This window comes from Nocardiopsis flavescens (assembly GCF_900141985.1).
Lineage (GTDB): Bacteria > Actinomycetota > Actinomycetes > Streptosporangiales > Streptosporangiaceae > Nocardiopsis > Nocardiopsis flavescens.
The window spans coordinates 115343-172421 of the sequence record NZ_FQZK01000004.1 but is presented as its reverse complement, the minus strand read 5'-3'; the positions used below and the strand labels follow the sequence as shown (position 1 = coordinate 172421).

Annotated in this window: 47 protein-coding genes (2 of these 47 cut by a window edge); 29 read left to right on the top strand and 18 right to left on the bottom strand. The window is 75.1% G+C overall.

Going from position 1 to position 57079, the window contains the following annotated elements; translation table 11 throughout:
• Window positions 1–1132: the 3' portion of a YeiH family protein gene (locus tag BUE45_RS09630; protein ID WP_245832948.1), read on the top strand. It extends 209 nt beyond the left edge of the window; 1132 of the gene's 1341 nt are visible here — the last part of the coding sequence; its start codon lies beyond the left edge, outside the window; it ends in the stop codon at window positions 1130–1132.
• Between the two features lie 146 nt (window positions 1133–1278).
• Here BUE45_RS09630 and BUE45_RS09625 read toward each other — a convergent pair whose 3' ends face one another.
• Window positions 1279–1836 (bottom strand): winged helix-turn-helix domain-containing protein, encoded by a 558-nt coding sequence (locus BUE45_RS09625; protein WP_073377852.1) that lies wholly within the window; start codon window positions 1834–1836, stop codon window positions 1279–1281.
• A gap of 246 nt (window positions 1837–2082) precedes the next feature.
• Between BUE45_RS09625 and BUE45_RS09620 the strand changes: the two genes are divergently transcribed.
• From BUE45_RS09620 to BUE45_RS09600, 5 genes are all read left to right on the top strand, one after another.
• Window positions 2083–2961: a MetQ/NlpA family ABC transporter substrate-binding protein gene (locus BUE45_RS09620; RefSeq protein WP_073377849.1), complete on the top strand. Its 879-nt coding sequence runs from the start codon at window positions 2083–2085 to the stop codon at window positions 2959–2961.
• A 349-nt stretch (window positions 2962–3310) separates the two neighbouring features.
• Window positions 3311–4366, top strand: coding sequence for an ABC transporter substrate-binding protein (locus BUE45_RS09615; protein WP_073377847.1), 1056 nt, complete (start codon window positions 3311–3313; stop codon window positions 4364–4366).
• 297 nt (window positions 4367–4663) lie between these two features.
• Window positions 4664–5002 (top strand): hypothetical protein, encoded by a 339-nt coding sequence (locus BUE45_RS09610; RefSeq protein WP_073377846.1) that lies wholly within the window; start codon window positions 4664–4666, stop codon window positions 5000–5002.
• Entirely contained in the window at window positions 5002–5772 is a 771-nt protein-coding gene (locus BUE45_RS09605) for an ABC transporter ATP-binding protein (protein WP_073377845.1), read from the top strand. The genes BUE45_RS09610 and BUE45_RS09605 overlap by 1 nt, the downstream gene beginning before the upstream one ends.
• Complete coding sequence (locus BUE45_RS09600) at window positions 5765–6643, top strand: ABC transporter permease (protein WP_073377844.1); 879 nt, start codon at window positions 5765–5767, stop codon at window positions 6641–6643. The genes BUE45_RS09605 and BUE45_RS09600 overlap by 8 nt, the downstream gene beginning before the upstream one ends.
• A gap of 63 nt (window positions 6644–6706) precedes the next feature.
• On the opposite strand, the gene BUE45_RS09595 is transcribed toward BUE45_RS09600, so the two are convergent.
• Window positions 6707–7495, bottom strand: a complete 789-nt coding sequence (locus BUE45_RS09595; protein WP_073377843.1) for a sulfite exporter TauE/SafE family protein — start codon at window positions 7493–7495, stop codon at window positions 6707–6709.
• A gap of 122 nt (window positions 7496–7617) precedes the next feature.
• Here BUE45_RS09595 and BUE45_RS09590 point away from each other — a divergent pair, with 122 nt between their 5' ends.
• The 10 genes from BUE45_RS09590 to BUE45_RS09550 all read left to right on the top strand — a co-directional run bounded on the left by BUE45_RS09590 (window position 7618) and on the right by BUE45_RS09550 (window position 16547).
• Window positions 7618–8370 carry an IclR family transcriptional regulator gene (locus BUE45_RS09590; protein WP_073377842.1) on the top strand — a complete coding sequence of 251 codons (753 nt, stop codon included), beginning with the start codon at window positions 7618–7620 and terminating at the stop codon, window positions 8368–8370.
• Between the two features lie 148 nt (window positions 8371–8518).
• The gene (locus tag BUE45_RS09585; protein WP_073377841.1) at window positions 8519–9526 is read left to right on the top strand and encodes an NrtA/SsuA/CpmA family ABC transporter substrate-binding protein; all 1008 of its coding nucleotides are present in this window, start codon (window positions 8519–8521) and stop codon (window positions 9524–9526) included.
• Between the two features lie 23 nt (window positions 9527–9549).
• Window positions 9550–10404: an ABC transporter permease gene (locus tag BUE45_RS09580; protein ID WP_073377838.1), complete on the top strand. Its 855-nt coding sequence runs from the start codon at window positions 9550–9552 to the stop codon at window positions 10402–10404.
• 19 nt (window positions 10405–10423) lie between these two features.
• Complete coding sequence (locus tag BUE45_RS09575; protein WP_084737088.1) at window positions 10424–11128, top strand: ABC transporter ATP-binding protein; 705 nt, start codon at window positions 10424–10426, stop codon at window positions 11126–11128.
• A gap of 451 nt (window positions 11129–11579) precedes the next feature.
• Window positions 11580–12668 (top strand): ABC transporter substrate-binding protein, encoded by a 1089-nt coding sequence (locus BUE45_RS09570; protein ID WP_073377836.1) that lies wholly within the window; start codon window positions 11580–11582, stop codon window positions 12666–12668.
• 33 nt (window positions 12669–12701) lie between these two features.
• Window positions 12702–13640: an ABC transporter substrate-binding protein gene (locus tag BUE45_RS09565; RefSeq protein ID WP_073377834.1), complete on the top strand. Its 939-nt coding sequence runs from the start codon at window positions 12702–12704 to the stop codon at window positions 13638–13640.
• Window positions 13641–13674: 34 nt separating this feature from the next.
• Window positions 13675–14634, top strand: a complete 960-nt coding sequence (locus BUE45_RS09560) for an LLM class flavin-dependent oxidoreductase (RefSeq protein ID WP_073377832.1) — start codon at window positions 13675–13677, stop codon at window positions 14632–14634.
• On the top strand, window positions 14624–14791 hold the full coding sequence (locus BUE45_RS32475; RefSeq protein ID WP_178378496.1) for a hypothetical protein: 168 nt from the start codon (window positions 14624–14626) through the stop codon (window positions 14789–14791). The genes BUE45_RS09560 and BUE45_RS32475 overlap by 11 nt, the downstream gene beginning before the upstream one ends.
• The gene (locus BUE45_RS09555; protein ID WP_073377830.1) at window positions 14781–15920 is read left to right on the top strand and encodes an LLM class flavin-dependent oxidoreductase; all 1140 of its coding nucleotides are present in this window, start codon (window positions 14781–14783) and stop codon (window positions 15918–15920) included. Before BUE45_RS32475 ends, BUE45_RS09555 begins: the two co-directional genes overlap by 11 nt.
• Window positions 15921–16097: 177 nt before the next feature.
• A complete protein-coding gene (locus BUE45_RS09550) occupies window positions 16098–16547 on the top strand; it encodes a winged helix-turn-helix transcriptional regulator (protein ID WP_073377828.1) in 450 nt (149 codons plus the stop codon).
• 2122 nt (window positions 16548–18669) lie between these two features.
• Here the strand turns inward: BUE45_RS09550 and BUE45_RS09545 are convergent.
• The 3 genes from BUE45_RS09545 to BUE45_RS09535 all read right to left on the bottom strand — a co-directional run bounded on the left by BUE45_RS09545 (window position 18670) and on the right by BUE45_RS09535 (window position 21304).
• Window positions 18670–19155: a hypothetical protein gene (locus BUE45_RS09545; RefSeq protein WP_073377826.1), complete on the bottom strand. Its 486-nt coding sequence runs from the start codon at window positions 19153–19155 to the stop codon at window positions 18670–18672.
• A gap of 143 nt (window positions 19156–19298) precedes the next feature.
• On the bottom strand, window positions 19299–19895 hold the full coding sequence (locus tag BUE45_RS09540; RefSeq protein WP_073377824.1) for a Dps family protein: 597 nt from the start codon (window positions 19893–19895) through the stop codon (window positions 19299–19301).
• 194 nt (window positions 19896–20089) lie between these two features.
• Complete coding sequence (locus BUE45_RS09535) at window positions 20090–21304, bottom strand: cytochrome P450 family protein (protein WP_073377822.1); 1215 nt, start codon at window positions 21302–21304, stop codon at window positions 20090–20092.
• Window positions 21305–21437: 133 nt separating this feature from the next.
• Between BUE45_RS09535 and BUE45_RS09530 the strand changes: the two genes are divergently transcribed.
• Together BUE45_RS09530 and BUE45_RS09525 are read left to right on the top strand one after the other, a co-directional pair.
• On the top strand, window positions 21438–21815 hold the full coding sequence (locus BUE45_RS09530; protein ID WP_073377820.1) for a hypothetical protein: 378 nt from the start codon (window positions 21438–21440) through the stop codon (window positions 21813–21815).
• A 76-nt stretch (window positions 21816–21891) separates the two neighbouring features.
• Window positions 21892–22302, top strand: coding sequence for a hypothetical protein (locus BUE45_RS09525; RefSeq protein WP_073377818.1), 411 nt, complete (start codon window positions 21892–21894; stop codon window positions 22300–22302).
• Here the strand turns inward: BUE45_RS09525 and BUE45_RS09520 are convergent, their stop codons facing one another.
• Window positions 22303–23469: a PucR family transcriptional regulator gene (locus BUE45_RS09520; protein WP_073378272.1), complete on the bottom strand. Its 1167-nt coding sequence runs from the start codon at window positions 23467–23469 to the stop codon at window positions 22303–22305. It abuts the gene before it with no gap.
• 278 nt (window positions 23470–23747) lie between these two features.
• Here BUE45_RS09520 and BUE45_RS09515 point away from each other — a divergent pair, with 278 nt between their 5' ends.
• Window positions 23748–24575 (top strand): aldo/keto reductase, encoded by an 828-nt coding sequence (locus BUE45_RS09515; RefSeq protein WP_073377815.1) that lies wholly within the window; start codon window positions 23748–23750, stop codon window positions 24573–24575.
• 107 nt (window positions 24576–24682) lie between these two features.
• Here BUE45_RS09515 and BUE45_RS32470 read toward each other — a convergent pair whose 3' ends face one another.
• Window positions 24683–24847 carry a hypothetical protein gene (locus BUE45_RS32470; protein ID WP_178378495.1) on the bottom strand — a complete coding sequence of 55 codons (165 nt, stop codon included), beginning with the start codon at window positions 24845–24847 and terminating at the stop codon, window positions 24683–24685.
• Between the two features lie 90 nt (window positions 24848–24937).
• Here BUE45_RS32470 and BUE45_RS09510 point away from each other — a divergent pair, with 90 nt between their 5' ends.
• Window positions 24938–25486 carry a RidA family protein gene (locus BUE45_RS09510; protein WP_073377813.1) on the top strand — a complete coding sequence of 183 codons (549 nt, stop codon included), beginning with the start codon at window positions 24938–24940 and terminating at the stop codon, window positions 25484–25486.
• Here the strand turns inward: BUE45_RS09510 and BUE45_RS09505 are convergent.
• On the bottom strand, window positions 25428–26444 hold the full coding sequence (locus BUE45_RS09505; protein ID WP_073377811.1) for a DMT family transporter: 1017 nt from the start codon (window positions 26442–26444) through the stop codon (window positions 25428–25430). The two genes, BUE45_RS09510 and BUE45_RS09505, sit on opposite strands and share 59 nt — an antisense overlap.
• Window positions 26445–26543: 99 nt before the next feature.
• On the opposite strand from BUE45_RS09505, the gene BUE45_RS09500 reads away from it, so the two are divergent.
• Window positions 26544–27146: a TetR/AcrR family transcriptional regulator gene (locus tag BUE45_RS09500; RefSeq protein ID WP_073377809.1), complete on the top strand. Its 603-nt coding sequence runs from the start codon at window positions 26544–26546 to the stop codon at window positions 27144–27146.
• 58 nt (window positions 27147–27204) lie between these two features.
• On the opposite strand, the gene BUE45_RS09495 is transcribed toward BUE45_RS09500, so the two are convergent.
• A complete protein-coding gene (locus BUE45_RS09495; protein ID WP_073377807.1) occupies window positions 27205–28089 on the bottom strand; it encodes a sulfotransferase family protein in 885 nt (294 codons plus the stop codon).
• Between the two features lie 174 nt (window positions 28090–28263).
• On the opposite strand from BUE45_RS09495, the gene BUE45_RS09490 reads away from it, so the two are divergent.
• Window positions 28264–29070, top strand: a complete 807-nt coding sequence (locus BUE45_RS09490; protein WP_073377805.1) for an SIR2 family NAD-dependent protein deacylase — start codon at window positions 28264–28266, stop codon at window positions 29068–29070.
• Between the two features lie 278 nt (window positions 29071–29348).
• Here BUE45_RS09490 and BUE45_RS09485 read toward each other — a convergent pair whose 3' ends face one another.
• The 4 genes from BUE45_RS09485 to BUE45_RS33795 all read right to left on the bottom strand — a co-directional run bounded on the left by BUE45_RS09485 (window position 29349) and on the right by BUE45_RS33795 (window position 38629).
• Entirely contained in the window at window positions 29349–32618 is a 3270-nt protein-coding gene (locus tag BUE45_RS09485; protein ID WP_073377803.1) for an NACHT domain-containing protein, read from the bottom strand.
• Window positions 32619–32724: 106 nt separating this feature from the next.
• Complete coding sequence (locus BUE45_RS09480) at window positions 32725–35988, bottom strand: NACHT domain-containing protein (RefSeq protein ID WP_143173312.1); 3264 nt, start codon at window positions 35986–35988, stop codon at window positions 32725–32727.
• A 134-nt stretch (window positions 35989–36122) separates the two neighbouring features.
• Complete coding sequence (locus BUE45_RS09465; protein ID WP_073377795.1) at window positions 36123–36797, bottom strand: uracil-DNA glycosylase; 675 nt, start codon at window positions 36795–36797, stop codon at window positions 36123–36125.
• Between the two features lie 146 nt (window positions 36798–36943).
• Window positions 36944–38629 carry a serine/threonine-protein kinase gene (locus BUE45_RS33795; RefSeq protein WP_073377793.1) on the bottom strand — a complete coding sequence of 562 codons (1686 nt, stop codon included), beginning with the start codon at window positions 38627–38629 and terminating at the stop codon, window positions 36944–36946.
• Window positions 38630–38806: 177 nt separating this feature from the next.
• Between BUE45_RS33795 and BUE45_RS33280 the strand changes: the two genes are divergently transcribed.
• Window positions 38807–41710, top strand: coding sequence for a protein kinase domain-containing protein (locus BUE45_RS33280; protein WP_073377791.1), 2904 nt, complete (start codon window positions 38807–38809; stop codon window positions 41708–41710).
• Window positions 41711–41774: 64 nt separating this feature from the next.
• On the opposite strand, the gene BUE45_RS09450 is transcribed toward BUE45_RS33280, so the two are convergent.
• Together BUE45_RS09450 and yczE are read right to left on the bottom strand one after the other, a co-directional pair.
• Window positions 41775–43580, bottom strand: coding sequence for a glycoside hydrolase family 15 protein (locus BUE45_RS09450; protein WP_245832945.1), 1806 nt, complete (start codon window positions 43578–43580; stop codon window positions 41775–41777).
• A gap of 437 nt (window positions 43581–44017) precedes the next feature.
• Window positions 44018–44653 carry a membrane protein YczE gene (gene yczE, locus BUE45_RS09445; protein ID WP_073378270.1) on the bottom strand — a complete coding sequence of 212 codons (636 nt, stop codon included), beginning with the start codon at window positions 44651–44653 and terminating at the stop codon, window positions 44018–44020.
• A gap of 391 nt (window positions 44654–45044) precedes the next feature.
• Between yczE and yczR the strand changes: the two genes are divergently transcribed.
• Complete coding sequence (gene yczR / locus BUE45_RS09440; protein WP_073377787.1) at window positions 45045–46532, top strand: MocR-like transcription factor YczR; 1488 nt, start codon at window positions 45045–45047, stop codon at window positions 46530–46532.
• A gap of 114 nt (window positions 46533–46646) precedes the next feature.
• On the opposite strand, the gene BUE45_RS09435 is transcribed toward yczR, so the two are convergent.
• A complete protein-coding gene (locus tag BUE45_RS09435) occupies window positions 46647–47468 on the bottom strand; it encodes an alpha/beta hydrolase (protein WP_073377785.1) in 822 nt (273 codons plus the stop codon).
• Window positions 47469–48009: 541 nt separating this feature from the next.
• On the opposite strand from BUE45_RS09435, the gene moaA reads away from it, so the two are divergent.
• The 3 genes from moaA to mobA all read left to right on the top strand — a co-directional run bounded on the left by moaA (window position 48010) and on the right by mobA (window position 51119).
• Window positions 48010–49017 carry a GTP 3',8-cyclase MoaA gene (moaA, locus tag BUE45_RS09430; RefSeq protein ID WP_073378268.1) on the top strand — a complete coding sequence of 336 codons (1008 nt, stop codon included), beginning with the start codon at window positions 48010–48012 and terminating at the stop codon, window positions 49015–49017.
• A 133-nt stretch (window positions 49018–49150) separates the two neighbouring features.
• Window positions 49151–50338, top strand: coding sequence for an RtcB family protein (locus BUE45_RS09425; RefSeq protein WP_073377783.1), 1188 nt, complete (start codon window positions 49151–49153; stop codon window positions 50336–50338).
• A 232-nt stretch (window positions 50339–50570) separates the two neighbouring features.
• The gene (gene mobA / locus BUE45_RS09420; RefSeq protein WP_073377781.1) at window positions 50571–51119 is read left to right on the top strand and encodes a molybdenum cofactor guanylyltransferase; all 549 of its coding nucleotides are present in this window, start codon (window positions 50571–50573) and stop codon (window positions 51117–51119) included.
• 165 nt (window positions 51120–51284) lie between these two features.
• Here the strand turns inward: mobA and BUE45_RS09415 are convergent, their stop codons facing one another.
• Window positions 51285–51704 (bottom strand): MarR family winged helix-turn-helix transcriptional regulator, encoded by a 420-nt coding sequence (locus BUE45_RS09415; protein WP_073377779.1) that lies wholly within the window; start codon window positions 51702–51704, stop codon window positions 51285–51287.
• An 81-nt stretch (window positions 51705–51785) separates the two neighbouring features.
• Here BUE45_RS09415 and BUE45_RS09410 point away from each other — a divergent pair, with 81 nt between their 5' ends.
• Complete coding sequence (locus BUE45_RS09410; protein WP_245832942.1) at window positions 51786–52601, top strand: SDR family NAD(P)-dependent oxidoreductase; 816 nt, start codon at window positions 51786–51788, stop codon at window positions 52599–52601.
• Between the two features lie 249 nt (window positions 52602–52850).
• Here the strand turns inward: BUE45_RS09410 and BUE45_RS09405 are convergent, their stop codons facing one another.
• Window positions 52851–53750, bottom strand: a complete 900-nt coding sequence (locus tag BUE45_RS09405; protein WP_143173311.1) for a CPBP family intramembrane glutamic endopeptidase — start codon at window positions 53748–53750, stop codon at window positions 52851–52853.
• Between the two features lie 341 nt (window positions 53751–54091).
• On the opposite strand from BUE45_RS09405, the gene BUE45_RS33790 reads away from it, so the two are divergent.
• On the top strand, window positions 54092–57079 hold the 5' portion of the coding sequence (locus BUE45_RS33790; RefSeq protein WP_073377773.1) for a HEAT repeat domain-containing protein. Its footprint extends 399 nt past the window's final position; 2988 of the gene's 3387 nt are visible here — the first part of the coding sequence; it begins with the start codon at window positions 54092–54094; its stop codon lies off the right edge, out of view.

Here is a 57079-nt window from a genome sequence, read left to right as displayed (position 1 = left end):
GCCCGCCGCCGAGAGCGGGGACGGCGGGGAGGGCGCCCCGGCCGCCCGCGACAGCGCCTATTGGGCCTTCGCCGCCGCGGGCCTGCTGGTCGTCCTGGCGCTGGCCTCCACCACGCGCTTCCTGGAGGGATGGGTCCCCGAGATCGCCGCGGGCACGCCCCTCGCCGGGTTCGCCGAGGCCGTCGAGTACCCCGTCTACGCGATCCTGCTGGGCCTGCTCGGCAACCTCCTGCTGAGCCTGACCGGGCTGCGCGACCGCCTGGCCGCGGCGTTCCGGACCGAGTTCTTCATCAAGACCGGGCTGGTCCTGCTCGGCTCCACCGTGCTGTTCGACGTCATCATCCGGGCCGCGGGCCCCGCGATCCTCCAGGCGCTGTTCCTGGTCACCGCGGTGTTCCTGTTCACCTGGTGGCTCGGCGGCCGGTTCGGCCTCGACGACCGGCTGCGCGCGCTGCTGGCCTCCTCGGTGTCCATCTGCGGCGTCAGCGCCGCGATCGCCGCCGCCGGGGCCGTGCAGGCCCGCCGCGAGCAGCTCGCCTACACCGCGAGCCTGGTCATCCTGTTCGCCGTCCCGTCGATCTTCCTGCTCCCCTGGCTGGTCGGCGTGCTCGGCCTCAACGACGCGCAGGCGGGCGCCTGGATCGGCGGCAACATCGACACCACGGCGGCGGTCGCCGCGGCCGGTGCGATCGTCGGCGAGGACGCGCTCCAGATCGCCTCGATCGTCAAGTCCACCCAGAACGTCCTCATGGGCGTGGTGGCGGTGCTGCTGACCGCCTACTTCGCCTTCAAGGCGGCCCCCGCCGGGGAGGGCGCCGCCGCCCGCCCGGGCCTGGCCACGCTGTGGGAGCGGTTCCCCAAGTTCGTGCTGGGCTTCCTGGCCGCCTCGGTGATCGCCACGGTCTGGGCCAACACCGCGGGCGAGGGCGCCCAGGACGGACTGGACACCGCCAAGGCGCTGCGCGACTGGTTCCTCATCGCGGCGTTCACCAGCATCGGCCTGGAGTTCAAGCTCAGCTCGCTGCGCGAGGCGGGCTGGCGGCCGATCGGCGTCTTCGCCCTGGCCACCGCGTTCAACCTGCTGGTCGGCCTGCTGCTGGCGTTCTTCCTGTTCCGCGGCTTCACCTTCTAGCCGGGGCGCACGCGCGAGGGGGCGGGCCGGCGCCCGCCCCCTCGCCGCGCGCCCGGCGCCCCCGCCCGGAGGGGCGGGTGCCCGGCACGCACGAAGGCCCCCGGCCCCCGGGGTGGGGCCGGGGCGGCCGGGGGCGCGTACCCGGATCAGGACTCGGGGGAGAGCGCGCGGGGCCCCTGGTAGATGTACCCGACCTTGCGCACGGTGGCGATGAGGTCCCCGGCCGGTCCGAGCTTGCGGCGCAGCCGGTGGATGTGCACGTCGATGGTGCGCGAGTGCATCCCCTCGACGGCGCCCCACACCCGCTGCATCAGCTCGGCGCGGGTGATCGCGCGTCCGGGGGAGTCGGTCAGGCACTCCAGCAGCTCGTACTCCTGGTAGGTCAGCTCCACCTCGTGCCCGTCCGACCACACCCGGCGGGCGGCGCGGTCCAGGAGCAGGCCGCCGGCGGGCGGCAGGGGGCGGCCCCGGGGGTGGGGCTCGTCCACGACGACCCCGTACACCAGCATGTACTTGCCGCTCTCGGGCAGGGGCAGCACGCCCAGGAGCGAGTGCTCGCCGGCGCCGGCCTCCGGGGCGGGAGCGGTCGGGGGGACGGCGTTTCCGGCGGCGCCGGGGGTCGCCCGGGGGTCGGGGACGGCGGTCAGGGCCGGCCGGGCGGCCCGGGTGTCGGTCGCGGCTGCGGCGGTGTGTGCGGTGAGCATGACTCCATGATGCGCCCTATTGTCGATATTAGCTACCGTATTAGTCGGTAATATGGGTCCCGTGTGGCCGACGCCACGTGTCGCGGAGGTTAAAAAGGGAGATTTCCTACCAGGAAGGTTGGATAGTCTTCAATCGGGTCATCGGACGTCCCACCGGACACTCCGGTGCCCGCCGAGCGCCGACCCCGCACGGGTGCGCCGGAACCCCCCGCGATCCTCCACCCTCACGATCACGAAGGAGCGCACATGCGCACGACCTCAGCCGTCATCGGTGCCGCCGCCGCCGTCACCCTGGCGCTCACCGCCTGCGGCGCCCCCAGTGAGCAGGCCGCCGAGAGTAGCGGGGAAGAGGGCGCGGCGGAGGTCCTCCGCGTGGGCGTCAGCCCGGTGCCGCACGGCGACATCCTCTCCTTCATCGACGAGAACCTCGCCGAGGAGGCCGGCCTGGACCTGGAGATCGTCGAGATCTCCGACTACAACACCCCCAACACCCTGCTGGTCGAGGGCGAGCTGGACGCGAACTACTTCCAGCACCGCACCTACCTGAACGAGTGGGCGGCCAACGGCCCCGACGCCGACTTCACGTACATCACCGACGTGCACATCGAGCGCCTGGGCCTGTACTCCGAGGGCGTCGAGACCATCGACGACCTGCCCGAGGGCGCCGAGATCGCCGTGCCCAACGACCCGGCCAACCTCAACCGCGCCCTGGGCATCCTCCAGGCCGAGGGCCTCATCGAGGTGGACCCGGAGGCCGGCGAGCTGGCCACCGAGAAGGACATCACCGACAACCCGCAGGACATCACCGTCACGCCGCTGGAGGCCGCGCAGCTGCCGCGCGCCATCGCCGACGTCGACGCCGCGGTCGTCAACGGCAACTACGCCATCGAGGCGAACCTGCCCGAGGAGAGCAACGTCCTGGCCTGGGAGCCCGAGGGCGACGACTACGTCGAGGCCTACGCCAACGGCCTGGTGGCCCTGGAGGAGAACGCCGAGGACGAGCGCGTGCGGCTGCTCGCCGAGCTGCTGCACGACGAGCGCGTGCTGGAGTTCGTGAAGGAGTCCTGGCAGGGCGTCGTCCTGGCCGTGGACGCGGACGGCACCGTCATCGAGACCTCCGAGTAGGACCCGGCGGCACCGGCCGGGGCCCACGGGCGCCGGCCGGTCCGGCCGACACCCCGCGCCGCCTCCCGGCTCCTCTCCGGGAGGCGGCGCGCTGCTTCCGCGACGGGCGGTGGGGCTGCGCGCCCCACCGCCCGTCGTCCTTTCCGGGCCCGGGGGCGGATTCGCCGCTCCGGGCCGGGTTTTCGGGGGCGACGCGCCCTTTTCGTGTGCGAATCAGGTGAATCCCGTGCTCACCGCGGGCTCATGTGACTTGGATCACGTCGTGCCGAGTTCCCACAAATCCTACTAATTAAGTATGGTTTCTCCTGGTCGTACCGACCTCCCCCTCCGCTGTGAAAAGGAACCGATGATGAGCAAGCGCACCTCCGTGCTTTCCGCCGCCGCGGCGGTCCTGGCGCTGAGCCTGGCCGCGACCGCGTGCGGCGGCTCGGGCGGCGACGGCGGCGGGTCCGGGGACGCCGACACCCTGACCCTGGGCTACTTCCCCAACCTCACCCACGCCCCCGCGCTGGTCGGGGTGGAGAACGGGACCTTCGCCGAGGCGCTGGGCGACGTCGAGCTGCAGACCCAGACCTTCAACGCCGGACCGGACGCCATCAACGCCCTGTTCGCCGGCGAGGTCGACGCGACCTTCATCGGCCCCAACCCGGCCATCAACGGCTGGTCCCAGTCGGACGGCACGGCCCTGCGCATCGTCGCCGGGTCGACCTCGCGCGGCGCGGGCCTGGTCGTGCGCGAGGACATCGAGAGCGTCGAAGACCTGCCCGGCACCACGATCTCCACGCCGCAGCTGGGCAACACCCAGGACGTGGCACTGCGCTGGTTCGCCCAGGAGCAGGGCTGGGAGGTCGACACCGAGGGCGGCGGCGAGCTGTCGATCCTGCCCCAGGACAACGCCGAGATCATCGACACCTTCCTGCTGGGCGAGATCGACGGCGCGTGGGTCCCCGAGCCCCACCTGAGCCGCCTCGTCAAGGAGGGCGAGGGCCACCTGCTGGTGGACGAGGCCGACCTGTGGCCCGAGACCGGCGGCGAGTTCGTCACCACGCACCTCATCGTCAACGCCGACTTCCTGGAGGCCGAGCCCGAGGTCGTCGAGAACCTGCTGCGCGGGCACGTCGAGACGGTCGACTGGATCAACGACAACTCCGAGGACGCCCAGGGCGCGGCCATCGCCCACCTGGAGGCGCTGACCGGGGGCGAGCTCGACGCCGAGGTCGTCGCCTCGGCCTTCGAGAACGTGACGTTCACCGTCGACCCGATCGCGGAGTCCCTGCGCGGCGGCGCCGAGCACGCCGAGGGGGTCGGCCTGCTGGACCCGGTCGACCTGGAGGGCATCTACGCCCTCGACCTGCTCAACGGGGTGCTGACCGAGCTGGACCGCGAAGAGGTCGCCGGCTTCTGACCCCGGGACGGGGGCGGCGGGGTCCGGGAGGGCTCCGCCGCCCCCGCGCCGCCTGATGTGATCTGGATCACTTTCGGTGCGGGCCCGGGCGTGCGGACGGGCCGCCCGCCGGCCCCGGCGGCTCTGAGCTGCGCTTTCGGTCCGCTTTTGTGCGCTTCGCGGGGCGGTGGCGGTGTGCGCCGGGGCGCCCTCGCGGGAAACGTCGCGGACCTGGGGCGACGCGCCGGGTTTCACAAATCCTACTTATTAAGTAGAGTTTGGGGCGTCCCGAAGACCGCGCCCGAAAAGGACCCCTCCATGCGTGTGCCCCCGCCGCGGACCGCCACCGCGGCCCCGCCGCCCCCGGCACCGGCCGGGGGAGCCCGCCGCGGGCCGGTTCGACTCCTCGCCCGCGCACCGGGCGGGGCCCCGCCGCGGACCGCCGGGAGCGCGTCCGGCCCCGACCGCACCGCCGCGGCGCCCGGCGACACCGGCGTCGCCGCGCCCGCACTGCTCACCGGAGCCGACCCGGCCGGGACCCCCGGCCCGCTCGGCCCCGTCCACCTGACCGGAAGCTACGTCCCGGGCCCGTCCGGCGCCCTCCCCGCGGGGGAGCGCCGGGCGCCGGCCACCGGGCTGGAAGGGGAGGGGCCCTGATGACCGCCATCACCGACACGCCCCCGCGGACCGCCGCCGTCGACATCAACGACATCTCCAAGGTGTTCGGCCACGGCGGGGGAGCCGTCACCGCCATCGACGGGATGTCGATCACCGTCGGGACCGGGGAGTTCCTGTCCATCGTCGGCGCCTCCGGCTGCGGCAAGAGCACCCTGCTCTCCCTCGTCGCCGGACTCGACCGGCCCACCACCGGCACCGTGGACGTCTGGGGCCACCGGGTCTCCATGATGTTCCAGGAGGCCGCGCTGTTCCCGTGGCTGAGCGTGGGCGCCAACATCGAGGTGCCCATGAAGGTCAACAAGGTGCCCAGGGCCGAGCGCAGGGCCCGCGTCGGCGAACTCCTGGACCTGGTGCGCCTGACCGGGTTCGAGCGCAAGCAGCCCCACGAGCTGTCCGGCGGCATGCGCCAGCGCGTCGCCCTGGCCCGGGCCCTGGCCCAGGACGCCGACGTGCTGCTGATGGACGAGCCCTTCGGCGCCCTGGACGCCATGACCCGCGACATCCTCCACGACGAGCTGGAGCGGATCTGGCAGGAGAAGGGGCTGACGGTCCTCTTCGTCACCCACAACGTGCGCGAGGCGGTGCGCCTGGGCGACCGGGTCGTGCTGCTGTCCAGCCGCCCCGGCCGGGTCATCTCCGAGTTCCCGGTGGAGGGCGAGCGGCCCCGCCGCATCGACTCCGCCCCCATCGCGGCCCAGGCCGCGGCCATCACCGACCGGCTCCGCGAAGAGGTCTCCCGCCATGCCTGACACCGACGTGAGGGACCGCGACCGCCAGGTCCACGGGCTCGACGCCCTGGAACTCCAGCCCCAGCGGGGCGCCAACGAGGTCGGGCCGGGGGACCGGGCCCGCGCGCTGTGGTCGGCGACCTGGCCCAAGCTGGTCGCGGTCGTGCTGGTGCTGGCCGCCTGGCAGGCCGTGGTGTGGTCGGGGTGGCGCACCGAGTTCGTCTTCCCCGGCCCGGACAAGGTGCTGCCCACCCTGTTCGCCGAGGTCACCACCCCGGAGTTCTGGGTGGCGGTGCAGGTCACCATGCGCCGCGCCCTGACGGGGTTCGCGCTGGCGCTCGCCGTGGGCGTGGTCATCGGGCTGGCGGTGTCGCAGTTCAAGCCGCTGCGGGCGGCCATCGGGTCGCTCATCACCGGCCTCCAGACGATGCCGTCGATCGTGTGGTTCCCGTTCGCGATGCTGCTGTACGGCATCAGCGAGTCGGCGATCATGTTCGTCATCGTGCTGGGCGCCGCCCCGTCCATCGCGGGCGGCCTGGTGTCGGGCATCGACTACGTGCCGCCGACGCTGCTGCGGGCCGGACAGGTGATGGGCCTGCGCGGCGCGCAGCGGTACACGCTGCTGGTCATCCCGGCGGCGCTGCCGATGTTCGTCACCGGGCTCAAGCAGGGCTGGGCGTTCGCCTGGCGCTCGCTGATGGCGGGCGAGCTGCTGGTGATCATCAACCAGCAGAACTCGATCGGCTGGGCGCTCAGCCAGGCCCGCCAGCTCAACGACGCCGACCGGCTGCTGAGCTACATCATCATCGTGCTGGTGGTCGGCATCGTCATCGACGTGTTCTTCAACTGGGCCGACCGCGCCCTGCGCCGGCGCTGGGGGATCACCGCCTGACCCCGCCCGCGGGGGCCGCCCGGACCGGGGGTCCGCGGCGGCCCTTGCGCGTCCGCGGCCCGCTCAGCGGAGCAGGCCCACGAGGTACACCGCCCCGGTGAGGCAGACGAGGGCGCCCAGCAGGAAGCGCAGCGGCTGCTCGCCGACCCTGCGGGACAGGACGATGCCCGCCAGCGAGCCCAGGGCGCCGCCCGCCCCCAGGGCCAGCCCGGTGTCCCAGTCGGGGGCGGCCGGGGCCGCGCCGAAGCCGACGCCGTCGAACACCGCGTAGGCCGTCAGACCCACGACCGACGTGGTGAAAGTGGTGGTCAGCGCCACCACCGCGGCCCGCGCGGTCAGCCAGCCCGCCACCCCGATGAGCAGCGGCGCCAGCAGGGACCCGCCGCCGATGCCCACCGCCGCGCCCAGCAGCGCGGCGCCGCCCGCCGCGCCCGCGAGCAGGCCGCGCCCGCCGCGGGCGACCCCGGGGCGCCCGGCGTCGGGCGCGGTGCGGGAGGGGAACAGCAGGCGCAGGCCCGTCCCGAGCAGGATCACACCCAGCAGGGCGCGAAAGAGCAGCGGGTCCGCCAGCCAGGTGACGCGCACCGCAGCCCCGGCTACCGCACAGGGCACCGCGGCGGCCGTCACGGTGAGCATCTCGGCGCCGTTGCCGCGCGCGGAGCGGGCGAGCCGGGCGATGCCCAGCGGGGTGGCCACCACGTTGTAGAGCAGGTTGGTGGCGCTCACCTGGGGCCCGTGCATGCCCAGGGCGCCGAGCTGCACGGGCAGGAGCAGCACGGCCCCCGAGACGCCGACGGGGGCGGTCAGCGCGGCGACGGCGAATCCGGCCAGGGCGGCCGCGAGGAGTTCCACCCGATGAACCCTATCGGTTCAGTGGGAAATAGGGGAGTCCGGACCGGCCCCGCGCTGTGGTTCAGTGAACCCTGAGAGCTCCGCCGCCGCGGCGGACCCGACAGGGCGAGGGGAAGCGCACGATGGAGGAGGAGTCCCGGCCCGCCGGGTCGCAGGCCGTGGTCCGGGCGCTGCGGGTACTGCACTGCTTCCGCGACCACGGCCCCGAGCTGGGCGCCACCGACATCGCCCGGCTGCTGGACCTGCGCACCAGCACGGCCCACCGGCTGGCGCGCACCCTGGTGTCGGAGGGCTTTTTGGAGCAGGACGCCGCCACCTCCCGCTACCGCCTGGGCGCCGCCGTCGCCGAGCTGGGCCGCGCCCTGTACCGGCACCGCGGCCTGTACCGGATCGAGCCCCTCATGGAGAGCCTGGCCGAGGCCACCGGCACCCGGCCCGGGCTGGCGATCCGCAGCGGCTCGCGCGCGGTGGTCATCGCGGGGGAGGCGGTGGACCCCGAGGCCGGGCTGAGCCTGTACATCCCGCTGCACGCCTCCGCGATGGGCAAGGTCCTGCTGGCCTGGGACCCCGCGGCCGACCCCTCCCGGCTGGAGCTGGAGCCGCTGACCGCCGGCACCATCACCGACCCGGACCGCCTCAGGGCGGAGCTGGAGCGGGTGCGCGCCCGCGGCTACGCCGTCAACGACGGCGAGTTCGCCGAGCACAAGCGCACCGTCGCGGTACCCCTGGTGGACGCGGTCGGCCAGGTGCGCATGGCGCTGGCCCTGCGCGCGGACGCCGCGGAGCTGCCCGTGGAGCGGTTCCCCGAGCTGGCCCGCACCGCCCAGGACTTCGCCCCCGCCTTCCAGAGGCTCCTCCTCCACCCCGCCGAGTAGGCGTCCGCGCAGGTCGGGGTATCTGTGCGGGTCACGCGGCGCCCTATTATCCATAAAACCTACTGGAAAGATTGACTTTGCCACGATGTGGCAAATACGGTGTGGTCATCCACCGGCCCGCCCCGGGCCCCTCTCGAAAGCGACCACCATGCCCCTACGCCGCACCCTGGTGCTCCCCCTGGCCGCCGCGCTCCTGGCAACGACCGCCGCCTGCACCGCCGACGGCGGGGCGGCCGAGGCCGGCGGCGGGGGCGCGGTCCTGCGCCTCATCGACCCCGGCAACGCCGGGCCGCTCGCCTACGCCAAGCGCGAGGGCGTCTTCGAGGAACGCCTCGCCGAGGTCGGCGCCACCATCGAGTGGGGCGGCTCCTACGCCTCCTTCACCGCCGCGAGCGAGGCCCTGCGCACCGGCGACATCAACATCCAGCAGGGCGCCCTCTCGCCCGCCGTCGGCGCCCTGGCCACCAGCGACGACCTGCGCGTGTTCATGGTCAGCGACCCCGCCGACCCGGCCGCGCCCCTGGCCGACGGCCTGGTCGTGCCCGCCGACAGCGACGCCGACTCCCTCGACGACCTCGTCGGCGCGCGCGTCGCCGTCAACCGGGCGGGCAAGGGCGAGTACCTGCTCCTGCGCGCCCTGGAGGCCGAGGGGCTGGGCCCCGACGACGTCGAACGCGTCCACCTCAACCCGCAGGAGGGCGCCGCCGCGTTCGCCTCCGGCGACATCGACGCCTGGTGGGCCATCGTCGACGCCTACCCCGAGGCCGTGGCCAACGGCGCGCGAACCCTCCTGACCAGCCAGGACGTGGACCAGGACGACCTGGGCATGTTCGCCGCCCGGATCGAGCTGCTCCAGGAGCACCCCGAGGCCGTCGAGGTGTTCTTCGAGGTCTACAACGAGCTGGTCCGCCAGGGCAACGAGGACCCCGAGGCCTTCCAGAACGTGTTCCTCGACGAGGGCCCCACCGCCCGCTCCGGCGACCGCCTGGAGGACGCGGTCGAGACGACCCGCCTGGCCCACGAGTTCCGGTACCCCGCCGAGGAGGACCTTGCCGCCATCGAGACCGTCGGCGGGGTCTTCCACGAGCACGGAATCCTCGCCGAGGCCGTCACCGCCTCCGAGGTCGTCTTCGACCCCTCCGCCGCAGCCGGCTGAACCCGCACCCACCGGAGCCCACCATGAGCGTGCTGTCCAACGCCCCCGCCGTCCCGGACACCGGCCCCGGGGACGACCTGGAGCGCCCCGCCTTCCTGGGGGCGCGCCGCCGCCCGCCCGCGCTGTCCCTGGCACTGCGGCTGAGCGTCCCCCTGGCCGCCCTGGCGCTGTGGTGGTGGGGGGCGGGGACCGGGTTCGTGGACCCGGCGGTCCTGTCCACCCCGCCGGACGTCCTCCAGGCCCTGCGCGAACTGGTCGCCACCGGACAGCTCTCCGAGTTCCTCGCAGCCTCCTTCACCCGCGCCGCCCTGGGCGTCGCGGCGGGGGTGACGGCGGGGCTGGTCCTGGGCGTGGCCGCCGGGCTGTCCGCCCTGGGCGAGGAACTCGTGGACCCGTCCATGCAGATCCTGCGCGCGGTGCCGTTCCTGGCGCTGGTGCCGCTGTTCATCTCGTGGTTCGGTGTGGACGAGACCTTCAAGGTCGTCCTCATCGCGGTGTCCGCCGTCGCCCCCATGTACGCGTACACCTACCTGGGCGTGCGCGGGGTCGACCGCAAACTGGTGGAGGCCGCCCGCGGGCTGGGCCTGGGCCGGGCGCGGCTGGTGGCCGAGGTGATCGTGCCGACCGCGCTGCCCAGCATCCTCATGGCGCTGCGCATCTGCCTGAGCGTGAGCCTCACCGGCCTCATCGCCGCCGAGCAGATCGGCACCACCGCGGGCATCGGCTACCTGGTCACCCTCGCCCAGCAGTACTACCGCACCGACTACATGGTGCTGTGCATCCTGATCTACGCCGTCATCGGCATCGTCATCGACCTCGCCATCCGCCTGGCCGAACGGCGGCTGATGCCCTGGCGCGCCCACGCGGCCGCCCGCTGACACCCCTGGAGGGACCGCCATGACCACGGCCGTCCGCCTGCGCGGACTGCGCAAGGCCTTCGGAGCCAAGACCGTCCTGGACGGCGTCGACCTGGACGTCCCGCGCGGCGCGTTCACGGCGCTGCTGGGGCCCAGCGGCACCGGCAAGACCACCCTGCTGCGCATCCTCGCCGGGCTGGAGGAGCCCGACGCGGGCGAGGTGGCCGTGCCCCGCCGCCGCACCACCGTCTACCAGGAGCCGCGCCTCATCCCGGCCCGCCGGGTGCTGGCCAACGTCACCCTGGGGCAGCGGCGCGGCCCCCGCACCCGGGCCGCGGCGGAGCGGGCGCTGGCCGAGGTCGGCCTCGCCGACAAGGCGCGGTCCTGGCCCGCCACCCTGTCGGGCGGGGAGGCCCAGCGGGCCGCGCTGGCGCGGGCGCTGGTCCGCGAGCCGCAGCTGCTGCTGCTCGACGAGCCCTTCGCCGCCCTGGACGCGCTGACCCGGCTCCAGACCCAGGACCTGGTGGCCGAGCTGTGCGCCCGCCACCGCCCGGCGGTGCTGCTGGTCACCCACGACGTGGACGAGGCGGTCCGCCTGGCCGACCGGGTGCTGATCCTGCGGGAGGGCCGCATCGCCCTGGACCGCGACATCGGCGCGGACCACCCCCGCCACCGCGACGACCCCGAGGTCCTGGCCCTGCGCCGCGACCTCCTGTCCGAACTCGGCGTCGCCACCGCCCACTGACCGCCCGCCCGCGGCCTTCGCCGTCCACATCCGCCGACAGGCCCCCCGACAGGCCCCGGGACCCGCCCGCCGAGGAGGGCACCGGCCCGGTCCCCGCCGGAGCGGACACCCGCCACCCGTCCCGACCGGGGTCTGTGCCGTACCGGCCCCGGTCCGTCCTTCCGTCGTCCGCCCGTCATCCATCGCTACCCGCGCCGTCCCGGTTCCGGCTCGCGCCCTGCCGCCGTACGACTCGTCCCGCTCCCGGGCCCGACCGGCCCGGATCGGCCCGCCCTCGGGTTCCACCCGCGGTCCTCGCCGGAGCGGACGCCCGCCACCCGTCCCGCCCCACCCTGCCCTTCCGTCCCTCCCGCTCCGCCCCCGCCTCCCCACCGGTCCTGCTCCAGCCGCTCTCCCCTTCCGTCCCTCCCACACCCGCTTCCCCATCCGTCCCTTCCACCCAGGAGCCTCCATGACCACGCACGTCACCGAAGCCTCCGAGGCCGCCGGCGTCACACCGCCGCCCGGTGTGGACCGCATCTGGTACACCCGCTGCCCCGTCCCCACCGCCAGCGGCCTCGCCCTCAAACTCGGCTGGCTCACCTCCGCCTTCAACGACCACGGCCTGACCGTCGGCGTCCTCCAGGACGCCCCGCCCGAGATCGCCGCCCACCACTTCGACCACCGCCTGCGCGGCCTCTTCCGCGAGGGCGGCAGCGTCCCCGCCCTGGCCGCCAGGTCCGAGGGCGCCCCCACCCGCCTCATCGGCCTCACCTGGATCGACGAGGGCCAGGCCGTCCTCACCCGACCCGACACCGGCATCACCGGCCCCGCCGACCTGGCCGGGCGGCGCGTCGCCGTCCCCGGACACGCCGCCACCCCCGGGCGGAGCTTCCCCCGCGCGATGGCCCTGCACGGCCTCACCGGCGCGCTCGCCCTCGCCGGGCTCACCCTCGACGACGTCCAGCGGGTCGAGGTCTCCGCCGCGTTCGAGCCCTCCGTCGGAGCGGACGCCCGCGGCGGCGACTGGCCCGGCCTGTCCGCACTGGCCGCGGGCGAGGTCGACGCCGTCTACGTCAAGGGCGCCCGCGCCGCCGAGGAGGGCGCCGCGATCGGCGCCGTCGTCGCCGTCGACCTGGACGCCGCCCCCGACCCGCGCTCGCGCGTCAACAACGGCACCCCGCGCCCCATCACCGTGCACGAGCGCACCCTGGAGGAGAACCCCGAGCTCGTCACCGCGTTCCTCGTCCAGACCCTGCGCGCCGCCGACTGGGCCGCCACCCGCCCCGAGGAGGTGCGCGCCGTCCTGGCCGCCGAGACCCGCTCGGGGGCCGCCGGCGTCGACCGCGCCTACGCCGACGGGTTCCACACCGGCCTGGCCCCCGACCTGTCCGAGGGCCGGCTGGACCTGCTCGACCGCCAGCAGCGCTTCCTCCACGACCACGGCTTCCTGGCCGCGCCGGTGGACGTCCGCGCCTGGGCCGCCCACGGACCGCTGGCCGAGGCGCACCGCGTCCTGGCCCGCGAGCACCCCTCCCTCCCGGAGAACCCCACCGGCTGAACCGCCCCCCGCCCCACCACCAAGGAGCACCACATGACCAAGGTCGGGTACTTCCCGCACAACAACTCGCTGTTCGTCCTGCGCCACCGCGGCATCCTGGAGAAGGCCCTGCCCGACGTGGAGTGGGTGGACCTGCGCGACCTGCCCCAGGGGGCACGGCCCGAACCCACCGAGGGGCTGCCCACCGTCCACGCCGACCACCTCTTCGACGGCGGCTACGACTTCATCGGCACCGGCTTCACCCCGCCCATCACCGCCCAGGGGCACGGCCTCGACGTCGTCTACGCGGCCGTCTCCGGGCCCCGGGTGGAGAACGGGCGGCTGCTCGTCAAGGCCGACTCCGACATCCGCACCCTCGACGACCTCCGGGGGCGCAGGGTCGGCATCGCCCACGGCTCCTGGCAGACCACCCTGCTGCTGTTCGCCCTCGAACACGCCGGCCTCACCTGGAAGGACGTCGTCCCGGTCGACACCGGCGTCAACGCCGGGCACCTGTTCCTCGACGGCGGGATCGACGCCTGGGTCGGCGCCTACCCGGGGCTGAAGGCGGTGGAGGAGCAGGTGGAGACCCGCGACCTCGTCGCCACCGACGGGCTGTTCAGCCACCGGTCGCTGTGGTTCACCCGCCGCGACTTCGCCGAGGAGCGCACCGGCGAGCTGGCGGCGATCGTGAACGCGCTCCAGGAGTCCGACGCCTGGATCGGTGCGAACCCGCGCGAGGCCGCGGAGATCTTCGTCGCCGACGCCCGCGAGCGCGGCAACCCCGACACCGACCCCGACGCCTGGGAGCACGCGCTGCGCACCCGGCCGTTCGGCCTGCACCCGGTGACGGAGGAGTTCGTCGCCGAGCAGCAGCACGCGGCGGACCTGCTGCACGGCGCGGGCCTGCTGCCCGCCCGGCCCACCGTGGCCGACGCGGTGTCGGAGAAGGTCAACGCCCTGGTCCCGCCGGTCCCGGGAGGCGCCGCATGACCGGCCCCGCGGACGAGCGCACCGGGGGAGCCCGATGACCGAGGTGATCCTGCGCCTGCCCTCCGGCCCGGCCCCCGAACGCGGTCTGGGACCGGCGGCCACGGACATGCGCGGCGGCCTGTACGGGCCGCTGGAGGAGGCGTTCCAGACCTGGCGGGCCGCCGAGATCGCGGGGCTGGCCGGGGTGCTCGCCCCCGACGACCCGGACGGAGAGGAGCCCTGGACTGTCGCCGCGGGGGCGCTGCGCTCCGGCCGCCACCTGCGGGCGGTCGCGGAGTTCGCGCCCTCGTTCGCCACCCCGGTGTACGCGGCCAAGATGTCGGCCACGCTCCAGCGGTTCACCGGGGGGCGCCTGGGGTGGAAGGTGACGGTGGGGGGAGACCCGGCCGAGCGCGCCGCCCAGGGGGACACCGTCACCGGCGCGGACGCGCTGCGCCGGGCCGACGAGTTCCTGACCGCTGCCAGGGGGGTGTGGCAGGAGAGGCCGTTCACCTTCGAGGGGGACTTCTACCGGGTGCTCGAAGGCGGCTTCGGGCACCCGCTCTCGGGCGGCCCCTTCCCGACCGTGTACCTGTCGGGCCGCACACCGGGGGAACTGGACCTTTCGGCGGCGCACGCCGACGTCCACCTGCTGCGGCTCGGGGACGACCCGGAGGCCGTGCGCGCCGAGCTGGACCGCCGGGCCCCGGGGCGCGCGGTGCGGCTGGGCGTGGAGCTGTCGGTGTCGGTGCGCCACGTCGGACAGGACGACGGGCCGCCGGAGGAGGTGTCCGGACGCTGGGGCGGGTTCGCCTCCCTGGGGCACACGGTCCCGGAGGGGTTCGTGGGAACCCCGGCGGAGCTGGCGGCCGAGTTCGACGCCCTGCGCCGCCGCGGCGTGACCGTGTTCGTGGTCGAGGCCCGGCCCGCGCTGGCCGAGGCGTACCGCCTGGGCGAACACCTGCTGCCCGCCCTGGCCGACCTGGAGCGCGAGGAGACGGCCGATGCCCGCTGACGCCCCGGCCGCGCGCCCCGGCCGGGGACGGCGGCCCGCCGGCCCCCGGCTGCGGGTGGTGCGCGTGCGCCGCCCGGCCGCGGGGGCGCCCGACGCCGTGCGGGTCCTGCCGCACGTCCTGCACACCACCGGAGAGGAGGCCGACCGTGTCCGTTGACTTCTACTGGCGCATCGGCATGCACGGGGACCAGCGGTCCCTCACCGAGCGGGCCGCCACCCGCGGCGACTGGGAGCCCGGCGGTCCCGGCCGCATCGCGCCCGCCCTGCGGGGCGGGGCGCCCGACGGGTACGCCTACGTCGAGCACATGGCGGACGTGGCGCGCTCGGCCGAGGCGGCGGGGTTCTACGGCGGGCTGATGCCGTCGTTCCCGTTCACCGACGACCCGTGGGCCACCGCGGGGCTGCTGGCCCGCGAGACCCGCGGCTTCCGGTTCATGATCGCGTTCCAGCCGGGGTTCCTGAACCCGGTGCACGCGGCCCGCATGGCGGCGAGCCTGCAACGGGCCACCGGCGGGCGGGTGGTCTACAACGTCATCACCGGCGGCGGGGGGCCGGCGCAGCTGTGGTGGGGCGACGAGGTCGCCCACGACGACCGGTACGCGCGGACCTCGGAGTTCCTGCACGTCCACAAGGGGGTGTGGAAGGAACGGCCGTACACCTTCGACGGGCGGTTCTACCGGGTCCGGGACGGCGCGCTCCCGGAGGCGCTGGCGGCGCAGGACCTGCCGGAGATCTACTTCTCGGGGTCCTCTGCGGCGGCGATCGACGCGGCGGGGCGCCACGCCGACCACTACCTGTCCTGGATGGAGCCGACGGCGGCGCTGGCGCGGAAGTTCGCGTCGGTGCGCGAGCACAGCGCGGCGCTGGGGCGCACGCCGCGGTTCGCGGTCCGGGTGGACGTGGTCGCGCGGCGGACCGAGAGGGCGGCGTGGGACGTGGTCCGCACCGGGTTCGAGTCGGCGGACCCGGCGGCGCTCGCGCGGTGGCGGACGGGGGACTCGGTGGGGGCGGCGCGGAGCCTGTCGTTCATCGACGGCCCGGTCTCCGGGTACCGGGACCTGGAGGTGGAGCCGAACGTCTGGGGCGGCTTCAGCCTGCTGCGCGGCGGCCCGGCGTTCGGCCTGGTGGGCAGCTACGCCCAGGTCGCGGAGAGGATCGACGAGCTGATCGCCCTGGGCGTGGACGCGTTCATCCTCGCCGGGGTCCCGCACCTGGAGGAGGCCCGGAGGGTGGGCGCGGAGGTGCTGCCCCTGGTCACCGGCGCCCGCAGGCCGGCCCTGGTCTGAGCCGTGCGCGGCGGGCCCGTCCGGGGATCCGGGCGGGCCCGCGCCGTGTCCGGGCGCCGTCTCAGGGAACGCGGAGCGATTCTCCCACCCGCGGCCGTTTTCGGTAGTACTTTGAAACCGCTCAGTAGAGGCCGCGGCCTCAACGTTTCAAGACGCGACCGAAGGGTGGAGGCCCGCATGCCCGACCAGGAGTGGACCGACCCGTACTGCCCGGTCGCCCGGACCGTCGACCTCCTCGGTGACCGCTGGTCGCTGCTGATCGTGCGCGACGCCCTTGAGGGGGTCCGCAGGTTCAGCGACTTCCAGCGCGGTCTGGGCATCGCGCGGAACATCCTCAGCGACCGCCTGCGCTCGCTCCTCGCCGCGGGCATCATGGCGCAGCGCCCCAACGAGCGCGGCACCCGAAGCGAGTACGTGCTCACCGACAGGGGGCGGGAGCTGTTCACCGTCGTCGCGGCCCTGCGCCAGTGGGGGGAGCGGCATGCCTTCACCCCGGGGGAGGAGCACTCGGTGCTCCTCGACACGGCGACCGGGGCGCCGGTTCCCCCGGTCGCGGTCACGGGTGCGCACGGCGGGGCACTGGACGAGACGAACACGCACGTGCGCAGGGTGGAACCGCGGGGGTGAGGGGGCTGTGCCCGGGCCTTGGCGGTCTTGGGCTTGACCGGGGCCTGTGCCACATGGTTTTCCACCCGATCGGAGCGCCCGGCCATAGCGGGAGGGTGTCGCTCCCCGCTGAAGTTGCGCGGGTGAGAGCTCGACCGGAGTTTTCCGAAAGCTCAGCCGCTTGGGGTGGGCGGCCAGCGGAGCGTGGACCTGGCCCCGGCGCAGTCGGCGCACGGCAGACTTCCGGGGCGGTGCGTTGGGTACGCGTCCGTGGTGGTGGGGGTGTGATCCGGGGCTGGGTCGAGCGAGGCGATCCCAGCTCAGCCGCCCGGATCGGGAGGAATGCCCCCTGCAAAGGGTGGTGGGCGCGACAAGCGGCCCGAACGTAGAGCACACCCATGCCCTCCTAACGCCGTAGGGGGTGGAACGTGCACGGTCTCTGGGCCTCAGGCACAGCCGGTGAGCGTTGATCCATGCCCCGACTCCAGGGGGTTGACGAGGGCGTACTCGGCTCCGCGAACCCCTGGGGGTGAAGGCCGCGCGTACCCGCTCCGGTCGCGCCACCGGGGGGTGTCCACCCTCCTGGTGACCCCGGCCCCAGCCGGAGGGTGTCGCTCCCACCCCAGGCCGCGCGGGGTGAGGCTGCGCGTACCCGCTCCGGCCGCGCCCCTGGGGGTTGTCCACCCGCCTGGAGCGCCTAGCCATAGCCGGAGGGTGTCGCTCCCAGGCCGGGTCGCGCGGGGTAGGGCCGCGCGTTCTCGCTCGGCCCGCCGTAGGGGGTTTCGGGGCACGCTCCCGCGTGCTTCGCCCGAGGGGGTGAGGCGGACGTGGAGGTCTCCAGAACGGTCACCCGTTGGGAAGGGCGGTCTGTGGTCGCGCCCGACCAGAACCTTTGGTCTCCAAGACGGTCACCGCTTGGAAAGGTACAGACCGGCGGAGCCGGATCCGCCCCCACGATGCAACGGACGGCAGACCACCGGGCAGACGCGTTGGATGCACGTCCCGGGTGGTGGGGGTGTGCTGTCCGGGGGCGGGTCCGGGCGAGGCCTGCCCCGCCCAGCCGCTTGGAAAGGGAGGAAGGGTCCGACCGGAAGCGCGGTTGCTCCCGACCTCGCTTGGAACACCAACCCCAGACGTAGTAACCCGCACCAGAGCACCCTCCCGCACCACGACGCACCGAGGCCACACGTGTGCGCCGCCCTCACCCCCTACGGCCCGGGTCGCGGTCCTCCCTCCCCAACCCCCCGGTGGCACGGCCCGAGCGTGCCCGCGGCCTCCACCCCCTGGAGCCCCGCTGGGGGCACCACCCTCCCGCTGTGGCCGAGCCCTCCAGGCGGGTGGACAACCCTCAGGGGCGCGGCGAGCAGATACGCGCGGGCTTCACCCCCTGTGTCTGCGGAGGGAGGTACGCCCTACCGAAACCCCTTGGAGTCGGGGTGGTGATCAATGCCGACCGGCTGTGCCCGAGGCCCCAAGACAGCGCACGCTCAACCCCCCATTGCGTTGAGGAGGGCATGGGTGTGCTCTACGTTCGGGCCGCTTGTCGCGCCCACCACCGTTTTCAGGGGGCATTCCTCCCGATCCAAGCGGCTGAGCTGGGATCGCCTCGCTTGACCCAGCCCCGGATGACACCCCCACCACCGTGGACGCGCGCCCAACGCACCGGCCCGGAGGTCTGCCGCACCCCGACTGCGCCGGGGCCAGGTCCACGCTCCGCTGGCCGCCCTCTCCAAGCGGCTGAGCTTTTGGAGAACTCCGGTTGAGCTTTCACCCCCGCGACCTGAGCTGGGAGCGACACCCTCCGGCTGGGGTCGGGCGCTCCGGTCGGGTGGAAAACCATGTGGTGCAGGCCGCGGTTCGCTGACCGGCAGTGGCTGGGCGCTCCGGTTCGGAGAGATGCCACTGGGGCGCGGGCCCCGGTCCAGCCCTGGGCTGTGGCCGGTCGCTCCGGTCGGGTGGAAAACCATGTGGTGCAGGCCGCGGTTCGCCGACCGGCAGTGGCCGGGCACCCCGGTTCGGAGAAAGGCCACTACGGCGCAGGCCCCGGTCCAGCCCCCGGCAGTGCCCCGGCGCTCCGGCCGGGTCGAAGACCACCACCGCACAGGCCCCGCCACGGCGCCGACGCCCGTCGTGCTCCCCACCCCTATCCGCGCACCGCGCCCCGGGGCCAGACCACGTGGACCGGGACGCCGTGGCGGCGGGCGGCGGCGACCGCGTCCGCGGTGCCGCCCCTCTCGCCGCCGGGCCTGCCGTCCCACACCGCGATCAGCCGCTCCACCCGGGCCAGCACCGCGGTGTTGGCCGCCGCGTACGCCTCCTCGTCGGCGTGGCGGAACGGCATGTACCGCACCGAGGCGGCGCGCATGAGCAGCCCGTCGAACCGGTACAGGTCCTCCGCGGCCACCACCGCCTCCCGGTAGTCGACCGCCGGCAGGATCACCTCCAGGGTCCCGCGCGCCTCCCAGATCGCCTCGGCGAACACCTGGTCCGCCCCCCTCGCCAGGCAGGACACCCCCACCAGCTCGGGTCCGCCCCCGAACGCGGCCAGTTCCCGGTCCAGTGCCCGGCGCACCAGGGCGGCGGTCTCCTCACCGAGGTCGCTGTGTCCGGTGATGCCGAGACGGGCCACGTGTTCCTCCGGGGTGGTGGTCTGGGGGTGCGGCGGCCCACCAATCTAGCGTCGCGCCCCCTCCCGGCCCGCGCCGGGTCACGCCCTCCGGACACGGAGGGGGCCGGGCGGTGTCCGCTCGCCCGGCCCCCGGCCGCCGTCCGTCACGTGCGCACGAGCGGCGTGTCCACGAGGTGCTCGGCGACGAACCACGCCTGGAGCTCGTTGGTGCGGATGACGTCCGACACCAGCAGGTCGTTGGTGCCGTCGTCGCCCAGCTCCTGCACCTTGGCCGCCGCGTCGTGCGATTCCTCCAGGATGGCCTCGTGCGCCTCCAGCAGGCGGGACAGCATCGCCGGGACCTCCTCGACGCCGTTCGGCGGGCGCGGGATGTTGGTGATCTCCGCGACGTGCCGGGGGTCGCCGACCGCCACGCCGCCCAGGGTCTGGACGCGCTCGGCGAGGGAGTCGATGAGCTCCAGCTGCTCGCCCGCGTGCTTGTCCATGAGCAGGTGCAGCTGGTAGAAGGTCTGGCCGCGCATCAGCCAGTGGTGCTTCTTGTACAGGTCGTGCAGGATGCGCGTGTCGCACAGCACCTGGTTGAGCCGCTGACACGAGTACATGCGCGTGTCCTGGGACAGCCCCACCGGGAGCTGGCGGACGGTGCCGAACTCCTGGACCTGCGTGCCCTTCTGGTGCAGCCAGGGCTGGCTGCTCCTGGGCTTGGGCGCCGTCTTGGACTTCTTGTCTGCGGTCGTCACCTCTGGTCCCCCTCCAGTCGATGTGACGCGGGTTCGCGGCCTCGGGTCCGCCCTCGGGCGGACTCCGCCTGCCAGTCTCCGCCCACTACCCTCGGCCGGGCCCGTATAACTGACCAATCAGGGGTAAGTTTTCGGTGCTTCTTGGTCTTGTGTCCGTTTTCCCGCCCTTGCGGCCCCGCGGGGGCCGGGCCGGGTCAGCGGGGGTCGAACCGGACCGGCAGCGCGAACAGCCCGTGCATGATCATGCTCGGCCACCAGTCCAGCTCCTGCCCCTCGGCGGCGGGGCGCAGTCCGGGCAGCCGGTCCAGCACCGCGTCGACCGCCACCTTCGCCTCCATCCGGGCCAGCTGCGCACCGATGCAGAAGTGGGCGCCGTGCCCGAACGACAGGTGCGAGCCGCCCCGCTCGGGGATGAAGGAGTCGGCGTCCTCGTACCGGTCCGGGTCGCGTCCGGCCGCCAGCAGCGACACCAGCACCGGCTCGCCCGCCTCCAGCACCACCCCGCCCACGGTCGTCGCCCTGCGCGGGAACCGCCAGGTGGCGTTCTGCAGGGGGCTCTCCATCCGCAGCGCCTCCTCGATCGCCGGCGCCACCAGCCCCCGGTCGGCGCGCAGCCGCTCCAGCTCCCGCGGGTGGGCCAGCAGCAGGTGGAACAGGTTGCCGATGAGCGCCACCGTGGTCTCGTGCCCGGCGACCAGCAGCAGGAACGCCGCGGAGGTCACCTCGTCGCGGCTCATCTCCCCGCGCCCGTGCGCCCGCACCAGGTCGCCCAGCAGGTCGTCGGAGGGCGCCGCCAGCCGGGCGTCCACCAGCGACCCCAGGTAGGAGTCGAACCAGTCGGTGGTGGCGGCGATCGCCGCCACCTCCTCGTAGGAGGACGAGTCGATCACGGCGGCCCGGCGGTGGAACTCCGCCCGGTCCGCCTCCGGCACCCCCAGGAGGTCGCAGATGATCGCGATCGGCAGCGGGTACGCCAGGTCCCGCACGAGGTCCGCCTCGCCCGCGCCGCCGGCGGTCACCCGGTCCAGCAGCTCCGCGGTGACGGCCTCGGCCCGCTCCACCAGGGTCCGGACCCGCCGCGGTGTGAACGCCGCCCCCGCCGTCCGGCGCAGCCGGGTGTGGTCGGGGGCGTCCGTGTTGACCATGCTGAGCATGAGCGAGGGCCGGTGGTCGTGGGGCAGCCCGAGCCCGGCCCGGCGCCAGGCCTCGTTGCCCGCGTGCGGGCTCTTGAGCATGTCCGGGTCGGAGAGCACCGCCTTGGCGTCGGCGTGGCGGGTGACGATCCACGCCCAGGCCCCGCCGGGCAGGTCCACGCGGTGCACGGGGGAGTGCTCGCGCAGCCACCGGTAGGCGGGGTGCGGGTCGGACTCGAAGGCGGGGCCGTGCAACTGCGGAGGAGGGGTGGGCATGCCGGGCCTTTCGGGTGTGCCTGCGGGGACACCCGACTCCTACCCGCCCGGGCGCCCCGCCCGCGGCCGGAACCGGACACCCCGGCCCGGTAAGGTCGTCCCGCACCCTCCGAGAACCCGTCCGGGAGACTTCGTGAGCTGGAACATCGTGCTGATGCGGCTGTCGCCCGACATCGCCTCGGCCGCGGACCTGACCGACGAGGACGCCCCGCCGCCGATCGGCCCGTCGGGCGCCGTCCGGGACGTGATCCGTACGGCGTACCCCGGCGCGGACCTGAGCGACCCCGCGTGGGGGTTCCTGGAGGAACCGGGCGCCGACGGGGACGGGTGGCTGCTGGAGCTGGTCATCGGCGCCGCGGACCCCGTCGAGAGCCTCATGGTGCGCGTGCGGGGCGGGGACGGCGCCGTGGCCGCCGTGCTGGACCTGGCCGACCTGCTGGACTGCCGGGCGCTGGACCTGTCCTCCGGGGACTTCCTCACCCGGGAGGACGCGGGGAGCGGTACCGGCTGAGGCCCCGCGCCCGCGGCGCGTCGTACCCGGGCGCTACCGTCGGTCCGTACCCGCCACCGCGACCCGAGGAGCCCCCGTGAGCTGGGACGTTCTACTGATGCCCTTCCCCGCCGACGCCGCTTCGCCGGACGACCTGCCCGACGGGCACCGGCTTCCGGCGGTCGGCCCGGTGGGCCTGGTCCTGCACCGGATCCGGGCCGCGTTCCCCGAAGCGGACCTGTCCGACCCCGCCTGGGGGCTGCTCCGGGACGAGGAGCAGGGGTGGTCGATGGAGCTGAACATGGGCCGCAAGGACCCGGTCGAGAGCATCATGCTGCACATCCGGGGCGGCGGCGACGTCGTGCACACCGCCCTGCGCCTGGCCGCCGTCCTGGGCTGCCGCGCCGTCGACTGCTCGGACGGGGAGTTCCTCGCCGAGGAGGGCGGGGGCTGGGAGGAGTTCCAGGCCTACCGCGACCAGGTGCTGGGGGAAGCGGGCCCCTCCTGATCAGGGGGCGATGGCGCAGGCGGTCTCCAGGACGAACCGCGACCACGGCCGGTGCGGGTCGTGGCCGGTCAGCTCGCGCACCCGGCGCAGCCGGTAGCGCAGGGTCTGGGCGTGCAGGTGCAGGGACTCGGCGGCCGCGGTCGCCGCGCCTTCTCTGAAGTACGCCCGCAGCGCCTCCAGCAGGTGCCCGCCCGACTCGGCCAGCAGCGGCCCCAGGACGGCCCGGCGCACCATGTCCGGGGTGGCCGGCCCGCCGTTGAGCAGGGCCAGCACGCAGGCGTCGGCCTCGCCCAGCAGGCCGCCCGGGCCGAACGCGTGCGCGGGCGCGGTCTCCAGCGCCCCGTCGGCCAGCCGGTAGGCCGCGGACACGTCCGCCAGCGGCCGTGCCGCGGGGACGCACCCCCGCCAGGGGCGGCCGTCCAGAGCCCGCGCCGCCCGGTCGGCGTCGTCGGGGGAGAGCAGCAGCACCGCCCGCCCCGACCGGGTGGTCACCAGGGGCTCGCCGCCCGCCGGCCCCACCCGGGCGGCCAGTTCGAGGGCGCCCGACACCGTCACCGGGGCCTCGTCCCCCGCCCGCCCGGCCACCACCAGCACCCCCGGGTCCGGCGGCGCGATGCCCAGGGTTCGGGCCCGGTCGCGGATGGCGGCGCGCGAGGCCTGGCGGCCGATGAGCAGGTCGTCCAGGAACGCGCGCCGCGCCCGCTCCAGGTCGGCGTCCATCCGGCGGGCCGTCTCGGCGTGCCCGGCGGCCAGGCTCTCGGAGATCTGGTCCAGCGAGGCCATCAACAGTTCGCTCAGAGCGAACACGTCGGCGGCGCCGAGCCGGTCGCCCGCGTACCCGGCGACCGCCCGTACCGCCGCCGCCGAGCCCACCCGGTGCGCCCGGACCACCGCGCCGATCGAGCGGCCGTCGGCGGCCCGGCTGCGGCCGATGCCGCGCAGCCGCTCCACGTCGCCGGGGGCCAGCCGGTCCGCCCCGGCGACCCACAGCTCCAGGGACCGGGTCACCAGCCACGCCGTGATCGCCCGGACCTCCGCCAGCTGGGACCCGTGCAGCGCCCGGTACGCGGGCACCTCGGCGTGCACCTCGGCCACGATCCGCTCGACCAGCGCGGCGCGGTCCCGCAACAGGTCGGCTCCCACAGCGGCCCGCCGCTCCCGCGCCATGTCCACTCCCCTCCCGCCCCCGGCCCGGCCCCGCGGGATCGGCCGCCTCGCGCGGCCCCCGCCCCCCGCCGGGAGGCCTCCACCGCCGGACCGTCGGCGTCGAGCCCGGCCTTTCAGGTAAAAAGCCAGTACGGCGGCGGCGAAGCCGCCGGGGCGGGGCCGCCCGCCGTGGCAGTATGCCAAGTGTGCGGCCTGGGGGAGGCCGCGGGCCCGCCGACGGCCCTTCGGCGGGCGGCGCAAGCGTTGCGGGCCGACGGGGGATGACGGCGATGAGAACGATGACGGTGCCCGAGCTCACGCTCAACAACGGACTGCGCATACCGCAGCTGGGCCTGGGCCTGTGGCAGGTGCCCGACGACCAGGCGGTGGAGGTGGTCACCGCCGCGCTGGAGGCCGGCTACCGCAGTATCGACACGGCCGCCGCCTACGGCAACGAGCGCGGCGTCGGCGAGGCGCTGCGCCGGTCGGGCGTGGACCGCGACGACCTGTTCGTCACGTCCAAGCTCGCCAATTCCGCCCAGGGCTACGACTCCACCCTGCGGGCCTTCGACGCCACGCTCGACCGCCTGGGCCTGGAGACCCTGGACCTGTACCTCATCCACTGGCCGCTGCCCGGCCGCGACCTGTACGTTCCCACGTGGAAGGCGCTGGAGCACCTGTACGTGGAGGGCCGGGCCCGCGCCATCGGCGTGTCCAACTTCCAGATCCCGCACCTGCAGCGGGTCATGGAGGAGGGCGGCATCACGCCCATGGTCAACCAGATCGAGCTGCACCCGCTGCTGCCCCAGAGGGAGCTGCGCGAGTTCGACGCCGAGCACTCCATCGTCACGCAGGCCTGGAGCCCGCTCGGCCACGGCCGCCTCCTCGACGACGGCACCATCACGGCCATCGCCGCGGAGTACGAGCGCACGCGCGCCCAGGTGCTGCTGCGCTGGCACATCCAGCTCGGGAACGTCGTGATCCCCAAGTCGGCGGCGCCCGACCGCATCCGCGCCAACTTCGACGTCTTCGACTTCGAGCTCACCGAGCACGACATGGAGCGCATCGGCGGACTGGAGGACGGGACCAGGACCGGGCCCGACCCCGACGTGTTCCACGGCGACTGACCGCGCGCCGCCCCGCGGGGCCGCAGACCGCTCCCGGGGCCTGCGCCGCGCCCCCGGGAGGCACCCGGCGCGGACCGGGGAGCGGCGGGGGCCCGGCGGAACCCGGCTCAGCCCTGGCGCAGCTCGCGGCGCCTGCGCGCGCCCAGCAGGGTCGCCTCGGTGCCCTGGCGCTTCATGCGCGCGACGTAGACGAAGCCTCCGACGAAGATGGAGACGAACAGGGCGAGCACCGCGACGAGGGCGAGCGCGGACAGCAGGAAAGTGATCGACATGGGCTCATCGTAGCCGCCCGGCCGACCGGCTCCCAGGGGGAGCCCGCCGCACGGGCCGGTGGGCCTCCCCGAGACCGGAAGGGCCCGACGGTGGACCTCACGCCGCACAAGATCGTCAACCCGCTCTCCCTCGCCGACCCCGTGGGGTTCGCCCACGCCCTGGTGGTGACACCGGGCCGGGTCGTCCATGTGGGCGGCCAGGTCGCCCGCCGCTCCGACGGCAAGGTGACCGGTGAGGGGGTGGTCCAGCAGTTCGACCGCGCGCTCGGCAACGTCGTGGAGGCGCTGCGCGTGGCCGGGGCCGACCCCGGGCACGTCGTCGACATGCGCGTCCACACCACCGACATGCGCGGCTACCGGCTCAACGGCAACACCCTGGCGTCGGTGTACCGGCGCCACATGGGCCGTCACTACCCGCCGATGGCCGTCATCGGGGTGACCGAGCTCATCGACCCGGCCGCGCTGGTCCAGATCGTGTGCACCGCGGTGGTCCCCGACGTCCGCGACACGGCGGACCCGGGGGAGGACGACGAGACCCGGGAGATGCTGGAGGGCATCGAGGAGTCGTCCGGCCCCGTGGTCAGCGCGGGGCCGGGTCCCGAGGACCCCGGCGACCCGCGGGAGCGGGAACCCGCCTGAGCCGCGCCGGCCGCGGCCCCGCGGGGCCGCGGCCGCCCGCCACCAGGGCGACCGCCGCCGCGCAGACGGCCATTCCGGCCAGCGCGCCCGCGCCGACCGGGTCGCCGAACATCAGCAGGCTCCACAGCAGGGTGGTCGGCGGCGTCAGGTACAGCAGCGCCGACACCCGGGCCACCCCGAAGCGCGCCAGGGCCGCCCAGTACAGGCCGTAGCCGCCCAGGGTCGACAGCACCACGACCCAGGCGACCGCCGCCCAGAACCCGGGGTCGGCGGGCGGGGCGAGCGTCCCGGTCCCCGCCGCCAGGGCGGTGAACAGCACGGCGCTCACCCCGCACTGCACGGCCAGCGCCTGGACCGCGGTCCCGCCGGGCCGCAGCCGCCGCTCCAGCAGGGTCGCCGCCACCAGGGACAGCATCGCCCCGACCGGCAGGGCGTACGCCCACCAGGGGGCGGCGCCGGGGGCGCGCAGGTCCGCGCCCACCACGAGGGCGACCCCGGCCAGCCCCAGGGCCAGCCCGACGGCCTGGCGGGGCCGGACGCGCTCCCCGAGCAGGGGCACCGCCAGCGCCGTGGCGACCAGCGGTTGCAGCGCGGCGATCAGCGCGACCGTCCCCGCGGCGGCCCCCGCCGCGGAGGCGGCGTACACCCCGTACAGGAACCCGGCCTGGGCCAGGGCGCCCACCGCGGCGTGCCCGGCCGCGTCCCGGCCGGTCATCCGCCCGGTGCGCCGGCCCGTGCCCCCGGCCGCCTCCGCGGGCTCCGGCACGGGCGCCCGCCGCGCGCGGGTGTGGATCCACAGGCCCCACACGGCCAGGGGGCCCGCGATCGCCAGGAACCGCCAGGCCAGCAGCGTCTCCGCGGGTGCGTACCGGGTGCCCAGCTCGGCCCCCACGAACCCCGAGCTCCACATCACCACCAGGCCCGCGGCGATCACGACCGGGACGAACGCGTAGCGCATCGGCCGACCTCCCTTTTCCGTCCGGTTCGTTCCTTCGGCCCACAGGTAAACACACCGGTCGGTATACTCGCGATATAGCGCCCGCCCCGAGGAGGAGTGATGACCGCCACCCGGACACCGCAGGACCGTGCCGCCCGCCCGCTCACGCCGGCCGCCCGCCGCATCCTGGACGCCGCCGAGGACCTGTTCTACACGCGGGGGATCAACACCGTCGGCATGGACCTCGTCGCCGAGCGCGCCGGGGTGACCAAGAAGACCGTCTACGACCGGTTCGGCTCCAAGGCCGCGCTGGTCGCCCGCTACCTCCGCGCCCGCGACGAGCGCTGGCGCGCCCACCTGGAGTCCCGGACGGAACCGGTGCCCGACCCGCGCGGGCGCGTGGCCGCCACCTTCGACGCCCTGGAGGAGTGGCTGGAGCGGGACGGCCCGCGCGGCTGCGCCATGGTCAACGCCTACGCCGAGCTGGCCGACCCCGGGCACCCCGGCCGCGCCGTGGCCGAGGGGCAGAAGCGGTGGCTGCGGGAGCTGTACACCGGCCTCGCCCGGGAGGCGGGCGCCCGCGACCCCGGCCCGCTGGGCGACACCCTCACCATGCTGCACGAGGGGGCCGTCCTCGCCCGCACCGTCACGGGGGTGCCCGACGCCGTGCGCACGGCCCGGGCCGCCGCCGACGCCCTGCTCACCGCCCACGGCGCGCCCTGAACCCGGGCCGCGCGGCCCGGGGCGGCCCCGCCGCCCCGGCACCCGGGCGCGGGCCGGGTCACAGGTAGCCGAGGCGGGACAGCTCCAGCCCCGCCACCTCCACCACGTCCGCGTGCTGGTCCCGGGACAGCCGCTCCCGCCACGCGCCCACCCGCCAGGAGCGCTCGATCAGCAGCTCCGACGCCGACACCCGGGCCCCGGTGAACTCCCGCAGCCGCTTGGCGGTCTGCACCTCGCCGCCGTGCAGGTCCTCGTAGCGCAGGGTCAGCAGCCGGTCCGTGTCGATGCCGCGCCGCAGCGCCGCCGACATGCGCACCGCGCCCCGCCAGCGCATCGCGCACTTGGCCTCCACCGACCCGTCCCCGAAGGCCTCCAGGTCGGAGGCGTCCTCCAGCCCGAAGAAGTGGTTGGGGAACTCGTGGTCCAGCTTCGTGAAGCTGGGTTTGAGCCAGGCCAGCGACCGCTCGTCGTCCAGCATCTCCGCGATGACGTCCCTCCCGTCCCGGATCACCTGCACGAACAGGGCGTCGGGGAAGGCCGCCTGGAGGGCCTGGGCGCTGAACAGCAGGTCGGGGCTGGCGTCCCCGTACCGGCTCACCTGCGCGCTGTGCTCGCACGGCTCGGCGGAGGCGCTGGCGGGGACCCGCTCCCACCGCCCGGCGCAGTGCGGACAGGTCAGCGGGGTGAGCTGCCAGGACTCGGCGTAGGCCTCCCGCAGGAGGCTGGCCGTGCCCGACACCTTCTCCAGGGCCAGCGAGGGTCTTCGCGCGACGGCGTACACGGCGTTGAGCACGCCGGAGGAGCCCGCGCTCATATGGAATCCGGGGGCCCGGGACAGGGCGCGGGCGATCTCGGGGACACCTGAGTGGGGAGCGCCCAAAAGGAAGACGGGGCGCTGCACCTTGGTCCCGTTGACCACGAGGATGTAGGACGGCTGCTTCATGATCGTGCTGATTTTCGCACCCTTTGCCCTTCTCGTGTGCATCGGAGGGGTGTCGGTCCCGCGCGCTTTCGTGTGCATTCCGAGGCTAGGGTGTGCTACGGGTGCACGGGGCCGCCCCCCGCCGACCGGGGGAGGGCCGGCACCGAGCCGGAGTGAGAGCGAGGTAGGGCCGCGTTGACCACAGATTCCACGGCGTTCGCCGATCCCGGGGCGTTCGAGCGGGCCGCCGGACTCCTGGAGGAGGCGGACCGCATCACGGTCCTCACCGGCGCGGGCGTGTCCACCGACTCGGGCATCCCCGACTTCCGCGGCCCCCACGGCGTGTGGACCACCGACCCCGACGCCCAGGCCCAGGCCGACATCACCCTGTACACGGGCGACGTGGACGTGCGGCGCCAGGTGTGGTCCCAGCGCCGCGCCCACCAGGTGTGGGACGCCGAGCCCAACGCCGCCCACCGCGCCCTGGCGGACCTGGAGCGCACCGGCCGGCTGCGCGCCCTCATCACGCAGAACATCGACGGCCTGCACCAGCGCGGCGGGGTGTCCGCCGAACGGGTGGTGGAGGTGCACGGGACGATGCTGTGGGTGCGGTGCCTGTCCTGCGGGCGGCGCACCCCCACCCCCGAGGTGCTGGCCCGGCTGGACGAGGAGTCCGACCCCCGGTGCGCGGACTGCGGCGGCATCCAGAAGTCGGACACGGTCTCGTTCGGCCAGAACCTGGACCCGGACGTCGTCCAGGCCGCCACACGGGCCACCCGCGACTGCGACGTGTTCCTGGCCGTCGGCACCTCGCTGACGGTCCACCCGGTGGCGGGGCTGTGCGACATGGCGATGATGGCGGGTGCCTCGCTGGTCGTCGTCAACGGCGAGGAGACGCCCTACGACGACTTCGCGTCCGCGGTCCTGCACGAGCCCATCGGCCGGGCGCTGCCGGCCCTGGTGGAGCGGGTCACGGCCGCTGCCCGCCGAGCGGGCCCGTAGGGGGCGCCGCGGCGCCCCCGAACCGCGGGGACGCCGCGAAAAGTCGTGCTGCCGGTGAGCCGCGGCGGAGGAAGGCGGCGGAGCGGGCGCGTATCGGCTCCGCCGGGCAGGCACGGTCGGCCCGGCCCTTCTGCGGCCGGGGGCGCTCCGCCCTCGGTCCGCGGACCCGCAGGCCCCGGGCCCGTTCACGGTCCGCGGTCCCGCGGGGACGGCCCGCCGTCCGCCCGCGCCCGGCGGGAGGCGGGGCCACCGCCCGCCGGGCGCCCCCGGGCCGTCCGCTACCGCAGGTGGGCGTGGACGCGGGTGCGCCGCCCGCGCTGGGGGTTCTCCTGGTCGACGAGGGCGATGACCCGCCGCACCGCGTCGTCGGCGAGGAACCCCGCGGGGAACAGGTCCAGCACCGGGGCGACCGCGTCCTTGCGCAGCAGGTTCCCCGAGACCACGGAGTCCACCCCGGCCAGGAACTCGCGGATCACCCGCCGCAGCGGCGAGTACTCCGCCTCGTTCGCGGTGCCCGGCCAGCGCGCGTCCTCGGCCGCCTGCCGCAGCACCAGCAGCTCGATCCGGCCCAGCTGGGTCGAGGTGAGCAGGCGGCGGTAGGCGTCCAGCCGCCGTTCGGGCTCCACGTGCGGCGGCGACAGGCGCAGCTTCAGCACCTCGTGCGGCTCCAGCCAGGCGCTGTCGCCCTCGGGGTCCAGGAACCAGGCCCCCAGGTCGCCGTGGGCCTGGCTCAGGTACGGGAGCAGGCCGAGCAGGACGCGGGCCCCGCTGCCGTTGACGCGCAGGGAGGTGGAGCGCAGCATCCGGGAGATCGTACGGTCGAACGCGACCGTCATCCCGTAGGGGTCCTGGACGTCGGGCCTGACCTCCACGTCCGTGTGCAGCTCGTACCCGATGCACTCGCCGACGTTCACCGGGTCCCCCTCCTCCCGGCACAGCACCGCGTGGCTGCCCTGCCGGGTCCAGGACTCCAGGTGGCGCAGCCGGACCGCGTTCAGCACGCTGAACCACTCCGGGCTGTGCAGGGAGCGCCAGACCCCCACCGTGTTGCGCCACTCCGTGAGCGCCTCCGCCGGCTCGGGGAACAGCTCCCGCAGGTCGACCGGGTCGTCGGTCCCGCGCACCAGGACCAGCAGCACGATGAGGTTGGCCGTGTAGTTGGCCTGGCGGACCGTCACCGGCAGGCGCGCGGGCTCGAACCCGGCGTAGGAGCGGTTGGCCGCCGGGAACGGCGCCTCCCGGAACAGCTCCACCAGCAGGTCGGAGTAGTCGCCGCGCAGCCCCGCGTCGTCGGCGAACCGCCGCTCCAGCAGCTCGGACAGGAACTCCGGGACCTTCTCCCGCCCCGGCAGGCAGGCGAACGACAGCAGCGCGTACAGCTCGCCGTCGTCGACGCGCCGCGTCCGGCCACGCCGCCGCGAGGCCTGCGAGCGGCTGGCGTCCAGTTCCTCCAGCGCCGCGTCCACCGCGCGGGCGACCAGGTACTCCCCGAAGGTGGCGTGCAGGAACTCGAACACGCTCGCCGTGCCCTCGGAGGTCCGGGCCCGCGCCTCGTGGACGAAGAAGAACCGGCCCAGCACCTGGTGCGCCGGGTCGATCCGGCCGTGCATCCCGGTGTCGTCGGGGTCCAGGGCGGCGTCGGGCAGCAGGACCGCCAGGTCGCGGTCCAGCTCCTCGGCGCTCACGTTCTGCTTGCGCCGGGTGAACATCGCCAGCGCCGCCACCTCCAGGCGGCGCAGCTCGCCCTCCACGGCCTCCGCGAGGCCGTCCCTGCCCAGCCCGGAGTGGTGCTTGTCCACCTCCCGGCGGGCGAACATGGCGAGCAGCCGCTCGTACAGCTGCCCGTGGGTGAGGTGCCGCCCGGTGCGGCGCAGCGCCCCGTCCTCGGCGTCGTAGATGAGCAGCATCATGAGCAGCAGCGGCTGCTCCGCCATGTCCCGGTAGCGCAGCACCGCCTCGGTGGTCAGCTCCGCGGACCGCTCCCCGCCGGTGATCGCCGCGCGGCCGTTGGCCCGGTTCCACACCCCCACCAGGCGGGCGATCCGCGCCTCGTCGAAGGGCTCCAGCCTGATCACGGTCGTCCCCAGCGGGAAGCGGGCGCGGTCGGCGACGACGGTGCGGGTGGTGACGATGACGACCACGGGCAGGCCCATGGCCTCCTGTTGCTGCTGGAACTCTTGGACGCGCTCCAGGTAGTCGGAGCGGTCGACGCCGGTGGCCTGGAGGAGTTCGTCGAACCCGTCCAGGATGATGACCGGGAGCGCCCCGTCGGCCGAGTCGGCCAGCTCCCGCCAGGAGACGCGCGTGTGCAGGGCGGCGGCCAGCCCCTCCTCGATCTGCACGTGGATGGGGGAGTTGGGGCTCACCGCCCGCAGCTCCACCCGCACCGGCAGGAAGTCGGAGGCGGGCAGCCGGGCGGCCAGCACCTCCGTGAACTTGGACTTGCCCGCCCCCGGGTGCCCCAGGACGACGGTGGGCCGGTCGGTGGCGTCGGGGTGGGTCAGGTGGGCGGCGATGAACGCGCCCAGGTCGTCCACCGGGCGGTGCAGGCCCCACCACTCCTCGGAGGAGGGGACGGCGTTGGCGGTGACGACCGCGATGCGCCCGCGCGGGGGCACGTAGGCCTCGTCCAGCGAGGGCAGCACCAGCCCGGGCGGCACGTCGGAGGCGCGCAGCACGGGGCGCTCCAGCACCGCCCGGTGCGCGGCGAACAGCTCCTCCCGGCGCCGGTCCACCGGCCGGTCCGAGGCCACCGTCGCCAGCAGGTGGCGCAGCTCGCCCAGGCCGTCGTCGACGGTGGCGCGGGTGCGCGCGTGCTCGCGCTCGTGCGCCCACAGCGCGAACTCCGGGACGTCCACGGCCAGGCCTCGGTGGAGTTCGGCGAACCGCTCGGTCGCCCGCTCGCCCAGCTCCCGGGCGACCTCGGCCAGCAGCGGGTGGTCGGGGGTGTCGACGCCGTGCTCGCGGGCCGCCGCCACCCGGGGCACCGCGTCCCGGAAGGCCTCGGCCAGGCCGTAGAAGTACTCCTGGCGGGCCAGCTCGTCCGCTCGGGGGGCGCGCGCGGACGTCCACGGGGCCTCGGGCGGAGCGGTCCCCTCCAACGCGGCGCCGTCGACGGCCTCCTGGGCGGCGTCGAGGTTCCAGCGGTAGGGCAGGGCGACCCGGCCGGGCTGCCCGGGGGTCAGCAGGGGCTCGAACAGGGCGGCCCGGTCCTCGGGGGAGAACCCCAGCTCGTCCAGGGTGAGCGGGGCGCCGGAGGCCTCCCAGACCTCGTCCAGGGACTCCAGGAAGGCGACCGCCGCCAGGACGCGCTCCGCGGCGAGGATGCGCTCGGTCCGGGACAGGCGGCTCTCCCCGCGCAGGTGGTCGCGGATGCCCTCCACCGCCTCGCGGCCCTTGCCCACCAGCAGGCTCCGCAGCCCGAACAGGTCGGGGACGCCGAGCATGCCCAGGCCGCCGTCGGCGAGCCGCTCGGCCAGGTCCCAGGCATCGGAGTCCTTCTTGCCGAGGATCTTCAGGGCGTCCGCGTAGGACAGCTTCTTCGCCACGTGGGGGCCTTTCGGGGATCAGCAGGGGTGGGGCGGGGCGCCGGGACGGCGTCCGTGCCGGGGAACGCCGCCCCGTGGGGTGGGACTCGGGGACGGGGCCGCGGGTTCAGTGCTCCCCGCTGCCGGCTGGACCGAGGATGATCCCGGTCCGGTCGGGGTGGGTCGGAGGCGGGGTCCGCTTGTCCGAGAAAGAGGGGGAGAAGGCCCTGTCCACGAGAGCGCGGACCCGCGTCACCGCCTCCCCCGGGTTCTTCGACCGCTGGTAGGCAGGGAAGTCCTCCAGCAGGGACGTCAGGACCGCGTGGACGGCGCGCGCCGACGACGCGGCGCCCGGTGCCACGGTGCGGACCCGGTCCAGGTAGTGCCGGATCACGGCGCAGAGCGGTTCCCTGTCTTCGACGGCCGCGTCGTCGGACCACCGCAGGTCCTCGGCGGCCTGCCGCAGCACCAGGAATTCGAGCGGGCCCAGGGTGCTGGAGGAGAGCAGCCGCCGGTAACCGTCCAGGCGGCGCCCCGGGGCCAGGTCCGGCGGCTCCAGGCGCAGCCGCAGGAGTTCGTGCGCCTCCAGCCAGGCCTTGTCGCTGTCCCGGTCGGTGTACCAGGACCCCAGGTCGTCCGAGATCCGGTACAGGTAGGGCAGCAGGCCCAGCACCGTGCGCGCGTTGGTCCCGTTGACCCGCATGGCGGTGGAGCGCAGCATGCGGGACGAGGTGGACGCGAACGGCAGCCGCACCTCGTAGGGGTCGAGCACGTCGGGCCGCACGTCCACGTCGGTGTACAGCTCGAAGCCGATGCACTCGCCCGCGTTCACCGGTTCCCCCCGGTCCCGGGAGACCAGCGACCTGCGGTCCTCCCGGTCCCAGCCGCCCAGGTGGCGCACCCGCACCGCGTTGAGGAAGCCGAACCACTCGGAGCTGTGCAGCGCGCGCCAGATCCCCGCCATGTTGCGCCATTCGGGCAGCGGGTTGGGCGCGTCCGGGAACAGTTCCCGCAGGTCCACCGGCCGGTCGCCCACCAGGGTCAGCAGCACGATGAGATTCGCGGTGTAGTTGCCCTGCCGGCGTGTGACCGGCAGGCGCGCGGGCGCGTAGCCCCCGTGGGAGCGGCCGGGGTCCGGGAACGGCGCCTCCTGGAACAGGTCGACGAGCAGCGCGGAGCACATCGCCCGCGCTTGCGTCCCCGGCGGGAACCTCCTCCCCAGTTCCTCCGCCAGGAAGTCGGTGATCTTCTCGCGGCCGGTCAGGCAGGCGAAGGACAGCAGGGCGTACAGTTCTCCGTCGTCCGCGCCCTGTGCCGACCCCCGCCTCTTCCGGGCCAGGGCCCGGGCCTCGTTCAGGTAGTCCAGCGCCGAGACCACCGCGCGGGACACCAGGTACTCGCCGAAGGTGGCGTGCAGGAACTCGAAGACGCTCGACGTACCGTCCCGGGCCTGCGCCCGTGCCTCGTGCACGAAGAAGAACCGGCCCAGCAGCCGGTGGGCGGGGGCGATCCGGCCGTGCAGGTCCGGATCGGCCGCTTCCGGGGGACCGCCCGGCATCAGGGCGGCCAGGTCCCGGTCCAGCTCGTCCGCGGTCACGTGCTGCCGCCGCCTGTTGAACATCGCCAGGGCGGCCACCTCCAGGCGGCGCAGCTCGTCCTGGACCGCACGGTCGAAGCCGTCGCGGTTGAGTGCGGCCCCGTGTTTGGACACCTCGCGCGCGGCGAACCGGGTGAGCAGCCGCTCGTACAGTTCACCGTGAGTGAGGTGTTGTTCGGCTCGGCGCAGCGCCCCGTCCTCGGCGTCGTAGATGAGCAGCATCACCAACAACAAAGGGTGCACCGCGAGTTCCCGATAACGGAGAAGTGCCTTGAGGTTGATTCGTTCCGATCCTTTGGAGGGCCGGAGCCCGGAATCGGCCCGGTTCCAGGCTTGCAGGAACCTGTCGATCCGGGGTTCGTCGAAGGGCTCCAGCCTGATGACGGTGGTGCCGTCGGGGAAGCGGGCGCGGTCGGCGACGACGGTGCGGGTGGTGACGATGACGACCACGGGCAGGCCCATGGCCTCCTGTTGCTGCTGGAACTCTTGGACGCGCTCCAGGTAGTCGGAGCGGTCGACGCCGGTGGCCTGGAGGAGTTCGTCGAACCCGTCCAGGATGATGACCGGCAGTGTTCCGTCCGCGGAGTCCACCAGTTCCCGCCAGGACACCCGGGTGTTCAGGATCTGCGCCAGCCCTTGCTCGATCTGCACATGAATCGGTGCGTTGGGGGGCAATGATCGCAGTTCCACTCGCAGTGGAAGGAAGTCCGAGGGCGGGAGTTGCGCGGCGAGCATCTCGGTGAATTTGGACTTGCCCGCGCCGGGGTGCCCCAGCAGGACCGTGGGGTAGTCGGTGGCGTCGGGGTGGGCCAGGTGAGCGGCTATGAAACCTTCGAGGTCATCGGTGGGTTCGACCCGCTGCCACCAGCTTTCGGAAGAGATCGGACCGGCTTCGGGCCAGGTGATGCGACCACCCGGAGGGATGTACGCCTCTTGCAAGGAGGGAAGGACCAGATCCCGGTTCGTGTCTCCAGAAGGAAGAAGCGGTTGCCGGAGCGCGGCCCGGTAAATACGGGCCAGTTCCTGCCGCCGGCGGTTCAGGGGGCGTTGGCAGGCGATCCGCTCCAGCCGGCGCCCCACTTCGGCCAGCCCCGTGTCCAACCGGCGACGGGTGAGTTCATGCTCCTGCTCGCGCGTCCACAGGGCGAACTCCGGGATCTCCGCCGCGAGTGCCCGTCTGCGCTCGCTGTAACGGAGTTCGCAGATTCTGTCGATATGTGCGTCCAGGGCGACGAGACGGGGATCGTTCGTTCCGCTGATTCCGTTTTCCTCGGCCACGGCCAGTCCGGGAATCATTCGCATAAAGCTCGAATTCAGTTCGGAGAAACGATTTTCGTGTTCTTCCTGTTCGATCTGGCCGGCTGAAAGCCGTCGTGTGTTGGGGCTCCACCGCTCGATGAGCGTGGGCAGCACCACCCAGGCGTCCTCGGTGAGCGCATCCGACATACCGAGTTGTTCCTCGGCGGTGATCTCCAGGTCGCTGAACGGGAAAGGCATACCCGTTCGCTCCCACGCCTCCTCCACGGCCTCGAAGAAGGACACGACGACCAGGATCCGCTCCGCCGCCAGGATCTTCTCCGTGCGGGACATCCGGCTCTCGCCCCTGAGCTTGCCCCGCATGCCCTCCAGAGCCTTGCGGCCCCTGCCCACCACCGCGCTTCTGATACCGAACAGGTCCGGGACCCCCAGCGCCCCCAGCCCCCCGTCGGCCAGTTTCTCGGCCAGGTCCAGGACCTCGGAGTCGTTCTTTCCCAGGATCTTCAACGCGTCGGCGTAGGACAGCTTCTTGGCCACGTCCGGGGGACCTCTCCGTCGTCGGGGGCGGGACAAGGGTCGGACCCGGCACCGGGGGCCGGTACCGAGTCCGCAGGTCAACAGGGGGTCGGGTTGTGGGGGAGGTGTGCGCGGGGGCCGCGATGGTGTGAAGCCTAGGTCAGGCTCCAGTCCACCGGGTCGGCGCCCTGCTCCTTCAGCATCTCATTGGTGCGGCTGAACGGCTTGGAGCCGAAGAAGCCGCTGCGCGCGGACATCGGGCTCGGGTGCGCGGACTCCACGCACGGCACGCCCGGCATCAGCGGGCGCAGGTCGCGCGCCTGGCGGCCCCACAGGATCGACACCAGCGGCCCGCCCCGCTCGGCCAGCGCGCGGATGGCCTGGTCGGTGATGGCCTCCCAGCCCTTGCCCTTGTGGGACGCGGGCGAACCGGGCTGCACCGTCAGGACCCTGTTGAGGAGCAGCACGCCCTGCTCGGTCCAGGGGGTGAGGTCGCCCGTCTTGGGGACCTCCAGGCCCAGGTCGTCCTGCATCTCCTTGTAGATGTTCTTGAGGCTCGCGGGCGGGCGCACGCCGGGGGCGACGGAGAAGCTCAGCCCCACCGGGTTGCCGGGCGTGGGGTAGGGGTCCTGCCCCACGATGAGCACGCGCACGTCGTCGAACGGCTGCTGGAAAGCGCGCAGGACGTGCTCGCCAGCGGGCAGGTAGGTGCGCCCCTCGGCGACCTCCTGCCGGAGGAAGTCACCCATGGCGGTGATCTGCGGCGCGACCGGCTCCAGGGCCTTCGCCCACCCGGCTTCCATGATTTCGTTGAGGTCCTTGGTGGCCATGGCCAGAACATTAGCGCCCGGCGGCGACAACCACGGCCGTTCCGGGCGATCGCCCCCCGACCGGACACCGGGAACGGGGGAGGGGCCCTCCCCGGTACCCGTCGCGCGCCGCCCGCGACCGGCCACCGGCATCGGCGCCCCCGGCGTCAGGGGGCGGGGCGGCCGTGCTTGGCGAGGGCGTGCCAGCGGCGCAGGTGGGCCGCCACGCGCACGGTCTCCGCGTGCTCCTCGCCGAACAGCCGCACGTGCCGGGACACCAGCTCCCGGTACCGCCGGGCCGCCTCCGCGGGATCGCCCGCGTGCCCCAGGTACGCCGCCTGGTAGTGGCGGGCCCGCAGCGTCGTCGCGTGGTCGGCGCCCAGCACCCGCTCCAGCTCCGGGACCAGCCCTTCCAGCACCTGCGCCGCCCGGGCCGGCTCGCCCGCCTCACCGGTCTCGAACGCCAGGTGCAGCCGGGTGGTCAGCACCCGCTCCGCGTCGGCGCCGTACACGGCCGCCAGGTCGGGCAGCAGCTCGGCGTGCACCCGGGCCGCCCGGGCGTGGTCGCCCGCCCGGCCCGCGTTGGTCGCCAGGTAGTAGCGCACCGTCAGCGTCTCCGGGTGCCGAGGGCCGTGCACCCGCAGCATGTCCGGCAGCAGCGCCTCCATCGACTCCGCCGCCCGCGCGTGCGCGCCCCCCTTGCCCGTCAGGTACGCCTCCCGCCGCCGGACCCGCAGCGTCTCCGGGTCGTCGGGCCCCAGCGCCGCGCGCAGCCGGGGCAACAGCGGGCGCAGTTGCGCCGCCGCCTGCGCGTACCGGCCCTGGCCCGCCGTCTCCTGGGCGTGCTCCACCAGGGACCGCAGCTCGGACCGGTCCCCGTCCCGGGCGGTGTGCGGCCGGGTCGGTGCCGACGCGGGCGAGGCGGGCCGCGTATAGGGCAGGGTCCCGGGGACCGGCAGCGACCCGCCGGTGTCCGGGCCGGCCGCCGGGCGCGAGGGCCGGGCGAGCGCGAAGGGCGCCAGCCTCTCGCGGACCTCCTCGGCGGAGGCGGGGCGCTCCTCGGGCCTCTTGGCGAGCAGTGCGTCCACCAGTTCCGCCAGCGGGCCGGGCAGCCCCGGGTTCACGGACGCCACCGGCCGCGGCTTGTGCCGCAGGTGTCCGCGCAGCACCGCCAGCGGGTCCTCCCCCGCGAACGGGGGCTCGCCGGTGAGCATCTGGTAGAGGATCGCGCCCAGCGAGTACAGGTCCCCCGCCTGTCCCACCCGCTCGCCCCGCACCTGCTCGGGCGCCATGTACAGGGGGGTGCCCAGCACCCGGCCGGTCTGGGTGAGGCGGCGGCTCTGCTCCGAGGCCGTCAGCGCCGCGATACCGAAGTCCAGCACCTTCAGGGTGCCGCCGTACAGCTCGGCCGGCCCGCCGACCACCATCAGGTTCCCGGGCTTGACGTCGCGGTGCACGATCCCCGCCGCGTGGGCGGCGCCCAGCCCGGCGGCGGCCTGCGCCACCAGGTCGGCGGTGCGCTCCAGCGGCAGCGGCGCGGCGCCGCGCAGCACGTCCGAGAGCGGGCTCCCGGCGACCAGCTCCATCACCGTGTACACCGAGCCGTCGGCCTCCTGGCCGAAGTCGTGCAGGATGACGATGTTGGGGTGGCCGGCCAGGCGCGCGGTCACCCGCGCCTCGCGGCGGAACCGGGTGGCGGCCTCGTCGGAGCCGCCCCGCTCGGCGCGCACCAGCTTGACCGCGACGGGGCGGTCCAGGAGCTCGTCGGCGCCCCGCCACACCTCGCCCATGCCGCCGCGGCCCAGGAGGGAGTGCAGGCGGTACCGGTCGCCCAGCACCCGTTGGTCGGCCATGCCCGTCTCCCGCCTCCCGAGTCCGTCGGCCGCTCCCACGGCCGTTCGCGGCCAAAGGGGCCGTACAGGGCGTAAGAGTACAGTTGTCCGCGTTAATGTGGTCCCCTGTGCCCGCAGGCCGAACCCCCGCCGCCGTGGGCGATACCGCAACCCCCGCGTGGAATGAGAACCACAGCCGTGAGCCTGAGTCTCTACGTCGGTCCCGACTCCCAGCCGGACAAGTACCGCCTGGTCCGCTCCGTCGGGCGCGGCGGCGAGGCCACGCTGTACCTCGCGGAGGTGACCCTGGCGGGCCAGACGGAGCCGGTCGTGGTCAAGGCGCTGAACGCCGACACCACCGCCGACCCCGCGCAGTTCGCCGAGCTGAGCTCCCGCTGGGCCGAGCAGGCGGAGCTGCTGCGCTTCATCAACCGCCTCGGCGTGGTGGGGGTCCGCGAGCACTTCGAGGGCGCGCCCGAGCACCCGCGGGGGAACGCGGGGGAGCGGGCCGAGCGCTGCCTGTACCTGGTGATGAACCACATCGACGGCCTGGACCTGCGCGACTGGCGGGCCGAGCACGCCGGGGAGGGCGTGCGCGGGCAGCGCGAGGTGCTGCGGTACCTGGAGCAGGTCGCCCAGGTCCTGGACATGCTGCACGCGGGGCGGGCGACGCCGTCCAGGCGGCCGGTGGTGCACGGCGACCTGTCGCCGGGCAACATCATGATCGACGCGGACGGCCAGGCGACGCTGGTGGACTTCGGGCTGAGCCGGATCGCGGCCCGGCACATGACGGCGCGGCCGTGGTTCACCCCGGGGTACGCGGCGCCGGAGATCTTCAGCGGGGAGTACAGCCCGGCCACCGACCGGTACGCGTTCGGCGCGGTCGCGTTCTACGCGCTGACGGGGGAGGACCCGCCGCCCGCCCCGGAGCGGCTGCGCGAGCGCTTCGCCGCGCTGCCGCTGCTGGCCGGCGCCGACGAGCGCCCCCTCGCCGTGGTGGTGTCGATGTTCTCGGCCGATCCCGGCGAGCGCCCGGAGGCCTCGGAGTGGGTGCGGTCGCTGCGCTCGCTGGCCACGTCCGTCCCGTGGACCGGGCCGGGCGGCGAACCGGCGGCCGACCCGGGTGCCTCCGCGGTGTTCGCGGCGTCCCTGTTCAGCGCCGCCGCCCCGGAGGAGCCCGCCCCGGCGGACCCCCCGCGGGGCCCGGCCGTGGCGGGGCCGCCGCCGGCCGATCCGGCCGTTGCACCGGCCGGAGCGGGTGACCCGGAAGCGACGGTGGTCCGGTCGCCCGTGTCCGGTGCGGTCCCGTCGGCCCCGGGTGCGGTCCCGCCCGTATCCGGTGTCCCGTCGGGTTCTTCCGACCCTGCCGCCCCTCAGGACACGGACGCGACCGTGGTCCTGTCCCCGGCCTCCACCCCGGGCGACTCACGAACCCCCGGTGACGCTGCCGCCCCGCGGGGCCCGGCCGTCGCGGGGCCGCCGCCGGCCGGGGCGGGGGACACGGACGCGACGGTGATCCTGTCCCCGGCCTCTGCTCCGGTCGACCCCCGGTCCCCGCACGCACCGTCCGGTGCCGCGCAGAACGACACGGCCGCGCCCGACGACGGCGGGGACTCTGAAGCGACCTTCCTCCTTCCCCCGAACGCCGCCGCCGCCCCGTCCGACGCTGGCGCCTCTCAGGACACGGACGCGACCGTGGTCCTGTCGCCGGCGTCCGCCCCGGGCGACTCACGAACCCCCGGTGACGCTGCCGCCCCGCGGGGCCCGGCCGTGGCGGGGCCGCCGCCGGCCGATCCGGCCGTTGCGCCGGTCGGGGCGGGTGACGCGGACGCGACGGTGCTCCGGTCACCGGCCCCGGGTGCGGTCCCGCCCGTACCCGGTGTCCCGTCGGGTTCTTCCGACCCTGCCGCCCCTCAGGACACGGACGCGACCGTGGTCCTGTCGCCGAGGCCCGCGAACGGCACCCCCGCCACCGACGCACCGCGGACCCCCGCGGGCACCGCCGACACGCCCGCCTCCCCCTCCGCACAGGCCTCCGGTCCCGGCGGGCGAACGGGTTCCGACACCGGGGCGGCTCCCGCCGGGGCCCCCGGGGTCGAGGAGATGCCGCACCGCCCGGTCGGCGGCCTGCGCGGACGCCCGGTCCAGCAGCGGCCCGCCGCCGGCCCCGCGCAGCCGAACACCGCCTCCCCGGCCCCCTCCGGCCGGTCGCCCCGCCGCTCCGGCGGGCCCACCCCGCCCGGCGGCACGGCACGGCCCCCGCTGCGGTCCGGGTCCGGCCCGCAGCGCCCGGTCCCGGCACACTCCGGCCCCGGCTACGGCCCGCCGCCCCCGTACGCCCAGCCCGCCTGGGGCGCGCCGCCGCCCCCCGGCTCCACCGGCGCCTTCCCCGTCCACGGGCACCACCCCGCCCCCGGGCCGCCGCCGGGGAAGAGGTCGCGCAAGCCGCTGCTCATCGGCCTGGCCGCCCTCGCCGTGCTCTGTGCGGTCGGCGGCTCCGCCGTCACCTACCTCGTCATGGACCGCGGGCTGCCCTTCCCGGCCGACGGCGCCCAGCAGGTCGCCGCCGACGACCCGGGCGAGTCGCCCGCGGCCTCCGAGGCCGAGGAGGAGGCCCCGCCGATGGCCGCCGCGCCCAGCCGCAAGCCCGACGCGGACGCCTCCGACCCGGCCGGCGGCGCACCGTCCGCCGAGGAGTCCCTCCTGCTCACGCAGATGGACGTCGTGGAGGGGGAGGGCCGCTGGGAGCCCGTGGCCGGCCGCGCCGAGGTCAACGGCGAGGCCTACAGCCGCGCCCTGGTCGTCGGCGACCGCTGCACGCAGTACAACGACCCCTGCACCGGCTGGGCCGACTACAACCTGGGCCGCGGCTGGACCACGTTCACCGCCACGCTCGGCGTGACCGACACCTCCAGCTCGTCGGCGGTCGCCACCTTCACGGTCTACGTCGACGGGCGCCCGGAGGTCACCGAGTCCCTCCGGCTGGGGGAGACGATCGACATCGAGGTCGACGTGCGCGACGCCCTGCGCCTGCGCATCGGGGTGGAGAGCGACGCCGAGGGGCTCTACCCGGTCTGGGCCGACCCCACCCTCACCGCCTGACCCCCCGCATACCGGTGCCCCGCGGCCGCTTCCGGCCGGCCGCGGGGCACCTTCGCGTCCGCTCCTACTCGGCGCGCCAGCCGCCCTGCCGGTCGGCCAGGTTGAGCGCGGTCGTCACCAGCGGCACGTGGCTGAACGCCTGCGGGAAGTTGCCCACCTGGCGCCCCGCCCGCGGGTCCCACTCCTCGGCGAGCAGGCCCACGTCGTTGCGCAGCGAGAGCAGCCGCTCGAACAGCTCCTTGGCCTCGTCCTGGCGGCCGATCGAGAGCAGGGCGTTCGCCATCCAGAAGCTGCACGCCAGGAACGCGCCCTCGTCGCCCGGCAGCTGGTCGGCGGAGTTCTCCAGGTCCGTCCGGTACCGCAGCACGAACCCGTCCACCATGAGGTCCTTGCGCACCGCCTCGATCGTCCCGACCACCCGCGGGTCGTCGTAGGGCAGGAACCCGACCTCCGGGATGAGCAGCAGCGCCGCGTCCAGCTCCTTGCTGCCGTAGTACTGCGTGAACGTGTTGCGCTGCGGGTCGTACCCGTACTCGCACACCTCGGCGTGGATGGTGTCGCGCAGGGCCCGCCACCGCTCGATGGGGCCCTCCTTGCCGAACTCCTCGATGCTGCGCACCGCCCGGTCCGCCGCCACCCACGCCATCACCTTGGAGTGCACGAAGTGCTGGCGCGGCCCGCGCACCTCCCACAGGCCCTCGTCGGGCTCGTCCCAGCACCATTCCAGGTAGTTGACCAGGGACCGCTGCAACCCCCACAGGTAGTCGCCGCCCCGTATGCCGTGCCGCCGCGCCAGGTGCAGCACGTCCATGACCTCGCCGTACACGTCCAGCTGGTACTGGCCGACGGCGGCGTTGCCGATCCGCACCGGCCGCGACGCCTCGTACCCGGGCAGCCAGTCGGCCTCCCACTCGGTGAGCCGGCGCTCGCCCCGGATGCCGTACATGATCTGCATGAGCTGGGGCTCGCCGGCGACGGCGCGCACCAGCCACTCGCGCCAGGCCAGCGCCTCGTCCTTGTACCCGGAGCGGATGAGCGCCTCCAGGGTGATGGTGGCGTCGCGCAGCCAGCAGTAGCGGTAGTCCCAGTTGCGGACGCCGCCGATCTCCTCGGGGAGGGAGGTGGTGGGGGCGGCGACGATCCCGCCGGTGGGCCGGTAGGTGAGGGCCTTGAGCACGATGAGGGAGCGGATGACGGCCTCGCGGTAGGGGCCCTCGTAGGTGCACTGGTCCACCCACTTCTCCCAGAACCGCTCGGTGCGCGACAGCGCCTTCTCGGCGTCGAGGTGGTCGGACTCCTCGACCTGGGAGGGGTGCCAGGTCATCACGAAGGGGACCCGCTGCCCGGCGCTGACGGTGAAGTCCGCGTCGTGGGTGAAGTTGTGGCCCTGGAGGCTGACGGGGGTGCTGAGCCAGACGGCGTCGGGCCCGGCGACCGCCACCAGTTCGGTCCCGGCCCGGTGGACCCACGGGACGACGTGCCCGTAGTCGAACCGCAGGCGCAGCACGGTGCTCATGGTGACGGTGCCGCTGATCCCCTCCACGATGCGCACCAGGTGGGGGGCGCCGCCGCGCGGCGGCATGAAGTCGATGACCCGGACGGAGCCGGTGTCGGTGTCCCACTCCGACTCCAGGATCAGCGTGTCGCCGCGGTAGCGCCGCCGGGTGGCGCGGGGGTCGCCCCCGGCGGGCCGCAGGACCCAGCACCCGTTCTGCTCGTCGCCCAGCAGCGCCGCGAAGCACGCGGAGGAGTCGAAGTCGGGCAGACACGCCCAGTCGATGGAACCGTCGCGCCCGACCAGCGCGGCGGTCTGCATGTCGCCGATCATTGCGTAGTCTTCAATCCAGCCGGGCACGCGGCTCACCCCCATCACGTCGTCTGAGTCCTAGCGGTCGGCGCGGGCACTCTCGCCTCCGTACGGGGTGTCGCGGTGCCCGGTGGCGTTCCGCTGCGCGCACGCCCGTGTGCACGCCCCGTCGGGGTGCTTCTCCCTGGCCGTTCCGGCGGGGCGGTGCCCACCGCGGACAGGGGCGCCGTCCGGATCACGGCCCCTCCCCCCGCCACCACCCGCCCCCGCCCCTGTACCCGGGTATGTTCCCAGGTGGAGGCGGCGACAAAGGTCGGCCCGGGAGAGCCGCTCCGGAACGGTCCTCACCGTTCACCGCGGTTCCCCATCTTCCCCTCTCCCCGGGGGGTACGCCACCCGCAATTGCACGTGCATCAGAGAGTGCAGGGAGGTATGTGGTCAATTGGGGGAGTTTGCGAGGACAGAAGTTATGGCGTGGTGATCAACTCCCTCCATTGGGGTCACCCGCGCCCCGATCGGATCGGTGTTTCCGGGTGATTCTCGGACATCCGGAACAGGGGGAGGAAGATCTGCGTGAGCGGACCGATCGCCACCGCGAACACCAGGGTCCCCAGGCCGACCGTCCCGCCCAGCAGGAAGCCGACCACGACCACGGCCACCTCGATCACGGTGCGGGCCAGGCGGACCGACAGGCCCAGCCCGGCCAGGCCGGTCATGATGCCGTCGCGCGGACCCGGGCCCAGCGCGGCGCCGATGTAGCAGCCGGTGGCCAGCGCGCACGCCAGGGTCCCCAGCAGCAGCCCCAGGACGCGGACCCAGAGCACCCCGGTCTCCGGCAGCAGCCACAGGAAGAGGTCCGCGGTGGCGCCGATCATGACCACGTTGCTGAGGGTCCCGATCCCGGGCTTCTGCCGCAGCGGGATCCACAGCAGCATCAGCAGCGCGCCGACGATGACGGTCCAGGTGCCGATGGACAGCCCGGTGCGCAGGGCCAGCCCCTGGTCCAGCACGGCCCAGGGCATGGCGCCCAGGTCGGACTCGATCAGCAGGGCGATGCTGAGCCCGTACAGGGTGAGGCCGACGTACAGCCGCGCCAGCCTGCGCAGCCGCGGCCGGGGCAGGACCGGGGTGACCATCACCCGGGACAGGAGGGGGACGCGGGCGCCGGGCCCGGCACCCGGGGCCGCAGTCCCCGCCGTCCCCTCGGCCCCCTCCCGGACCTCCGCTCCCTCCGGCCCCGGTGCTGCGCCCGGTCCGCCGGGGGTCCCGGCCTCGGGCCCCTGGGGGCGGGGGTCGTCGGGCCGGGGGTCGCGCCGTTCGTCCACGGACCCGTCCTCTCGCAATGAAAAGGGGGGATCATCGGATCGGGCGGGTCGGGGCCTGCCGGCGCCACCGCGATCCCCCGTTCCGCGGTGGTGCCACATCGGTATCCTGGCCGATGTGGCACCCTGCTCAAAGTGCCAATTCCAAGAAGTGGCCCCGCGGGGGCCCGCGGGCACCGGGCACGGCCCCGGGGGGAGCGGCGGTATGGCGGCACGACAGGGCGGCGCGGCCCGCGCGGCGGAACGCTCCACGGCCGGCGGGGGCACCCGCCGGATCAACGGCCGCCTGCTGGCCCGCCTCATCGGCGAGGCCCCGGTGGAGCGCCCCTACTACCTCTCCATCGCCCGGTCCGTCAGCGGCCTGGTGCTCGACGGCCGGGTGCCCACCAACACCCGCCTGCCCGCCGAACGCGACCTGGCCGCCGCGCTGGGCGTCAGCCGCAACACCGTGACCGCCGCGTACGCCTGGCTGCGCGACAACCGGTTCCTGGACAGCCGCCAGGGCGCGGGCAGCTGGACCGTGCTCCCCGACTCCTCGACGGGCGACCCCTCGCCGTCCCCGTTCCTGTCCGGGGCCGCCGAGCACATCGACCTGGGCGTGGCCGGGCCCCCGGCGGTGGAGGGGCTGCGCGACGCCGCGTTCCGGGCCGCCGGTCAGCTGGCCGCGCACGTGGGCGGCCTCGGCTACTACCCCTACGGCCTGCCGGAGCTGCGCCACGCCGTCGCCCGGCGCTACGTCGAGCGCGGCCTGCCCACCACCCCCGAGCAGATCTTCATCACCAACGGCGCCCAGCAGGGGGTGGCCCTGGTCCTGGACCTCCTCGCCCAGCCCGGCGACGAGGTCCTGGTGGAGTCGCCCACCTACCCGCACGCCCTGGACGCGGTCCGCCGCAGCGGCGCGCGGGTGCGCACGGTGGGGGTGACCCCGCAGGGGTGGGACATGGAGTACCTGGTGGACGCGTTCCGCCAGTGGAGGCCCTCGCTGGGCTACCTCATCCCCGACTTCCACAACCCCACCGGCGCCCTCATGGACGACGACGAGCGGCGGGTGCTGGTGCGCGAGGCCCGCCGGGCCGGGACCCACCTGGTGATCGACGAGTCGGTGGCCGAGCTCGCCATCGACTCCGGCGACCTGCCCGCCCCGGTGGCCGCCCACGACACCGACGGCCGGGTCGTCACGGTCGGGTCGGTGGGCAAGCTGCTGTGGGGCGGGCTGCGGGTGGGCTGGGTGCGCGCCACCCCGCCGATGGTGGCCCGGCTGATGGCCGTGCGCCAGCGCTTCGACCTGGCGGGGGCGGTGCTGGACCAGCTCACCACCACCCACCTGCTGGCCGACGTCATGCGCATCCGGGCTGAGCGCAGCCGCTGGCTGCGCCGCAACCGCGACGCCCTGCTGGCGGCGCTGCGCGACCGGTTGCCCGACTGGCGGCCCAACGTGCCCGGCGGCGGCCTGGTGCTGTGGGCGGCGCTGCCCCAGCCGGTGGCGAGCGCGCTGTCGGCGGCGTCGGTCCGGCACGGGGTCCACCCCGCGGCGGGCCCGGTGTTCGGGTCGGACGGCACCCTGGAGCGCTACCTGCGGCTGTCCTACACACGGCCGCCGGACGTGCTCGCCGACGCCGTGGACCGGCTGGCCGCCGCCTACGCGGAGACCCTGGCGCACCCGGTGCAGCCCCACGGGCGGCTGTACGTCTGAGCCGGGCACCCGGCGGACCGCCGGGTGCCGTGGCCGGTTCGCCTCCCGGACGCCGTGGCCGCGCAGCCGGCGGCCGGGGCCCCGGACTGGCCGCGGGGCCGGGCCGGGGAGGCCTCAGCCGGTGAAGCGGTGGGCGAACCGCACGACCTCGCCGATCACCTCGTCGCGGTTCGTCTCGTTGAACACCTCGTGGCGGGCCCCGGGGAAGATCCGGGCCGTGAAGTCCGAGCCGAGCAGGGACCCGATCCCGACCAGCGTGCCCGACAGCGGCACGAGGCGGTCGTCGGACCCGTGGACCCACAGCAGCGGCAGCGGCCCCACGGACCCGGCCTCCAGGCCCCGGGCGATCTCCGTCCGCAGCGCGTTCACCGTGGCGCGCTTGAACGGCCCGTGCCAGACCAGCTCGTCGGCCTCGTACGCCGCGCCCACGGCGGGGTCGCGGGACAGGGTGGCGGTGTCGATGGGGGCGTCGGGGATCTCCTCGGCGGCGGCCAGCGCCTCCAGGGCCTCCCAGCGCCCCAGCACGGGGCCCGACAGCACCAGCGCCGTCGGCCCGCCGGGGTGGGTCTGCGCGTACCGGGAGGCGATGAGCCCTCCCATGGAGTGGCCGATGAGGACCAGCGGCAGCGAGCGGTACGCGGTCCGCGCCTGGGTGACCACCCGGTGGACGTCCTCGACCACCCCGGCGTAGTCGTCGATGAGGACCCGCTCGCCGGAGGACCCGCCGTGCCCCCGGTGGTCGGCGCCGTAGACGACCGCGCCCGCGGCCACCAGGTCGGCGGCGACCTGCTCGTACCGCCCCAGGTGCTCGCCGTAGCCGTGGACCAGGACGGCCAGCCAGGAGGGCTCTCCCTCCGTGGGGGCCCAGGCCCGGGCCGCCCGCCGCTCCGAGCCGTTGGTCCCGCCGGCCAGTCCCCATTCCCGTGTGGTGATCACCGTGTGCCGCCTCCTCGTCGGATGTGCCGCCGCGGCGCGGGCGATGCCGCCCGTCCGTGGCGAGAGGGCCACCCTAGAACATCGCCCGCGCGCCCGGGAGGGGCGTCGCGGGGCACACGGCCGGGTGCGGATCGTCTCATCCGCGCCCCGCCCCGGCAGGGCCGGCCCGGGGCTCCCGGGTACGCGCGGCGCGGGCGGCGGAGCGCCGGGACCGGGCCCGTCCGGACGCCGCGGCGGTGGGCCCCCGGAGCCCCGGATGCCCGGCGCAGCCGGGCCCGCGGGCTCCGGGGCGCGGCGCGGTTCCGCCTGCGCGGGCGCAGCTTCGCCTACGATCGCAGCCCGGGACGCGGTCCGGAGGATGCTCCGGAAACGCCGGGAGGCTCTCGTACGCGTCGACGAAATATGCCAAACGGCGTGATCGGGTCTACTCCCTCCGAAAGTTAATCTTCTAGGCTGAACAGGTGGGTATCCCGCTAGATATCCCGCGAGTGGGTCCCGGTGGCGTTCTGCTCGACGATTTCGACTGGAGAGGGTGACGCCCGTGCTGGCCGACTCCTATGGGCGCGTGGCGACCGACCTGCGGGTCTCGCTCACCGACCGGTGCAATCTGCGCTGCACCTACTGCATGCCCCCCGAGGGCCTGGAGTGGCTGCCCAAACCCGAACTCCTCACCGACGACGAACTGCTCCGCCTGATCGGCATCGGTGTCACCCGCCTGGGCATCACCGAGGTCCGCTTCACCGGCGGCGAGCCCCTGCTCCGCCGCGGCCTGCCCGCCATCGTGGCCGGCGCCGCCTCCCTGACCCCCCGGCCCCGCACCGCCCTCACCACCAACGGCATCGGGCTGGCCCGGATGGCCCCCGCCCTGGCGGAGGCGGGCCTGGACCGGGTCAACGTCTCCCTCGACACCCTGCGCCCCGAGGTGTTCGAGACCCTGGCCCGGCGGCGCCGGTTCGACGACGTCGTCGAGGGCATGGCCGCCGCCGCCGAGGCGGGGCTCACCCCGGTCAAGGTCAACGCGGTGCTCATGCGCGGCGTCAACGACGGCGAGGCCGCCGACCTGCTGCGCTACTGCATCGAGCACGGCTACCGGCTGCGCTTCATCGAGCAGATGCCGCTGGACGCCCAGCACGGCTGGCGGCGCGACGACATGGTCACCGCGGACGAGATCCTGGGCCGCCTGGAGGGGGCCTTCGACCTCGCCGAGGCCGACCCCGGCACGCGCGGCAGCGCCCCGGCGGAGCTGTTCCGGGTCCTGGGGCACACCTTCCCCGACGGCACCGAGGCCACCGTCGGCGTCATCGGCTCGGTCACCCGCCCCTTCTGCGGGACCTGCGACCGCGTGCGGCTGACCGCCGACGGCCAGATCCGCAACTGCCTGTTCGCCCGCGAGGAGTCCGACCTGCGCACCCCGCTGCGCGAGGGCGCCACCGACGCCGAGATCGCCGAGCGCTGGACGGCCGCGGTCGCCCGCAAGTTCCCCGGCCACGGCATCGACGACCCGGGGTTCCTCCAGCCCGCCCGGCCCATGTCCGCGATCGGCGGCTGACCGCGGGGCGGCGGGCCCGGCCGCGCCGCCGAAAACCCGTGGACGGAAAGTCCCTTTTACGACTCAATGGTGCGGGGCGCGGTCGCGCCCCGCCCGTGAGAACAGGCCGTTCGTGAAAGGGAGGTGGCCTGTCATGCCCTACACCGAGATCCCCGGTGCCCGCGTCCCCATCCGCATGTGGGCCCGCCCGGACGAGGTCGAGGACTCCGCGCTGAACCAGCTCCGCAACGTCAGCGGCATGCCCTGGGTGCACGGCCTGGCCGTGATGCCCGACGTCCACTACGGCAAGGGCGCCACCGTCGGCTCGGTCATCGCCATGCGCGACGCCGTCAGCCCGGCGGCCGTCGGAGTGGACATCGGCTGCGGGATGACCGCGGTGCACACCGACCTCACCGCCTCCCGACTGCCCGACGACCTCGGCGCGCTCCGCTCCGCGCTGGAGGCGGCCGTTCCGGTGGGCTTCGAGTTCCACGACGAGGCCGTCGACACGTCGGCCGTCCCGGGCCTGCGCAGCACGCGCTGGGACGCGTTCTGGCAGGGGTTCGACGGTCTCGCCGAGGCCGTCCGCCCGCGCCGCGAGCGGGCGCTGCGCCAGATGGGCACCCTGGGCGGGGGCAACCACTTCCTGGAAGTGTGCCTGGACGACGACGACACGGTGTGGCTGGTGCTGCACTCGGGCTCGCGCAACATCGGCAAGGAGTTGGCCGAGCACCACATCGGACGGGCCCGCGGCCTGCCGCACAACCAGGACCTGCCCGACCGCGACCTGGCGGTGTTCCTCACCGGCAGCCCGGAGATGGACGCCTACCGGCGCGACCTCTTCTGGGCCCAGGACTACGCCCGCCGCAACCGCGACGTCATGATGGGGCTGGCCTGCGGTGTCCTGGCGGGACAGGTGCCGGGGACCGGGTTCGGGCAGTGGATCTCCTGCCACCACAACTACGTGGCGGAGGAGACCTACGACGGGGTCGACGTGCTGGTCACCCGCAAGGGCGCGATCCGCGCGGGCGCGGGGGAGTACGGGATCATCCCCGGGAGCATGGCGACCGGGACGTACATCGTCAAGGGCCTGGGCAACGAGGACTCGTTCAACTCCGCCTCGCACGGGGCGGGGCGCCGGATGAGCCGGACCAAGGCGCGCAAGACGTTCACCGCCGCCGACCTGGCCGCCCAGACCGAGGGCGTGGAGTGCCGCAAGGACGCGGGGGTCGTGGACGAGATCCCGGCCGCGTACAAGGACCTGGAGTCGGTGATCGCCGCCCAGACCGACCTGGTGCGCGTGGTCGCGCACCTGCGCCAGGTGGTCTGCGTCAAGGGCTGAGCGGTGCGCCGCGGACGCCGCCGGTCCCGGTGGTGTCCGCGGCGTCCGCGGGCGTGTCCGGGCCCCGGGCACGGGCAGGGCCGCCGCCGGTACCGGGCGTCCCTCGCCGCGTGGGCGGGCCGTGCCGTGCGCAGCCGTTCCGCCGGAGCCGGGCGGCGCCCGCCACCGCGCGGGGGCCCGCCCCGGGCGGGCCGCACCGTAGGGCCGGGCGGGGAGCGGGCATGCTGGGGGGATGAGCACTCTGGACGCGGTGATCCTGGCGGGCGGGGCGGGCACCCGCATGGGCGGTGTCGACAAGCCGGGGCTGGAGGTCGCCGGACGCACCCTGCTGGAGCGCGTCGCGGCGGCGGTCCGCGCGCTGTCCCCCCGGGGCCTGACCATCGTCGTGGGCCCCGAGCGCGACTCGCCGCGGGCCCTGTACGTGCGCGAGGACCCGCCGGGCGCGGGTCCGGTCCCGGCCCTGCGCGCGGGGCTGGAGCTCGTGGTCTCCGACCGGTTCGCGCTGCTCGCCGCCGACCTGCCCCACCTGGCGGCGGAGCACCTGGCCCTGCTCGAACCGAACTCCGTCTTCGTGGACGCCGGCGGGCGCGAGCAGTGGCTCACCGGCGTGTGGCGCACCGCCGACGTCCGCGCCGCGCTGGCCGCCTACACCGGGCGCTCCCTGTACGGGCTGCTCGGGCCGCTGGAGCCGAGGCGGGTCCCGGTGCCGGACCCCGACGCGGTCGCCGACTGCGACACCCCCGAGGACCTCGCCCGCGCCGCCCGCCGCCTGGACGGCTGACCGGTCACCCGCCGCCGAAGGGGTGCGGGGTCCGGGCGGCCCCGTACCGGGCCCGCCCGAACGTGCGCGGGGCTGACGGAGTCCCGCTTCTCTCTGCGGTGGGCCCGCCGGGCGCGGATGCGCCGCCCCGGCCGCCCCGCCCCGCCGTACCGTTCCGGCACGGGTTCAGGCGGGGCGCGCGACCCGGCCCAGCAGCGCCGTGAGGCTGCGCAGCTCCTCCCCGCTCAGCGCGGCCAGCGGGGTCACCTCCAGCGCCGTCCGGAGCAGTTCCGCGCGGACCCTGCGGCCCTCGGGGGTCAGCACCATCACCCGCGAGCGGCGGTCCTGCGGGTCCACGGCGCGCTCCACCAGGCCCCGCTCCACGAGTTGGCCGGTGATGAAGGTCAGGTTCGGGGCGTTGCAGTACAGGCGCTCGGCCATCACCTTCATCGACGGCGGCTGCTCGTCCGGGTCCAGGGCCCACAGCGCCTGGAACGTCGCCGGTGTCAGCCGGTGCCCGGCCAGCGCCTGCGTGAGCAGGTCGTTGGTCCGCATCCAGATGTCGTGGGTCGCGGCCAGGGCCGCGGTGAGGTCGGGCGTGCTCATACCGCCATCCTACCGACGTTTCGAGTCTCGAAGTATCGTGCTAGCGTGAATGCTTCAAGTCTCGAAGCAATGGAGGGTCTCGTGGGAGACGACTTTCGCGGTGTCACGGCACTCGTCACAGGAGCGTCCAGGGGGCTGGGCAGGGCGTACGCGCTGGAACTGGCCCGCCGCGGGGCGCGTGTGGTCCTGCTCGCCCGCTCGGAGGCGCCCCTGCGCGAGCTCGCCGTGCAGATCCGCGAACGGCACGGCGGCCCGGACGCCGAGGTGGTCACCGCCGACCTCTCCGCTCCCGGCGGTCCGGACCTGGTCCTGGCGGAGCTGCGCGAGCGCGGCCTCACCGTCGGCCTGCTGGTCAACAACGCCGGCGCGGGCAGCGTCGGACCGTTCCTGGACCGCCCGCTGGAGCCGCAGCTGCGCTCGGTCGGGCTCAACGTCGGCGGACTCCTGGCGCTGACCCACGCACTCGGGACCGAGATGGCCGCCCGGGGCTCGGGCGGCATCATCAACGTGTCCTCCACGGCCGCCTTCCAGCCGCTGCCCTACCAGGCCAGCTACGCCGCCACCAAGGCGTTCGTGCTCTCGTTCTCCGAGGCGCTGGCGGAGGAGCTGCGCGGCAGCGGCGTCCACGTCATGGCCGCGCACCCCGGGGCGATCGCGACCGGCTTCTTCGACGGCACCACGGCCCGGATCAACGAGACCGCCGCCGACGCGCCGGAGACCGTCGCCGTCCGCACCCTGAACGACTACGCCCGGCGGCGCACGGCGTCCTACCCGGGGTGGTTCCTGAACCGGGTGATGACCTGGCCCGCGCGCCTGCTGCCGCGGGCCTCGGTCATGCGGCTGGCCCGCACGTTCAACCGCTGGCAGCGCTTCCACGAGGTCTCCGACCTCGCCTGACCGCCCGCCCCCGCACCCCGGGGGCCCGGTGGCGCGGGGGCGGGGGCCACCGCCCTCCGGCGGGGCGCCCGGCCCCCCTCCGCGGCGCCCGCCACGGCCTGTGCGCCCGGCGGGGGAGGGGCGGGGCGCCGGCGGTCGCCGGGCGCCCGCCCCTCCCCACAGCGGTCCGTGCGCCCGCCCGCCCCCCGGCCCGCCACACCCCGCGGAACCGCCCCGGGCCGATGCTCCGGGCCCGGCGGTCCGGGGCCGTCAGCCGGCCTCCGCCACCGCCGTCCCGTACCTGCGCGCCAGGGCGCGCACCGCGAACGGGAACACCAGCATGAGCGCCGCCGGCACCGCCATCACCGGCCCGGTGGTGACCGCCAGGGACCCCAGCGCCCCCGCCAAGAGCACCGGGACCAGCAGCAGCGTGTTGTGCACCCCGTGCACCAGGACCGCCGCCTCCAGGCCGCCGCTGAACCGGGTCATCAGCGACATCCCGACCCCCGACGCCAGGTAGTACCCCAGCGCCCACGGGTCCGCCGAGCCGTGCACCGCCGCGAAGAGCACCGCCGAGAACGCGGTCGACACGGCGAACGCCGCAGTCGTTCCCGCCCAGCGCGCCCCCACCGACCGCTGGACCAGCCCCCGGAACAGGTACTCCTCGCCCGCCGACTGCAGGGGGACGGTGACCAGGGCCAGGGCGACCAGCGCCAGCGTGCCCGCCGTGAACACCGGCGTCCCCGCCGGGTTCAGCGCGTACCACCCCGTCAGGAACACCAGCCACACCGGCACCACCACCAGGGCCAGCCGGGCGAACCACCCCCACCGGAACCCGCCCGCCACCGACGAGAGCCGTCCCGGCCGTACCCCGAACACGGCCCACTGCACCAGCCCGGACACCGGGATGAGCGCGGCGAGCAGCAGGTTCCCCGCCAGCCACAGCCCGGGGGTGACCGACGGGTCCGCCGGATCGAACGGCCCGGTCCCGGCGAGACCGTCCAGCAGCCGTCCCAGCGGCGGCATGGCGACGAAGACGGTGAGGACGAAGGCCGCCACCGCCGCCGCCACGGCCGCGACGCTCCGCCAGGCGCCACCCGCCGCCCGCAGTCCCTGCACATAGGGCGTGCCGCCCCCGCCGCGTGTTCCCGCCGCGGTCGTCGTCTCCACGTGTCCCCCTGGGTGTCGTCGGTGTCCGGAGGCTGCGGTCGCCGCCCCGGCGCCGTGCGCGGGGCACGGCGGACGGCGGGCACGCCGCACGGCGCCCCGCCCGGGGGAGGACACCGGTCCGGTGGCGGCGCGGTGTGCGCGCCGAGGCCCCGACCGGGCCGGAGCACCTCCCCGGAACGAGTACAGACCCTGACGCCGCGACGGGGTCAAGCGCGGGTCCCGCCGGCCCGGGAGGCGGCGTCCGCCGCCGTGCCCGGGCCCGGACGGACTTGCGGAACGGCCGCCGCGTCCCCCATGATGAGCGCCATGACGATCAGGAAGGGCGGACTCCGCCCGGGCCGTTGAGCCCCACCGAGCCGACGCAGGCGTCGGCCCGCCGACTGCTGTCCACCGTCGAACCCCTCTCCTGCGCCGCGCGGACGCGCGCACTGGCGCACTTCGCCCGCCGCCGCGCGGGCACCCCCGAACTCTCCGGGGCCGTCCGCGACCTGGAGGGCCACGTGCGGGGGACCGGATTCGCCCCGCACGCCCAACGGGCGTTCGCCTCCCACCTGGCCCTGGTGTCCCGCGACCTCGACGCGGTCGCCCGCCACCTCGCCTCGCCCCATCCCGACCTGCGCCGCGGAGCCCTGCGCGCCGTCCGCACGCTCCCGGTCCCGGACGCGGCGGTCCCTCCCGCCCTGCACGACGCCCCCGCCGACCTGCGGCACGCGCTGTACCGCGCCCTGTTCCACGCCCGCCGCACCGCCCTGGCCGACCGGCTGCTGCCCGCCGTCCTGCGCGACCACGGCGCCCCGGAGGCCGCCGTGCTCCTCCCGGCCTGCTCCGCGGGGACCGTCGCCGACCACCTGCCCGACCTGGCCCACGCCGTGCGGTCCTGGCGCCGGTTCGCCCGGCGCCTGCCCGACACCCTCGCCGCGTACCTGCGCACCCTGGGCGACGCCCCGGACCGGCGGGCCCTGCACGCGCTCGACCCGGTCCGGCCCGCCGAGGCCGCCGCGCTGGCCGACCGCCTCCCGGGCCGGGCGCGGAGCGACCTCCCGCACGCCTCACGCGTCCGGGAGGGCGGCGGGGACCGCGGCACCGACCACTACCCCTCGCGCTACCCGGCGACCCCCTTCGGCGACCGCCGGGTCCGCTCGCTGCTGCGCGTCATGCGCTCGCACCCCGACGCCGCGCGCACCGTCCTGCGGGCCATGGAGCCCCCGCTGCGCACCCGCTACGTGGAGCGCTACCTCACCGGCCGGCTCCGGTCCGCCCCCGAGGCGGTCCTGCGCTACCTCGACCTGCTGCCGCCGGACGCGGCGCGGGAGCGGGCGCGGGAGGCCCTGGAGGGGATCCGCAGCGCCGGGCGGTGGCGGACCCGGCACGCCGACCCCGACCTGGAGCTGGACGCCCTGGCGTTCCTGCCCTACACCGAGGTCGCGGGCACCCTGGCCGACGCCGCCTCCTCCGGCGACGCCCGGCGGCGCGCCCGCGGCCTGGCGGCCCTGGTGGCCGCGGCCGGGCGCACGGGGGACCCGGAGACGGTCTCCGGTGTCCTGCTGGAGCGGGCCGAACGGGCGCGCGCCGAGCGCGACCCGGTGCGCCGCGCCCTGCTCCGCTCGGCGGCGGCCCTGCCCGTCCCGCTGCTCACCGCCGCCCTGCCCGCCCTGGAGCGGCTGCTCGACGACACGGTGCACAGCCGCGACGCGGGCGCGGACACCCGCCGGGCCCTGCGCGACATCGCGGGCCGCCTGCTGCGCCACCCCGCCTGCGGCCCGCGGGCCCGCGCCTGGTCCCTGGAGGTGTACGCCCGCCTGGTGGAGAGGTTCGGCGCGGACGGGCTGGGGGAGCACGGGCGCCCCCGTGCCGCCCCGCCCTGGTGGAGCGCGCGGCGGCGGTGGAACGCCGATCCCCGCCCCGAACCGCACCTGGACCAGGTGCTGCCCGCCGGGGCGGAGGCCGACCTGTACCGGCGGCTCGCCCCGGCGCTGGAGGCCGCCCGCGCCCGCGGCGAGCACGCGCCCGCCGTCCTGGTGGCCCGCGAGCTGGGCCGCCGGGCCCACGGCCTCCCGGAGCTGGGCGCGCACCTGCGCGCTGCCGCGCTGGAGGCCGGACCGCGGGACGCGGCGCGGGCGGCGCGGGCGTACCTGTCCGGACCGGACGCCGCGGACCGGGCCCGGGACCTGGCCGAGGCCGACCCGGCCGCCGCCGCCCTGCCCGGGGTGTGGCCGCGGCTGGTCCGGACACGGCCCACGGACGAGGTCCTGGCGGTCCTGGCCGCCGCGCCCTCCCGGGTCCCCGACGCGGACCGGCGCTCGGCCCGCCGCTGGCCGGCCCGCCTGACCTCGGCCCTGGCCGACCGCCTGGCGGCCCTGGCGGACGATCCGTCCGCCGGCGTCGACGCCCGGGAGCGGGCCCTGCTCCGGCTGGGCGACCTGCCCCGCACGGCGCACCGGTTGCGGCCCCACCTGGACGGCGACGACGTGGTCCTGCGCGAGGCGGCGCTGTCCGCCCTGGGGCGCTGCGGCGACCGCACCCTGGACCTCGTCCTGCGCGGCGCCGACGGCCCACGGTCGCGGGCCGCGGCCCCCGCACTGTCGCGCCGGGCCCTGGCCGAGCCGCCCTCGGCCCTGGTCCCCGCCCTGGCCCGCACCCTGCGGGGGCCCGCCAAGGTCACCGTCCGCAAGACGGCGGCGCGCCTGCTCGCGCGGCACCGCTCCCCGGGGTCGGTCGCTGCGCTGGTCCGGGCGCTGGACACCCCGGGCCTGCACCGCGACGTGCGCGCCGCGGTGGTGGCCTCGCTGGTCCGCTGCCTGGACGATCCGGACGCGCTCCCGGCCCTGGTCGCGCACGCCCCGTCCTTCACGGAGGCCGAGCTGCACCTGGCCCTCCTGGCGCCGGGGCCCGACCGGTGCCCGCCCCGGCACCGGGCGGCGATGGCGGAGCTGGTCGGCGGCCTGCCCGACCCCGACACGGAGCACTGGAGGCTCCGCCACTGGACGGTCCGCTGGCTGCCCTGGGGCTCCGGCGGCGGGCTCGGTGCGCTGGTCGAGGGGCTGTGCGAGCCGGGGGACGCCTTCGCCCGCTCGCTCGCCGGGATCCGGGTCCTGTGGCTGCGGGGCGAGGCCCTGGACCGGGCCCCGGAGGTGGTGGAGCGCCTGCTCGCCCGGGTCCCCCGGGCGGCGCCCGTCCCGGTGCCCCCGGAGGAGGACACGGCGCACCGCCGGCTGGTGCGGGTGGTGAACGCCTTCCGGGGGGCGGTGCGCACGCCGCGCGACGACGGAGCGGTCGAGCGGGTCCTGCCGCTCCTGGGGGAGCGGGAGGAGTACGGGCCGGAGGTCTCG

What these genes read in the sequence shown, in the direction of transcription:
- BUE45_RS09575 (WP_084737088.1), top strand. Translation starts at nt 10,424, where the DNA reads ATGACCACGGCCGTCCGCCTGCGCGGACTGCGCAAGGCCTTCGGAGCC.
- BUE45_RS32475 (WP_178378496.1), top strand. Translation starts at nt 14,624, where the DNA reads ATGCCCGCTGACGCCCCGGCCGCGCGCCCCGGCCGGGGACGGCGGCCC.
- BUE45_RS09570 (WP_073377836.1), top strand. Translation starts at nt 11,580, where the DNA reads ATGACCACGCACGTCACCGAAGCCTCCGAGGCCGCCGGCGTCACACCG.
- BUE45_RS09415 (WP_073377779.1), bottom strand. Translation starts at nt 51,704, where the DNA reads ATGAGCACGCCCGACCTCACCGCGGCCCTGGCCGCGACCCACGACATC.
- BUE45_RS32470 (WP_178378495.1), bottom strand. Translation starts at nt 24,847, where the DNA reads ATGTCGATCACTTTCCTGCTGTCCGCGCTCGCCCTCGTCGCGGTGCTC.
- BUE45_RS09615 (WP_073377847.1), top strand. Translation starts at nt 3,311, where the DNA reads ATGAGCAAGCGCACCTCCGTGCTTTCCGCCGCCGCGGCGGTCCTGGCG.
- BUE45_RS09610 (WP_073377846.1), top strand. Translation starts at nt 4,664, where the DNA reads ATGCGTGTGCCCCCGCCGCGGACCGCCACCGCGGCCCCGCCGCCCCCG.
- BUE45_RS09520 (WP_073378272.1), bottom strand. Translation starts at nt 23,469, where the DNA reads ATGGCGCGGGAGCGGCGGGCCGCTGTGGGAGCCGACCTGTTGCGGGAC.
- BUE45_RS09560 (WP_073377832.1), top strand. Translation starts at nt 13,675, where the DNA reads ATGACCGAGGTGATCCTGCGCCTGCCCTCCGGCCCGGCCCCCGAACGC.
- BUE45_RS09605 (WP_073377845.1), top strand. Translation starts at nt 5,002, where the DNA reads ATGACCGCCATCACCGACACGCCCCCGCGGACCGCCGCCGTCGACATC.
- BUE45_RS09590 (WP_073377842.1), top strand. Translation starts at nt 7,618, where the DNA reads ATGGAGGAGGAGTCCCGGCCCGCCGGGTCGCAGGCCGTGGTCCGGGCG.
- BUE45_RS09585 (WP_073377841.1), top strand. Translation starts at nt 8,519, where the DNA reads ATGCCCCTACGCCGCACCCTGGTGCTCCCCCTGGCCGCCGCGCTCCTG.
- BUE45_RS09625 (WP_073377852.1), bottom strand. Translation starts at nt 1,836, where the DNA reads ATGCTCACCGCACACACCGCCGCAGCCGCGACCGACACCCGGGCCGCC.
- yczR (WP_073377787.1), top strand. Translation starts at nt 45,045, where the DNA reads ATGGCGGCACGACAGGGCGGCGCGGCCCGCGCGGCGGAACGCTCCACG.
- BUE45_RS33795 (WP_073377793.1), bottom strand. Translation starts at nt 38,629, where the DNA reads ATGGCCGACCAACGGGTGCTGGGCGACCGGTACCGCCTGCACTCCCTC.
- BUE45_RS09565 (WP_073377834.1), top strand. Translation starts at nt 12,702, where the DNA reads ATGACCAAGGTCGGGTACTTCCCGCACAACAACTCGCTGTTCGTCCTG.
- BUE45_RS09465 (WP_073377795.1), bottom strand. Translation starts at nt 36,797, where the DNA reads ATGGCCACCAAGGACCTCAACGAAATCATGGAAGCCGGGTGGGCGAAG.
- BUE45_RS09620 (WP_073377849.1), top strand. Translation starts at nt 2,083, where the DNA reads ATGCGCACGACCTCAGCCGTCATCGGTGCCGCCGCCGCCGTCACCCTG.
- mobA (WP_073377781.1), top strand. Translation starts at nt 50,571, where the DNA reads ATGAGCACTCTGGACGCGGTGATCCTGGCGGGCGGGGCGGGCACCCGC.
- BUE45_RS09500 (WP_073377809.1), top strand. Translation starts at nt 26,544, where the DNA reads ATGACCGCCACCCGGACACCGCAGGACCGTGCCGCCCGCCCGCTCACG.
- BUE45_RS09495 (WP_073377807.1), bottom strand. Translation starts at nt 28,089, where the DNA reads ATGAAGCAGCCGTCCTACATCCTCGTGGTCAACGGGACCAAGGTGCAG.
- BUE45_RS09425 (WP_073377783.1), top strand. Translation starts at nt 49,151, where the DNA reads ATGCCCTACACCGAGATCCCCGGTGCCCGCGTCCCCATCCGCATGTGG.
- BUE45_RS09535 (WP_073377822.1), bottom strand. Translation starts at nt 21,304, where the DNA reads ATGCCCACCCCTCCTCCGCAGTTGCACGGCCCCGCCTTCGAGTCCGAC.
- BUE45_RS09505 (WP_073377811.1), bottom strand. Translation starts at nt 26,444, where the DNA reads ATGCGCTACGCGTTCGTCCCGGTCGTGATCGCCGCGGGCCTGGTGGTG.
- BUE45_RS09450 (WP_245832945.1), bottom strand. Translation starts at nt 43,580, where the DNA reads ATGGGGGTGAGCCGCGTGCCCGGCTGGATTGAAGACTACGCAATGATC.
- BUE45_RS09600 (WP_073377844.1), top strand. Translation starts at nt 5,765, where the DNA reads ATGCCTGACACCGACGTGAGGGACCGCGACCGCCAGGTCCACGGGCTC.
- BUE45_RS09515 (WP_073377815.1), top strand. Translation starts at nt 23,748, where the DNA reads ATGACGGTGCCCGAGCTCACGCTCAACAACGGACTGCGCATACCGCAG.
- yczE (WP_073378270.1), bottom strand. Translation starts at nt 44,653, where the DNA reads ATGGTCACCCCGGTCCTGCCCCGGCCGCGGCTGCGCAGGCTGGCGCGG.
- BUE45_RS09580 (WP_073377838.1), top strand. Translation starts at nt 9,550, where the DNA reads ATGAGCGTGCTGTCCAACGCCCCCGCCGTCCCGGACACCGGCCCCGGG.
- BUE45_RS09550 (WP_073377828.1), top strand. Translation starts at nt 16,098, where the DNA reads ATGCCCGACCAGGAGTGGACCGACCCGTACTGCCCGGTCGCCCGGACC.